Annotated in this window: 52 protein-coding genes and 2 tRNA genes (1 of these 54 cut by a window edge); 19 read left to right on the top strand and 35 right to left on the bottom strand. The window is 71.1% G+C overall.

What is annotated here, in order from left to right:
• Positions 1-66 precede the first annotated feature (66 nt).
• The 6 genes from OU416_RS19420 to OU416_RS19395 all read right to left on the bottom strand — a co-directional run bounded on the left by OU416_RS19420 (position 67) and on the right by OU416_RS19395 (position 5,803).
• Complete coding sequence (locus tag OU416_RS19420) at positions 67-885, bottom strand: ESX secretion-associated protein EspG (protein ID WP_270928404.1); 819 nt, start codon at positions 883-885, stop codon at positions 67-69.
• 77 nt (positions 886-962) lie between these two features.
• Entirely contained in the window at positions 963-2,420 is a 1,458-nt protein-coding gene (locus OU416_RS19415; RefSeq protein WP_270928403.1) for a PPE domain-containing protein, read from the bottom strand.
• An 18-nt stretch (positions 2,421-2,438) separates the two neighbouring features.
• Positions 2,439-2,951: a DUF3558 family protein gene (locus OU416_RS19410; protein WP_270928402.1), complete on the bottom strand. Its 513-nt coding sequence runs from the start codon at positions 2,949-2,951 to the stop codon at positions 2,439-2,441.
• Positions 2,952-2,971: 20 nt separating this feature from the next.
• Entirely contained in the window at positions 2,972-3,382 is a 411-nt protein-coding gene (locus tag OU416_RS19405; RefSeq protein ID WP_270928401.1) for a hypothetical protein, read from the bottom strand.
• A 217-nt stretch (positions 3,383-3,599) separates the two neighbouring features.
• On the bottom strand, positions 3,600-4,175 hold the full coding sequence (locus OU416_RS19400) for a DUF3558 domain-containing protein (RefSeq protein ID WP_270928400.1): 576 nt from the start codon (positions 4,173-4,175) through the stop codon (positions 3,600-3,602).
• Between the two features lie 11 nt (positions 4,176-4,186).
• Positions 4,187-5,803 carry a DUF2207 domain-containing protein gene (locus tag OU416_RS19395; RefSeq protein ID WP_270928399.1) on the bottom strand — a complete coding sequence of 539 codons (1,617 nt, stop codon included), beginning with the start codon at positions 5,801-5,803 and terminating at the stop codon, positions 4,187-4,189.
• A 390-nt stretch (positions 5,804-6,193) separates the two neighbouring features.
• Here OU416_RS19395 and OU416_RS19390 point away from each other — a divergent pair, with 390 nt between their 5' ends.
• Complete coding sequence (locus OU416_RS19390) at positions 6,194-7,165, top strand: neutral zinc metallopeptidase (RefSeq protein WP_270928398.1); 972 nt, start codon at positions 6,194-6,196, stop codon at positions 7,163-7,165.
• An 18-nt stretch (positions 7,166-7,183) separates the two neighbouring features.
• Here OU416_RS19390 and OU416_RS19385 read toward each other — a convergent pair whose 3' ends face one another.
• Together OU416_RS19385 and OU416_RS19380 are read right to left on the bottom strand one after the other, a co-directional pair.
• Complete coding sequence (locus tag OU416_RS19385) at positions 7,184-7,612, bottom strand: hypothetical protein (protein WP_270928397.1); 429 nt, start codon at positions 7,610-7,612, stop codon at positions 7,184-7,186.
• A gap of 56 nt (positions 7,613-7,668) precedes the next feature.
• Positions 7,669-8,664, bottom strand: a complete 996-nt coding sequence (locus tag OU416_RS19380) for a potassium channel family protein (protein WP_270928551.1) — start codon at positions 8,662-8,664, stop codon at positions 7,669-7,671.
• Between the two features lie 267 nt (positions 8,665-8,931).
• Between OU416_RS19380 and OU416_RS19375 the strand changes: the two genes are divergently transcribed.
• Complete coding sequence (locus OU416_RS19375; RefSeq protein ID WP_270928396.1) at positions 8,932-9,459, top strand: hypothetical protein; 528 nt, start codon at positions 8,932-8,934, stop codon at positions 9,457-9,459.
• Positions 9,460-9,466: 7 nt separating this feature from the next.
• Here the strand turns inward: OU416_RS19375 and OU416_RS19370 are convergent, their stop codons facing one another.
• From OU416_RS19370 to OU416_RS19360, 3 genes are all read right to left on the bottom strand, one after another.
• On the bottom strand, positions 9,467-10,075 hold the full coding sequence (locus OU416_RS19370; protein ID WP_270928395.1) for a hypothetical protein: 609 nt from the start codon (positions 10,073-10,075) through the stop codon (positions 9,467-9,469).
• A 70-nt stretch (positions 10,076-10,145) separates the two neighbouring features.
• Entirely contained in the window at positions 10,146-13,409 is a 3,264-nt protein-coding gene (locus tag OU416_RS19365) for an ATP-dependent helicase (protein WP_270928394.1), read from the bottom strand.
• Complete coding sequence (locus OU416_RS19360; protein ID WP_270928393.1) at positions 13,406-16,576, bottom strand: ATP-dependent helicase; 3,171 nt, start codon at positions 16,574-16,576, stop codon at positions 13,406-13,408. Before OU416_RS19360 ends, OU416_RS19365 begins: the two co-directional genes overlap by 4 nt.
• Positions 16,577-16,938: 362 nt before the next feature.
• Here OU416_RS19360 and OU416_RS19355 point away from each other — a divergent pair, with 362 nt between their 5' ends.
• Together OU416_RS19355 and OU416_RS19350 are read left to right on the top strand one after the other, a co-directional pair.
• Positions 16,939-17,925 carry a chitinase gene (locus tag OU416_RS19355; RefSeq protein WP_270928392.1) on the top strand — a complete coding sequence of 329 codons (987 nt, stop codon included), beginning with the start codon at positions 16,939-16,941 and terminating at the stop codon, positions 17,923-17,925.
• A gap of 92 nt (positions 17,926-18,017) precedes the next feature.
• On the top strand, positions 18,018-18,329 hold the full coding sequence (locus OU416_RS19350; RefSeq protein WP_270928391.1) for an MGMT family protein: 312 nt from the start codon (positions 18,018-18,020) through the stop codon (positions 18,327-18,329).
• Here the strand turns inward: OU416_RS19350 and OU416_RS19345 are convergent.
• The 8 genes from OU416_RS19345 to OU416_RS19310 all read right to left on the bottom strand — a co-directional run bounded on the left by OU416_RS19345 (position 18,326) and on the right by OU416_RS19310 (position 26,359).
• Positions 18,326-20,638: a hypothetical protein gene (locus OU416_RS19345; RefSeq protein WP_270928390.1), complete on the bottom strand. Its 2,313-nt coding sequence runs from the start codon at positions 20,636-20,638 to the stop codon at positions 18,326-18,328. The two genes, OU416_RS19350 and OU416_RS19345, sit on opposite strands and share 4 nt — an antisense overlap.
• Positions 20,639-20,668: 30 nt before the next feature.
• Positions 20,669-20,740, bottom strand: a tRNA-Ile gene (locus OU416_RS19340).
• A gap of 23 nt (positions 20,741-20,763) precedes the next feature.
• Positions 20,764-20,835: transfer RNA gene (locus OU416_RS19335), tRNA-Pro, on the bottom strand.
• A gap of 132 nt (positions 20,836-20,967) precedes the next feature.
• Complete coding sequence (locus OU416_RS19330; protein WP_270928389.1) at positions 20,968-21,804, bottom strand: uroporphyrinogen-III synthase; 837 nt, start codon at positions 21,802-21,804, stop codon at positions 20,968-20,970.
• An 82-nt stretch (positions 21,805-21,886) separates the two neighbouring features.
• Positions 21,887-22,684: a TIGR02569 family protein gene (locus tag OU416_RS19325; RefSeq protein WP_270928388.1), complete on the bottom strand. Its 798-nt coding sequence runs from the start codon at positions 22,682-22,684 to the stop codon at positions 21,887-21,889.
• A 124-nt stretch (positions 22,685-22,808) separates the two neighbouring features.
• The gene (gene moeZ, locus OU416_RS19320) at positions 22,809-23,981 is read right to left on the bottom strand and encodes an adenylyltransferase/sulfurtransferase MoeZ (protein WP_270928387.1); all 1,173 of its coding nucleotides are present in this window, start codon (positions 23,979-23,981) and stop codon (positions 22,809-22,811) included.
• Between the two features lie 215 nt (positions 23,982-24,196).
• On the bottom strand, positions 24,197-25,243 hold the full coding sequence (locus tag OU416_RS19315; RefSeq protein ID WP_270928386.1) for a DUF3152 domain-containing protein: 1,047 nt from the start codon (positions 25,241-25,243) through the stop codon (positions 24,197-24,199).
• A gap of 96 nt (positions 25,244-25,339) precedes the next feature.
• Positions 25,340-26,359, bottom strand: coding sequence for an alpha/beta fold hydrolase (locus OU416_RS19310; protein ID WP_270928385.1), 1,020 nt, complete (start codon positions 26,357-26,359; stop codon positions 25,340-25,342).
• A 128-nt stretch (positions 26,360-26,487) separates the two neighbouring features.
• Between OU416_RS19310 and OU416_RS19305 the strand changes: the two genes are divergently transcribed.
• A complete protein-coding gene (locus OU416_RS19305) occupies positions 26,488-27,108 on the top strand; it encodes a TetR/AcrR family transcriptional regulator (protein WP_093153135.1) in 621 nt (206 codons plus the stop codon).
• 181 nt (positions 27,109-27,289) lie between these two features.
• On the opposite strand, the gene OU416_RS19300 is transcribed toward OU416_RS19305, so the two are convergent.
• Positions 27,290-28,204 (bottom strand): alpha/beta fold hydrolase, encoded by a 915-nt coding sequence (locus tag OU416_RS19300; protein ID WP_270928384.1) that lies wholly within the window; start codon positions 28,202-28,204, stop codon positions 27,290-27,292.
• Positions 28,201-29,100: an AurF N-oxygenase family protein gene (locus tag OU416_RS19295; RefSeq protein ID WP_270928383.1), complete on the bottom strand. Its 900-nt coding sequence runs from the start codon at positions 29,098-29,100 to the stop codon at positions 28,201-28,203. Before OU416_RS19295 ends, OU416_RS19300 begins: the two co-directional genes overlap by 4 nt.
• Positions 29,101-29,164: 64 nt before the next feature.
• Between OU416_RS19295 and OU416_RS19290 the strand changes: the two genes are divergently transcribed.
• Positions 29,165-29,908, top strand: coding sequence for a TetR/AcrR family transcriptional regulator (locus OU416_RS19290; protein ID WP_093153128.1), 744 nt, complete (start codon positions 29,165-29,167; stop codon positions 29,906-29,908).
• Positions 29,901-30,209 carry a DUF4873 domain-containing protein gene (locus OU416_RS19285; protein ID WP_270928382.1) on the top strand — a complete coding sequence of 103 codons (309 nt, stop codon included), beginning with the start codon at positions 29,901-29,903 and terminating at the stop codon, positions 30,207-30,209. Before OU416_RS19290 ends, OU416_RS19285 begins: the two co-directional genes overlap by 8 nt.
• A gap of 115 nt (positions 30,210-30,324) precedes the next feature.
• On the opposite strand, the gene OU416_RS19280 is transcribed toward OU416_RS19285, so the two are convergent.
• Together OU416_RS19280 and OU416_RS19275 are read right to left on the bottom strand one after the other, a co-directional pair.
• Positions 30,325-30,552, bottom strand: a complete 228-nt coding sequence (locus OU416_RS19280) for a DUF3107 domain-containing protein (protein WP_093153123.1) — start codon at positions 30,550-30,552, stop codon at positions 30,325-30,327.
• Between the two features lie 173 nt (positions 30,553-30,725).
• On the bottom strand, positions 30,726-31,412 hold the full coding sequence (locus tag OU416_RS19275; RefSeq protein ID WP_093153121.1) for a ferritin-like fold-containing protein: 687 nt from the start codon (positions 31,410-31,412) through the stop codon (positions 30,726-30,728).
• Positions 31,413-31,969: 557 nt separating this feature from the next.
• On the opposite strand from OU416_RS19275, the gene OU416_RS19270 reads away from it, so the two are divergent.
• Together OU416_RS19270 and OU416_RS19265 are read left to right on the top strand one after the other, a co-directional pair.
• Positions 31,970-33,493 (top strand): DEAD/DEAH box helicase, encoded by a 1,524-nt coding sequence (locus tag OU416_RS19270; protein ID WP_270928550.1) that lies wholly within the window; start codon positions 31,970-31,972, stop codon positions 33,491-33,493.
• A 182-nt stretch (positions 33,494-33,675) separates the two neighbouring features.
• Entirely contained in the window at positions 33,676-34,884 is a 1,209-nt protein-coding gene (locus OU416_RS19265; RefSeq protein ID WP_270928381.1) for an Rv3212 family protein, read from the top strand.
• Between the two features lie 7 nt (positions 34,885-34,891).
• Here OU416_RS19265 and OU416_RS19260 read toward each other — a convergent pair whose 3' ends face one another.
• The 5 genes from OU416_RS19260 to OU416_RS19240 all read right to left on the bottom strand — a co-directional run bounded on the left by OU416_RS19260 (position 34,892) and on the right by OU416_RS19240 (position 37,877).
• Positions 34,892-35,263 carry a hypothetical protein gene (locus tag OU416_RS19260; protein WP_270928380.1) on the bottom strand — a complete coding sequence of 124 codons (372 nt, stop codon included), beginning with the start codon at positions 35,261-35,263 and terminating at the stop codon, positions 34,892-34,894.
• A complete protein-coding gene (locus OU416_RS19255) occupies positions 35,263-36,048 on the bottom strand; it encodes a RecB family exonuclease (protein WP_270928379.1) in 786 nt (261 codons plus the stop codon). The genes OU416_RS19260 and OU416_RS19255 overlap by 1 nt, the downstream gene beginning before the upstream one ends.
• Positions 36,049-36,143: 95 nt before the next feature.
• Positions 36,144-37,025: a PHP domain-containing protein gene (locus OU416_RS19250; RefSeq protein WP_270928549.1), complete on the bottom strand. Its 882-nt coding sequence runs from the start codon at positions 37,023-37,025 to the stop codon at positions 36,144-36,146.
• Between the two features lie 86 nt (positions 37,026-37,111).
• Entirely contained in the window at positions 37,112-37,684 is a 573-nt protein-coding gene (locus tag OU416_RS19245) for a PH domain-containing protein (protein ID WP_093153114.1), read from the bottom strand.
• Positions 37,685-37,709: 25 nt separating this feature from the next.
• The gene (locus OU416_RS19240; protein WP_270928556.1) at positions 37,710-37,877 is read right to left on the bottom strand and encodes a hypothetical protein; all 168 of its coding nucleotides are present in this window, start codon (positions 37,875-37,877) and stop codon (positions 37,710-37,712) included.
• 140 nt (positions 37,878-38,017) lie between these two features.
• On the opposite strand from OU416_RS19240, the gene OU416_RS19235 reads away from it, so the two are divergent.
• From OU416_RS19235 to OU416_RS19220, 4 genes are all read left to right on the top strand, one after another.
• Positions 38,018-38,446 carry an NUDIX hydrolase gene (locus OU416_RS19235; RefSeq protein WP_270928378.1) on the top strand — a complete coding sequence of 143 codons (429 nt, stop codon included), beginning with the start codon at positions 38,018-38,020 and terminating at the stop codon, positions 38,444-38,446.
• A 399-nt stretch (positions 38,447-38,845) separates the two neighbouring features.
• The gene (gene corA / locus OU416_RS19230) at positions 38,846-39,925 is read left to right on the top strand and encodes a magnesium/cobalt transporter CorA (protein ID WP_270928377.1); all 1,080 of its coding nucleotides are present in this window, start codon (positions 38,846-38,848) and stop codon (positions 39,923-39,925) included.
• 140 nt (positions 39,926-40,065) lie between these two features.
• Positions 40,066-40,257 carry a hypothetical protein gene (locus OU416_RS19225; protein ID WP_270928376.1) on the top strand — a complete coding sequence of 64 codons (192 nt, stop codon included), beginning with the start codon at positions 40,066-40,068 and terminating at the stop codon, positions 40,255-40,257.
• Positions 40,258-40,568: 311 nt separating this feature from the next.
• The gene (locus tag OU416_RS19220; RefSeq protein WP_270928375.1) at positions 40,569-41,042 is read left to right on the top strand and encodes a CAP domain-containing protein; all 474 of its coding nucleotides are present in this window, start codon (positions 40,569-40,571) and stop codon (positions 41,040-41,042) included.
• 80 nt (positions 41,043-41,122) lie between these two features.
• Here the strand turns inward: OU416_RS19220 and OU416_RS19215 are convergent, their stop codons facing one another.
• The 6 genes from OU416_RS19215 to OU416_RS19190 form a co-directional block, all read right to left on the bottom strand.
• Complete coding sequence (locus OU416_RS19215; RefSeq protein WP_270928374.1) at positions 41,123-42,295, bottom strand: ABC transporter ATP-binding protein; 1,173 nt, start codon at positions 42,293-42,295, stop codon at positions 41,123-41,125.
• Positions 42,296-42,300: 5 nt separating this feature from the next.
• A complete protein-coding gene (locus OU416_RS19210) occupies positions 42,301-43,146 on the bottom strand; it encodes a carbohydrate ABC transporter permease (RefSeq protein WP_270928373.1) in 846 nt (281 codons plus the stop codon).
• Positions 43,146-44,069, bottom strand: a complete 924-nt coding sequence (locus OU416_RS19205; RefSeq protein WP_270928372.1) for a carbohydrate ABC transporter permease — start codon at positions 44,067-44,069, stop codon at positions 43,146-43,148. Before OU416_RS19205 ends, OU416_RS19210 begins: the two co-directional genes overlap by 1 nt.
• On the bottom strand, positions 44,069-45,367 hold the full coding sequence (locus tag OU416_RS19200) for an ABC transporter substrate-binding protein (protein WP_372907243.1): 1,299 nt from the start codon (positions 45,365-45,367) through the stop codon (positions 44,069-44,071). The genes OU416_RS19205 and OU416_RS19200 overlap by 1 nt, the downstream gene beginning before the upstream one ends.
• Before the next feature lie 515 nt (positions 45,368-45,882).
• Positions 45,883-46,404, bottom strand: a complete 522-nt coding sequence (locus tag OU416_RS19195) for a general stress protein (protein ID WP_270928371.1) — start codon at positions 46,402-46,404, stop codon at positions 45,883-45,885.
• Positions 46,405-46,678: 274 nt separating this feature from the next.
• Positions 46,679-47,890: an MFS transporter gene (locus OU416_RS19190; protein WP_270928370.1), complete on the bottom strand. Its 1,212-nt coding sequence runs from the start codon at positions 47,888-47,890 to the stop codon at positions 46,679-46,681.
• 229 nt (positions 47,891-48,119) lie between these two features.
• Between OU416_RS19190 and OU416_RS19185 the strand changes: the two genes are divergently transcribed.
• Genes OU416_RS19185 through OU416_RS19165 form a run of 5 tightly spaced genes read left to right on the top strand, consistent with a single transcriptional unit; the run spans position 48,120 to position 55,273 of the window.
• On the top strand, positions 48,120-51,800 hold the full coding sequence (locus tag OU416_RS19185) for a nitrate reductase subunit alpha (protein ID WP_270928369.1): 3,681 nt from the start codon (positions 48,120-48,122) through the stop codon (positions 51,798-51,800).
• Complete coding sequence (gene narH / locus OU416_RS19180; RefSeq protein ID WP_270928368.1) at positions 51,800-53,449, top strand: nitrate reductase subunit beta; 1,650 nt, start codon at positions 51,800-51,802, stop codon at positions 53,447-53,449. Before OU416_RS19185 ends, narH begins: the two co-directional genes overlap by 1 nt.
• Positions 53,449-54,069, top strand: coding sequence for a nitrate reductase molybdenum cofactor assembly chaperone (narJ, locus tag OU416_RS19175; protein WP_270928367.1), 621 nt, complete (start codon positions 53,449-53,451; stop codon positions 54,067-54,069). Before narH ends, narJ begins: the two co-directional genes overlap by 1 nt.
• Positions 54,066-54,845 carry a respiratory nitrate reductase subunit gamma gene (gene narI / locus OU416_RS19170; protein ID WP_270928366.1) on the top strand — a complete coding sequence of 260 codons (780 nt, stop codon included), beginning with the start codon at positions 54,066-54,068 and terminating at the stop codon, positions 54,843-54,845. Before narJ ends, narI begins: the two co-directional genes overlap by 4 nt.
• Positions 54,846-54,883: 38 nt before the next feature.
• A complete protein-coding gene (locus OU416_RS19165) occupies positions 54,884-55,273 on the top strand; it encodes a helix-turn-helix domain-containing protein (RefSeq protein ID WP_270928365.1) in 390 nt (129 codons plus the stop codon).
• On the opposite strand, the gene OU416_RS19160 is transcribed toward OU416_RS19165, so the two are convergent.
• Entirely contained in the window at positions 55,180-56,670 is a 1,491-nt protein-coding gene (locus OU416_RS19160; RefSeq protein WP_270928364.1) for a DHA2 family efflux MFS transporter permease subunit, read from the bottom strand. The two genes, OU416_RS19165 and OU416_RS19160, sit on opposite strands and share 94 nt — an antisense overlap.
• A 258-nt stretch (positions 56,671-56,928) precedes the next feature.
• On the opposite strand from OU416_RS19160, the gene OU416_RS19155 reads away from it, so the two are divergent.
• A protein-coding gene (locus tag OU416_RS19155; protein WP_270928363.1) for a spermidine synthase crosses the window boundary here: on the top strand, positions 56,929-57,671 show its 5' portion. Its footprint extends 91 nt past the window's final position; only the first 743 of its 834 coding nucleotides appear in the window; the start codon lies at positions 56,929-56,931; its stop codon lies beyond the right edge, outside the window.

Here is a 57,671-nt window from a genome sequence, read left to right as displayed (position 1 = left end):
GTGCGGCGCGCACAGCGGCGCGTGCCCCCTTCACCACGCTTCGGAATCACCCGTGCGCAGAGCGCTTCAGCGCACCTGCGCGATCATCCGGTCGATCTCCGCCCCGATCGTGCGCGCATCGGCGGGGGTGAGCATGTAGATCTGCTCTCCGGTGTTGCCGCGCACGTTGTGGTCGAGGTAACGACCATCGGGCTCGACGTTGTCGAACCACTTGACGATCGACGAGCGCTTCGTCCGGCCGTACTGGTCGCGGAGGTTCGCCGCGATCTGCCCCAACCGGACGTGCTGCGTCCGGCCGATCGCCTGGTACAGGTCGAACTCGCGATCACCGCTGCTGCCGCGCTGCTGCGTCGCGGTCTGCATGTAGCTGCCCTGCGGGTCCTCGTCCGGCTGGTCCGGGCGGAACGAGCTGGCCGGCACCCGTGCCGGACCGCGATTGCCCGGCGGCGCGGGCGGAAGCGTCGGCAACAGCACCTGCGGCAGCGGAACGCCTTCGTGCACCTCGACGGTCAGCATCCCGCCGTGGGCGGGGTCCTCGCTCGGGGACTGCACCCCGAGCACCACCCGGTTCCCCTCCGTCACCGCCGCGACCGTTCGCCAGCAGTGGTCCTCCCCCACCTGCGGGAACCAGAGCGAGTCCACCCACAGGAACGGGTGGGCGAGCAGCTTGAGGGCGTCGGCCAGGTTCGGCTGGATCTCGTCGTTGACGAGAACCCCCGCAGCTGCCATGCGCTCCATCTCCGCCTGGGCGATCCGGCCGAGCTGCTCGGTGGTGCGCCCGAAGGAGCGGCTGTTCAGCGGGAGCGTCAGCGCGTCGATCTTCAGGTACTTGAGGACGACGTCGAGATGAACCGGCAGCAACTGCCAGCGACCCAACACGCTCACCGTTCTGTTCCTCCCAATTGATCGTGGTCCGGTGGTGGCTCGGGCGAGCCACCACCGGACCACATCCTGACGTGCTGTTACTCGCCCAGAACCGGAGGCGCGGTCTTCGGCATGTCGTTCATCCAGATGTCCTCCTGCTCTTCGAGCCAGGAGGGGCGCTCGTGCTCGTCGTCCTCGCCGCCTTGGCCGCGTTGACCAGCACCACCCATGCCGCCCATCATGCCGCGACCGCCACCGGCACCTCGGGCTCCGGCCGCACCGGCACCAGCTCCGGCGCCCGCTCCGGCAGCTCCTCCGGCACCGAGGCCACCAGCTCCGGCTCGGCCACCAGCGGCCATCCCGGCCCCGGCCGCACCGGCACCGAGGCCACCGGCCATACCGCCGACCATGCCGGCGCCACCCGCTCCGGGCCCGCCGCCGGGCATGCCGCCACCCGGACCGCCACCACCGGGGAGACCGCCGCCAGGGCCACCGATTCCGGGAACCTGGGGCGGATCGGCCCAAGCACTGCCCGTTCCGGACGGCGGGTTGTAGCCACCGGGGCCACCGCCGCCGGGGTAGCCGCCACCGGGCAAACCACCGGGACCGCCACCGCCCGGGTAACCGCCGCCGGGGCCACCGCCACCAGGCAGACCGCCGCCCGGATAGCCGCCGCCGGGACCACCGCCACCAGGCAGACCGCCGCCGCCACCGCCACCGGGGCCGCCACCGATCCCACCGCCGTCGCCTGGACCGCCACGACCCCAGTCAGTGGGCGGCTGCGGGGGCGGTGGGGGCGGGGTGACGACCTTGCCCTCGGGCGTCTGAAAGGCCGGCATCTGGGCGTCGACGTTGGTGAACGTCGGGCTGTAGACGCGCCCCATGGTCTCCTGGGCGGCCTTCTCGGCCTCTTCGCGCTCCTTCATCTGCGCGAGCGCGTCACCACCGCCGCCGAGCGGGCCGAGCGCGATCGTCGAGGCTGCCGTCCGCCCCCAGCTGTGCCCCTCCGGCTCCGGTACCGAGGTCTTGACCTGGCCTGCCGCCGAACCCACGGTCTTCAGGTTGTTACCGGTCATCTCGAAGGCGTTGCCACTGCCTTCCATCCAGTTCTTGACCGGTTCGCCGAGCGTCTTGGCCTGCTCAGCGGCCTCTCCCTGCCAACCGCCGCTGATGATCTCCTTCAGCTTGGAGTCGAACTGCGGACCACGTTCGCGGAGTGCCTTGCCCAGTTCCACCCAGGCGTCCGCGGTCTTGCCGACGTCGCCCTCGTTGATCGTGTCCTGGTTCGTCCGGTAGATGTCGGCATGGCTGAATCCGGACCAGTTCACGCACTGGGAAATTCCAGGCGGGTCGTACCCGACGACACCGTCCTGCAGCGCCTGGTTGCGCTGCGCCAGCTCATCCCGCTCGTTCTGACCGTCCTGCGTCGCCTGCTGAGCACGCTCCTTGGCCTCTTTCTGGGCCACGGTGTCGTACCCGAAGACACCCGCTCCGGCGTCGTGGATGGTGTTCCCGACGTCGCTGATCCGGTCTCCGACCCAATCCCCAAATCCCATGACTCCCCCTAGCTCCTATCACTCAGGAAGTCTCGGCTCGATCTGCCGCGCGACCTTCTCCGCCTCGCCGCACGGATCAGCGACCGAATCCCTCATCAAGCCCGTCACCGTCACGATGACCGTGCCGCCTCCAGCATCAAGGAACGCGGAGCAAATGCCTTGCCCCTCCGACCCCTTGGTCACACCGTTCGCCGCTTTCCTGCCGTTGACCTCGTACGGCTCCAGCGAGCCGAAATTGCCCTGCTTCGTGTAGGCGTCGAACGCGGTGTCGGGAACTTTGTAGAGCGTGACGTCCTTGATGTCACCTCGGAAGTTGCACCCCGGCTCAGTATCGATAGTGCTGTCCGGCTCGCCCGGGCCTTGCACGCCGAAAGCAGACAGATCTTCTGCGGTGAAGAAGTTGCAGACGTCGAAGTCAGCCAGACCCGAACTCTGGGCTGCGGAGGTCTCCGGCTGCTGACCGCCTCCGGTCGACCCACCGGAACAGGCCGACAGCCCGACCAGTGCCAGACCTGCGGTCGCGACGATCAAGGAGCGGGAGTACAAGCTCACTACATACCTCGCTGAATGTCTTGGGCGTGCTGTTCGTCGATGGCACGGTAGTCCTTGGCAGCAGCCCGGTAGGCCTCCGCCATCTTCTGCAACTCGTCCTGCATCTGTCGAACCAGATCCACTGCCCCGGATTCCGAGGTCGTAGCCTTGTCGACGAAACGTTGGGTCAGGTCGCGCCCGTCCGGATAGTCACCGAGCCCCGTGAGCCGCGTGATCTGATCGCTTCTACGGATCAGCTGCTGCAACTCGCGGATCTCGTCCTCGCAGTGCTTGGCGGCTTTCTCCGCCGCATCGGGATCCAGGGCGAGCATCCCTGACCCGACCTGCTGGTTCACCCACTGCGTCTGCGCGGCGACGGCCTTGATCCCCTCGGCTGCCCCAGCGAAGCCTGCACTGTCTGCGTTTGCCATCCCAGACCCCTCTGGACTCTGCGACATCCCCCACGAAAACGTGGCTACTCTAGCTTGACGCACGCCGGGCCGGAACGGTTCCCACCAGCATTGTTGCCGATCAGCATCAACCGTTCGGCCGCACATCACAGAGTCGTCACAGCTCGCCGCGAGGTGTAACGCGGGCTCCGCCGGACAGGCGCGAGATCAGCTCGGAGAGTTCTTCGCTCTACAACCGTTACTTCGGCAGCCGCGGAGCGGTCGCAGCAGCGATCTTCTCCGCTTCGGCACAAGCATCCACCGAGTCGGCGAGGCGGCCGGACACTCCGTAGATGACGACGCCGCCGCCAGTGTCGACGAGCACGTTGCAGCCGCCGGTGGCGCCGCCACTCGGAACGTTCGCCACCACACCGGAGCGTCCGCCCACGGACTGCTTGTCGTACCGCTCCCAGTTGCCGTTCTTCTCGTACGAAGCCACGGTCTCCTCGACGTTCTTCTGGAGCACGAGCCCCATCTGCCCGCCCTGCCATCGGCATCCCGGCTCGAAGCTCACCGGCGTGAACTCCGCTGCCTCGGTCTGCAATCCCCACGAGCTGAGCTCATCGGGATTGAAGAACGTGCACGGGTCGAACTGCTCCAGCGCAGCCCCACCGACCCGCTCCGTCGATTCCTCGGAGCCCACATTTCGGGCCGAATCGCCACTGGTGCCGCACGCGGACACCCCGACGAGCGCAACGCCAGCGGTCAGGACGACAACGGACCGAACAAGACTCAGCACTGAATACCTCACCTCAGGTCGATCGACGTTCGCCAACTGCTCCGGGCTCAGCTCTTCAGGGCTGTGTTGAGCTTTTCGGTCAGGTTCGGGAAGGCCAGGCGGAAGTTCTGCAGGTTCGGGGTTTGGGGGGCTGCGTACCAGTACAGACCGGGGGTTCCGTCGGCGGCCGGGTCGAGTTCGGCGAATTCCGCCAGCCAGCGGTCCGTTTCGCCGAGGACCAGCGCGTACGGCAGGGAGCGGGAGAACACCGTTTCGCGGTCCGCCGCGGGCAGTGAGTTCGCCGAGACCTCGTGGAGGTAGCCGCGCAGGCCCCTGACCTGCATCACCAGCGCGCTGCCGCGGCGCGTTCGGGCGGGCATCAGGCGGGCACTGGCCACCATCGCGACGCCGCCGAGCACCACACCCAGGCCGAGCAGGGCGACGGAGGTCGTCAGCGCCAGGGCCGCGGTGAGCGCCGCACCGCCGATCGCGACGCCGATTCCGCTCCACCAGAACAGGTTCCGGTCCGCGTCCGGGCGGCGGGCGAACCACTCCTTGTCCACCACGTCCGCGTACAGCGCGTCGCGCACCCGGGACAGGTCCAGGCCGCGCAGCTGGGACAGGCGGACCTCCGCCGCTTCGCCGACCAGCAGGTCGTGCACCGCGCGCTCGAAGGGCCGCAGGGCGTCGTCCGCCGGGTTGATCCGGACGATCCGCCAGTCCTGGCCGGGCAGTTCCTCGATCCACAGGTAGTTGCGGACCGCCAGGTCGATCACGGTGGCCGTCACGTCCACCGGGTCGACCCGCTCGTCGACCACCGCACCGATCTGGCCGGGCAGCACGCCGTCCGGGGAGGCGAAGGTGACGCCGCCGCGCGAATCGGTCATCAGCACCTCGACGCGGCCGACGTCCTCGCCGTACGCGCGGACGTCCCGGCCGCGGGCGTACCAGACCAGGCCGAGGCCGCCGATCAGGACCAGTCCGATGGCCGCCAGGCCCACGCCGGTTCCCGGCGTCAGCGAGAACGCCTTCGCCAGGCTGAAGTACTCCTCGGTCACCGCCGTCGCCGGGACCGTGCCCGCGGGCAGCTGGAACGTGATGTCCATGCGGTCGCCGGGTGCGAGCCCGTAGGTCATCGCCCGCATCTCCTGCGTGTGGGAGATCTCGAACTGGTCGCAGCGGTGCTCGCTGCCCAGCGGGCCGGCCAGGCACATGATCGCCTGCGGGACCTTCGGCGACAGCAGCGAGACCTCGATGCGGCCCACCGGCACGTTCCAGCCGCCGGACACCTGCCAGCGCACGTCCTGCAGGTCGCCCGCGTCGGCCACGGCGCCGCGCACCACGTACTTCAGCGTCGAGACCCCGGGTTGCAGGGTCACGCGCACGTCGTCGGCGCCGACGTGCACTTCGCCGCCGTCCACCGACGCGTCGGAGACGGTGAACACCCGGTCCTCCCCCGGGCCGCTGGACTGGCGCAGCGGCGTGGTGCGCGTCACCGGCTGACCAGGAGGTACGACGATCTGCTCGGTGACCGACACCAGCCCGTCGCGCTCCAGCTTGAGGTGCACCTCACTGGCCACCTCGCCGGGCAGCGCGTCGACCGGTTCTTCCTGCGCAGCGGCCGCGGTCGGCGCGCCCAGCAGCAGCGCGGCCAGCGCGATCAGCAGTCCCCGTTTGGTCAACACGGCCCGAACGATAGCGGCCCGAAGTTATTCTCTGGTCCGCAACCGGCGAGATCGATTCGAGGAAGTTGGGGAGCGCACGGCCCGGTGGCGGACCGCCGAACTCCGCTCGATCGTCCACATTCGACACACCGCGAGGAAGACCGCATGACCCAGCCGCCTCGGCCGCCGCACGGCCCGCAGCCGCCACAGCAGCCGTGGCCGCCGCAGCAACCTCGCGGTGCTCACCCGCGCCCGCGCGGGGCGCAACCGCCACCGGTTCCCGGCCCGCAGCGGCCGCCGTTACCCCCGCCCGGTGTCCGGCCGGTTTCCGGTCCCCGGCCGATGGGCCCGCCACCTCCGATGCCGCCGCGCGGCGCGGCTCCGCACGGCCCACCGCCGCCGATGCCGCCCATGCGGCCGCCGAAGCGCAAGGGGAACGGCGGTGTGATCATCGCGCTGGTGCTGGTCGGCGTGACGCTGTGCGGCATCACCCTGGTCGGCGCGATGGCCTCGGCGATCACCTCCGATCGCGCCTCGGACTACGACAGCAGCCCCACCAGCAGCGAGGCCGGCTCGTCCAGCACCCGCACCTCGACCTCGCGCACCACCAGCTCGTCGACGACGTCGAGCACCACCTCGGAGACCAGCGGCTACGACGACTCGACGCAGATCCAGCCGGTGGCGCGGCTCGGCGATCACCCGATCAACATCCAGGACAACGGCGCGGTGAACACCCCGTGCAACCTGCCCACCTTCCGCACCGACGTCGAGTCGCAGGACCGCTTCTACCAGGCCGCCCTGCCGTGCCTGGTGGAGGCGTGGCGGCCGCTGCTGGAGGAGGCCGACCTGCCGGTCCGCACGCCGAAGGTGGTCACCAGCGGCAGCGACTTCGAAACCCCTTGCGGCACGCGGAAGTGGAACCAGACCGCGATGTACTGCCCGGGCAGCCACACGATCTACATGACCGCGCGGTACTACGCCGAGAAGGAGCAGCTCAGCGAGCCGGGCGCGTACCTGGGCCAGTTCGCGCACGAGTTCGGCCACGCGGTGCAGGGCATGTCCGGGATCAGCACGGCCTTCGGCGACGCCGCCTACGACGCGGGCGGCCGGGACACCCCGAGCGGGCTGGAGCTGACCCGGCGTTCGGAGTTGCAGGCGACCTGCTTCGGCGGGATGACGCTGGCCGCGCTGCAGAACGGCGGGGTCAGCAACGACTACATCTTCCCGGCGCTGTACGACTCCCGCGGCCGCGGCGACGAGCACTCCAACGTCCGCGACCACGGCACCACGAAGAACAACAACGCGTGGGTCGACCAGGGCTTCTACAAGAACGAGATCACCCAGTGCAACACCTGGATGGCCGACGCCTCCGACGTCAGCTGAGCTCCACCGAACTTCGCGTCAGCGTCTGCCGAGCATCAGGGCGTAGCCGCCGCCTGCGACTCCGGCGAGGGTGAGCAGGATCCAGTTGGCGCGTTCGGCGAGCTCGTCGAGCTGGGAGTCGTTCGCGGTGGCCGGGCGGACCACGAGTTCCCCGGTCGCCCGGGCCGGGACCAGCACCGGCAGCTGCTGACCGCGGCTGTGCCCGCAGCCGTCGAACCGCGCGCGGTGGAGTTCGCCGCCGATCTCGACCTCGACCAGGTCGCCCGCCGCCGCGCCGCCGCACGGGCGCGACTCCACCACGGTCGCCGTCGCCGGGCGCAGCTGCGCGCGTCCCCGGTCGGCCGCTGCCACCAGCGGCCAAACCGCCGCTCCGGCCAGGACGACGCCGAGCAGGCCGAGGACGAGCAGGATCGGCGCGACCGACGCCGAACCTCGTTGCCTACCCACGACACCGATAGTGCCAGGATCGCGGAAGTAGCGGGATCACCGACCGCGCGACCGGATCACGGCTCGGCCGGGGTCACCTTCTTCACGTAGAGCAGGCGGTCGCCGGATTCGATGGCGTCGGCCTCCGGTGCGTCCACCCGGTACAGGTGCCCTTCGCGGACCACGCCGAGCACTATGTCCGACAGGTGCCGCGGTGAGCCGCCGATCTCCTGCTCCTCGACCTCCCGCTCGGCGATCGCCAGCCCGGCGTCCGGGGTGAGCAGGTCCTCGAACATCTCCACCACGGACGGCGTGGAGGTCGCCATGCCGAGCAGGCGCCCGGAGGTCTCGCTGGAGACCACCACGGAGTCCGCACCGGACTGCCGCAGCAGGTGGACGTTCTCGGCCTCCCGCACCGCCGCGACGATCTGCGCCTTCGGCGCGAGCTCGCGCGCGGTCAGGGTGACCAGCACCGCGGTGTCGTCGCGGGCCGGGGCCACCACGATGGCCCGCGCTCGCGTCGCACCCGCGACCCTCAGCACGTCGGAGCGGGTGCCGGAACCGTTGACCGTGACCAGCCCCTGCGCGGAAGCCGCCTCCAGCGCGGTGTGGTTGGTGTCGACCACCACGATGCGGCCGGGTTCGGCGCCTTCGCCGAGCAGTGCGGTGACCGCCGACCGGCCCTTGGTTCCGTATCCGACGACGACCACGTGGTCGCGCACCTTGGACCTCCAGCGTTGGATCTTGAACGCCTGTCGCGAGCGCTCGGTGAGCACTTCCAGTGTGGTACCGACCAGCACGATCAGGAACAGCACCCGCAGCGGGGTGATGACCAGCACGTTCACCAGCCGGGCCGAATCGCTGACCGGGGTGATGTCGCCGTAGCCGGTGGTGGACAGCGTCACCGTCGCGTAGTAGACGGCGTCGAGCAGGCTGAGCCCGTCGCCCGCGTTGTTGTCCTGGTAGCCGTCGCGGTCGAAGTAGACCAGCAGCACCGTGGCCGCCAGCGCGAGGCTGGCGCCGATGATGCGGCGGGTGATCGAGCGGACCGGGCTGATCACGCTGCCGGGCATCCGGATCACGCCGACCAGCGCGTGGTCCGGCCGGCTGGTCAGCTCGTCCTTGTCGGCCCGCCTGCCGATGAACGGCTGCGCCAGCGACTTGGGACCTCGCCGCATCATGAACCGTGCCCCCCGACTCCGCGACAACTCACGGCGCAGAACAGTAACCCCGCGCGCAAGCCGACCGGGGTCCGGCACCCCGGCGCGGGATCGAAGTCTTCTCCTGCCGAGCGGAAGACCTGTCCCCGAATCGGGGGGTCGGCGTTCTACCATGCAGAAGTGCAGCAGCTTCAGCACGCGGCCCGCGCCCTGGGGTGGAACGGCCAGCTGATCCCGGACGTGGAAGTCCTCGGCGCGAAGTTCGCCGCCGTGGTGCGCATCCGCCAGGACGTCCACCAGTGGCGAAGTCGCCACGGTTGGGCGCCCGAGCTCAACCCTGCCTGGTTCCGGTCCTGGTCCGAGCCCAGCACGCACGACCACGTGCCGGTGCCCGCGGTGGACCTGCTCGGCGCCCTGGTCCCGGTGGCCCACCCGCGGTTCGCGCTGCGCGCGTGCGGAACGCTGCTGACGCTGGCGCCGTGCGCCGTGGTCCTCCCGTCGAACCAGCCGTACCGCCCGCTGCGCATGCTCGAACTCGACTACTACGGCGTGGGCGTGGTCAACGCCGCCCCCGACAACCCGGCCGAGCTGGTGCTCGCCCCGGAGGACCGCACGGCGGAGTTCGGCTCGTCCCTCTTCGGACGCTGGCTCCTGGAGGTCCTCTACTCCCGGCTCCTCGAACTCCCCCAGCTCACCGAGAACGCCTGATCGCAGCTCAGGCCAGCGCGTATTCGTGCCAGTTCAGCCCTTCCTGGCTCCAGCGCATGCCGTGGCCTTCCTTCAGCATCCGCAGGGCCTGCATGGTGTGCGGCCAGCGGCGGATCACGTTGGCCAGGGCCACCGGGGTCATCAGGTCCGCGGTGCGGCGGTGCTCGCCCGGGCCGAGGAGGGCGACTCCGCCGGGCGTGGAGATGATGTCGGTGAGCGCGCTCTGACCGGACAGCGCGACCTGCTCGACGCTCAGGATGGTGTGCGGCTGGAGCTCTTCGGGCCAGCTGTGGCGGTCGATGTCCGCGGCCACCGGCTGGTCGCAGGAACCGCACTCGCACGGGGACTCGCCCGCCCAGCCGTGCTGCTTCCACGACCACACCGCCGCGGCGCCGATGCCCAGGTCGGACAGCGCGGCGACGTGCGGCCAGGCACCGACGACGGCGCTGAGCAACGTCTTCTTCGACGGGCGCGGGGATCGGCCGGGGCCGTCGAAGGACCAGGTGCCCGCCTTGTCGCGGTGCACCCGCACCAGCGGGGCGCGCATCGCGAGCACGTCGGCGTCCACGTGCACTTCGGATTCCGGTGGGGCGCTGAGCTTCCAGTGCGTGTTCATCGCGGGCATACTGTTCCGCCGCGGCGCGCCATCTCAAGCTCCGCCACCCGAACGTGTCATGGCGATTGGATCACCCCGCTGCGGGAACCGCGGTGATGAGCTCGCGGATGCCGGCGGCGTCGAGGAGGTCCGCCGGGCGCAGGGTGTGGTCGTGGCGGACGTAGTGGAACGCCGCGCGCACCTTCTCCAGCGGGGTGCGGGACAGTTCCGCCCAGGCCAGCCGGTAGGCCGCCAGCTGCACCGACAGCGCGGGCACCTGGTCGCCGCCGGGCACCGCGCCGGTCTTCCAGTCCACCACGGTCCAGCCGCCGTCGGGGTCGCGGAACACCGCGTCCATCCGGCCGCGCAGGACGATTCCCTCCACCTGGGTCTCGAACGGCACCTCGACGCGGTGCGGGGTGCGATCGGCCCACGCCCCGGCCAGGAACGCCTCCTGCAGTTCGGCCAGGTCCTCCTGCAGCGGCGCGGAATCGTCGGCCGCGCCGGGCAGTTCGTCGTACTCCAGCAGCGCCGAGGAGGTGAACCGGTGCTCCAGCCAGGCGTGGAAAGCGGTGCCGCGCCTGGTCATCGGGTTCGGCGGGAACGGCAGCGGGCGGCGCAGCCGCCGGGCCAGACCGTCGGTGTCACCGGCGAGTTCGACGAGCTGGCTCACCGACAGGTGGTCCGGCAGCCGGACCTGCTCGCGGCGCTGCGCCGCTGCCGCGCGCTCGGCCAGCAGCACGTCGACGTCGCGGGCCCAGCCGTCCTCGTCCTCATCGTCCGGTTCGAGCGAGTCCACATCGGACAGAGCGGCCCGCACCATGTCCGCGCCCTCGGTGACGGCCGCGCGGCGCGGGCCCAGCGGATCGACCGGCCACTCCGCGCTGCGCACCGCCTCGGCCAGCGGGTTCGCGTCGTCCTCGGCGGGTTCCGGGGCGAGGCGGTCGAGCACGCCCACCCCGGAATCGTCGAGCACCGCCGCCAGTTCCCGGAGGAACACCGACGGCCCCTTCGGCCGGTCGCCGTTCTCGCCCCACCAGTGCCCGGAGAGCAGCAGCGTCCGCTCCGAGCGCGTGACGGCGACGTAGAGCAGCCGGCGTTCCTCGGCGATGCGCCGCTCCTCGAACTCCTCGTCGTGGATGCCGAGCGCTTCGGTGATCTCCTTGCGGTCCATTCCGGACAGCCGGCCGAGGTCCAGCTGGGGCAGGTCCTGGGCGTCGCCGCGCAGTTCGGCGGGCAGCGCGGTGACCGAGCGCAGCCAGGACGAGGACTTGCGCTTGCCCGGGAAGACCTCGTTGACCAGGTGCGGGACGGCCACCACCTGCCACTCCAGGCCCTTGGCGGCGTGCACCGTCAGGACCTGGACGCGGTCTTCGGCGACCTCGACCTCGCCCGGTTCCAGGCCGTCCTCGGCGCGCTCGGCGGCCGACAGGTAGTCCAGCAGCGCGGGCAGGGTGGCCGAGGGGCTGGTCAGCGCGAAGCTGGTGACCACGTCGGCGAAGGCGTCCAGGTGGATCCGGCCCGGGCCCACCGCTCGCGCGATGCTCTCGATGTCCAGCAGCAGGGTCCGCTCGACGTCGGCGACCAGTTCCGGCAGCGGCTGGTCGAGGCGTCGCCGCAGGTTCGCGAGTTCGCCGCCGAGCCGGCGGATCCGCTGGTAGCCGGTCGCGGAGTAGCGCGCGGCGTGGCCGGGGTCGTCGAGCGCGTCGACCAGCCCGGCCTGCTCGGCGTTCTCGCCCGGCAGCGCCGCGGTGACCACTGCGGACGGATCGTCGGAGGCCGGTTCGGTGAAGGCCTGCGCGCCGAGTTCGCGCGCCCGTTCCCACAGCGCGGCGAGGTCGGCGGCGCCGATGCGCCAGCGCGAGCCGGTGAGCAGCCGCATCGCCGCCGTTCCGGCGAGCGGGTCGACCAGCACGCGCAGGGCGCTGACCAGGTCGCGCACTTCGGCCTCGTCGAGCAGCCCGCCGAGCCCGACGACCTCCACGGGCAGTCCGCGCTCGCGCAGCACGGCGGCGATGTCGGCCATGTCCGCGCGGCGCCGCACCAGCACCGCGGTGGTCGGCGGCTGGTCCCCGTCGTCCACCGCGGCGTGCCAGCGCGCGGCGATCTGGTCGGCGAGCCAGTCGAGCTCCTCGCGGACGTCACCGGCCAGGGCCAGCCGGATGTCACCGGGCGCCGCGCCTTCCCTGGCGCGCAGCTCGTCCACTTCGAGCCCGGTGCTGCGCAGCGGCTCGGACACCGCGTTGGCGAGCTTCAGCACCTCTTCGGGATTCCGGAAGCTGGTCAGCAGCCCGTACCGGCGCGCGGGGGCCTTTCGCCCGTCCTCGACGCGCGGGAAGTCGGTGGTGAAGCGCGGCAGGTTCGCCGCGCTCGCGCCGCGCCAGCCGTAGATCGCCTGCGCCGGGTCGCCGACCGAGGTGACCGGCAGCGGGGTGCCCTGGCCGAACAGCGATCGCAGCAGCACCCGCTGCGCGTGCCCGGTGTCCTGGTACTCGTCGAGCAGCACCGCGCCGTACCGGGCCCGTTCGCCCTCGACGACCTCGGGGTGTTCGGCGGCCAGCAGCGCGGCGAGCGACATCTGGTCGGCGAAGTCCATCGCGCCTTCCCGCCGCTTGCTCTGCGCGTACTCCTCGACCAGCGGCAGCAGCGCGACCCGCAGCTGCTGCGCGGCGACGACCTTCACCAGCTCCTGCGGCAGGTTCGCGCGCTGCCCCTTCGCACGCGGCGCGTTCTCGATGACCTCGCTGAGCCTCTCGGCGTGGTCGCGCAGCTCGCCCGGGCGCACCAGGTGCTCGGCGAGCTCCCCGGCCAGCGACAGCACGTAGCCGGTCACCGTGGCAGGCACCTTGTCGGTGTCGAGGTCTTCGGTCCAGGTCGCGACCACGCGGTGCGCGAGCTGCCACGACGCCGTCTCCGACAGCAGCCGCGCACCCGGCTCGACGGGCACCCGCAGTCCGTGCTCGCCGACGATCCGCCCGGCGTAGGCGTGGTAGGTCAGCACCGTCGGGTCCTCGGTGAGCACCGCCGAGCGCAGCTGCCCGCTCGGATCGACCTCGTCCAGCAGCCCCGATCCGGCGAGCCTGCGCAGTCGCGCGCGCACCCGGTCGGCGAGCTGCCGCGCGGCTTTCCGCGTGAAGGTCAGGCCGAGCACCTGCTCCGGCGTGACCAGCTGGTTGGCCACCAGCCAGACCACGCGAGCGGCCATCGTCTCGGTCTTGCCCGCTCCTGCGCCCGCGACGACCAGCGCCGGCTCGGCGGGCGCGGCGATGACCGCGGCCTGCTCCGGAGTCGGCGGGTGCAGTCCCAGCGCCTGGGCGATCCGATGTGGACTGACCCGCGGCCGTGCCTCGCTCACTGGGAGACCTGTCTTCCCGCCGGGTGGACCGGGCAGGAGGTGCGCGCCGGGCAGCGGGAGCAGTCGGAGTTCTCGGTGGCCACGTAGGCCGGCCCGAGGCTGTCCGCCGCCGCCGTGTGCACCACGTCGAGCCACACCTTGATCCGGTCCTCGTCCAGCGCCTGCTGGGTGCGCTCGGTGGCCGCGCCCTTGCGGTCGGACTTCGCCACGTACAGCAGCCGCGCCCCGCCCGGAGCGTCGTGCTCGCCGAACGCGCCCAGCGCGGCGGCGAGCTGGTAGACCGCGAGCTGCGGGTGCTCCTCGGCATCGCCCTTGCTGACCGGGTTCTTCCCGGTCTTGACGTCCACCACGACGGGACGTCCTTCGGCGTCGACCTCCAGCCGGTCGACCCGGCCGCGCAGCCGCAGCCACGGACCGCCTTCGCGCGCCGGGACCGTGACGTCGAGGTCCTTCTCCACGCCGACCTGGGTGAGCTCGGCGCGCGACTGCACCAGCCAGTTCACGAAGGCGTCGAGCATGTGCTCCACGCGCTTGCGCTCCTTGCGGGAGAACCACGGCGCACCGGCGTCCACCGATTCCCACGCGTCGTCGAGAGCCTTGTGCAGCTGCGTCGTGTCCGCTCCGTCGGCGGCGGCCTGCACGAGCGCGTGCACCAGGGTTCCGGTGATCGAGGCGAGTTCGGCGGTGTCCTGACCGCCGTGCCGCTCCACCAGCCAGCGCAGCGGGCAGGTGGCCAGGATGTCCACTGTGGAGGGAGAAACGCGCACCGGCTCGTCGCCGGTCACCAGCGGCTGATCCGTCGAGTTCTCCGGAAGTCCGTACCAGCTCTCCGGATTGGCACCCGGCACGTTCGCCGCGGCCAGCCGCGCCAGCTGCTTGGCCGCCCGCTCGCGCCGACGCGGCTCCGTCGCCGAATCGCACACCACCCGGCGCAGCTCGCCGACCAGGTCGGCCAGCGCCAGACCGCGCTCCGGCCGCGCGATCGGCCGCTCCACCACGTCGGGATCGCTGTCCACGCCCTCCAGCTCGTCGAGGAACCGCGACGGCTGGTCGTCCTCGCCGCGCACCGCGCTGACCAGCAGGTTCCGCCGCGCCCGGCTGGCCGCGACCCGCAGCAGCCGACGCTCTTCGGCGAGCAGCGGCGCGGTGGCCGACACCCGCTCGGAGTCCATCCCGGACAGCACGTCCACCAGCCGCTCCACGCCGAGCAGCGATCCGCGCAACCGGAGATCCGGCCAAATCCCCTCCTGCACACCGGGAATCGCCACGACTTCCCACTCCTGACCGCTCGCGGCGTGCGCGGTGAGCACCCGGACCGCGTTGTCGCGGGGCGCGGTCGGCGCGAGCGAACTGCCCGCGATCTGCTGGCTGGTCAGGTAGTCGGCGAAACCGGCGGCATCGGCGCCGGGGAGGCGGTCGACGTACTGGGCGGCCGCGTCGAAGAGCGACACGATGGCGTCGAGGTCGCGGTCGGCCTGAGCAGCGGCGGTGCCGTGCCGCTCGGTCTGCGCCACCCAGCGCTTCTCCAGACCGCTGGCCTTCCAGACCCGCCACAGGGTTTCTTCCACGCTGTGCCCGGCGGCGACCGAGTCGGACGCCTTGCGCAGCAGGCCCGCGAGGCGGCGGGCGGGCTCGGCGGCGGAATCCTCCAGCGCGGCGAGGCGATCGTCGTCCTGCAGCACCTCCACCAGCAGCTCACCGCTGCCCCGGCCGCCGCCCGCCGCGAGCTCCAAGCGGCGGAGCCCCCGGCGCAGCCGACGCAGCGCCAGCGGGTCGGCCCCGCCGAGCGGCGAAGCCAGCAGCTCAGCGGCGGCGTCCGGATCGAGCGCTTCTGGGCGCGCGGCACAGCGCAGGAGGGTCAGCAGCGGACGGACCGCGTTGCGCTGCGCGAGCGGGATGTCGTCGACGGGGAGCGCGATCGGCACGCCCGCGGCGAGCAGTGCGCGGCGCAGCACCGGCAGGGAGAGCCCTGTCGAGCGCACCACGACCGCCATCTCCGACCAGGGGATCTCGTCGAGCAGGTGCGCCCGGCGCAGCTGGTCGGCGACCCAGGAGGCCTCCTGCGCCTCGGTGGCCAGCAGGCGCACCTGCACCGATCCGTCGCGACCGCCTTCGGGCTCGACCAGCTCGCGCTGCGGGCCCGAGCCCGGCAGCCGCTCCGCCAGCCGCTGCACGGCTTCGCGGACCGCTTTGGACATCCGGTGGTCGACGGTCAGCACCTCGGTGCTGTTGCGGTCGGGATCGGAGTCCAGCAGGCAGCGCGGGTCGGCACCGCGGAACGAGTACACCGCTTGATCCGGGTCGCCCGCCAGCACGAACTCGGTCGCGGTGTCGCCGAGCCGCCTGATCAGCCAGTACTGCTGCGGGTCCAGGTGCTGGGCGTCGTCGACGAACACGTAGCGCACCCGGTCCTGCTCGGCGGCGAGCAGCTTCGGGTCGGTGTCGAAGGCCAGCAGCGCCGAGCCGACCAGCTCGGCGGCGTCCAGCGCGGGAGCCTGCGAACCACCGGCACCGCGCAGCAGCGTGACCTGCTCGTACTGACGCGCGAACTTGCCCGCGGCGATCCACTCGGGACGACCGTGCTGGCGGCCGAGCGCTGCCAGGCGCTCCGGGCCGACGCCCCGCTCAGCGGCCCGCAGGAGCAGATCGCGCAGCTCTTCGGCGAAGCCGGGGACGGTCAGGGCCGGGCGCAGCGGCTCCGGCCAGTCACCGGCGCCCACCTCCACATCACCGGCCAGCAGATCGCGCACCAGCGCGTCCTGGTCGGGACCGTTGAGCAGCTGCGGCGGCGGCAGCTGCTCGCGCACCGCCTGCAGCCTCAGCACCGCGAAGGCGTAGGAGTGGACGGTCCGCACCAGCGGTTCGGGCGCGGTGCGCACCTCGGACGACGAGCCGGTGAGCAGCCGGGTGATCTCGGTGCGCATCCAGGCCGCGGCGCGGCGGCTCGCGGTCAGGACCAGGACGTTCTCCGGCGACACCTCGCGGTTGCGGATCCGGTCGGCGGCCAGCTCGGCGATGAGGGTGCTCTTGCCGGTCCCGGGGCCGCCGAGCACGCGCAGGAAGCCGAAGGTGTGCGCCAGCGCCCGCTGCCCGGCTTCGTCCCACGTGACGCGCCGCCGAGCGGGTTCGGCGCGGCGCACGAGCACGGGCGCGGTCGGGGATGGCACCCATCGATGGAACCACGCGTCAACGACAAGGTCGCGAACGGCTCGCGGTTCGCCGAGTCGATCTCGCTCGCAGGTGGGAGGCCTGCCGCGTTCGTTCGCGCGTCCCCCGTTCCGGGACGCCGAGCCGGGGCTGAACCGCCGGGCGGTTGTCGCACGTGTGACCGGAGGCAAGGGCGTTCACCACCGATTTCCACCGGATCTGCACGCGCGAGTAACGCCGATTCAATGTGAATTCAAGACCGCCTTTTGGTGGTACAAACCAATTTTTTCATCTGGCAAGGTTCCGGATCACCACGGGCAGACCGCCCGTGACCTGCGAAATCGCTCCCCCGAGACGCATTGCTCCCCCGAAGGAGGAAACCGTGAGCAAGGTCCGCAAGAGCCTGCTTACCTGTGCCGCGGCCACGGCGGCGCTGGCCCTCGGCGCTGTTCCCGCACTCAGCGCTGAAGCGACCGACGCCCGAGCCGACGCCGCCGCTCCGGTCGCCGCCTCGCCCTACCTCTACAACGGCTGGGGCAACCCGCCCGCGGTCGGCGAGGTGATGAGCGCCACCGGCATCAAGGACTTCACGCTGGCGTTCATCCTCTCCGACGGCACCTGCAACCCCGCCTGGGACGGCAACCGCCCGCTGGACGGACCGGACAAGGCGGTCATCGAGGACGTCCGCGCCAACGGCGGTGACGTCATCCCGTCCATCGGCGGCTGGGCGGGCAACAAGCTCGGCGAGGCCTGCCAGGACGCGCAGTCGCTGGCCGCCGCCTACCAGAAGCTGATCGACGCCTACGGCCTGAAGGCCATCGACATCGACATCGAGGCCACGGAGTTCGAGACGCCCGCGGTGCAGGACCGGGTGCTGGAGGCGCTGAAGACGGTCAAGGAGGCCAACCCCGGCCTGCAGACCGTGATCACCTTCCCGACCCTGATCAGCGGCCCGAACGAGCACGGCCAGCGGCTGATCGACAAGGCCGCCGAGATCGGCGCGAACGTCGACGTCTGGACGCAGATGCCGTTCAACTTCGGCGGCACCGACATGGCGGCCGACACCATCACCTCCACCGAAGCGCTGAAGGAACGGCTCAAGACCGCCTTCGGCTACGACGACGCGGAGGCCTACGCGCACGCGGGCATCTCGTCGATGAACGGCAACACCGACGTCGGTGAGGTCGTCACCCCGGCCGACTTCCAGAAGATGGCCGACTACGCCAAGGAGAAGAACCTCGGCCGGTTCACCTTCTGGTCGCTCAACCGCGACCGCCAGTGCGAGGGCGGTGGCGGCGGTGACTCCTGCAGCGGCATCCCCCAGCAGCAGTGGGAGTTCACCAAGATCGTCGCGGGCTTCCAGGGCTGAGAACCCGCGGCAGCAGAGGGGCGAACGGCCGCTTGCGAGCGGACCGTTCGCCTCCGGCGGCCGGGCGATGCCGGTGCGGTAGCTTCGGGTGCGTGAACGAGGAGACCTGGGAGCAGGTGCGGGCGGTCGTGGCCTCGATCCCGCCCGGATCGGTGCTCTCCTACGGCGACGTGGCCGAGATCGCGGGGCTGCGTTCGGCACGCATCGTGGGCCGCATCCTCGCCGAGGACAGCGCCGACCTGCCGTGGCACCGGGTGCTGCGCTCCAACGGCACGGTCGCCGAACACCTCCGGCAGCGCCAGCTGGAACTGCTGCGAGCCGAAGGCGTCCTCGCCGACGGAGCCCGCGTCAGCATGCGCCGCTACCGCTGGACTCCCGACGAAGAGCCCCGCCCCGAGGTCTAGTCGCCGAAGTACCAGTGCTTTCCCCTGGCCCAGCCGAGGAAGCGCCTGCCTCCGCTCGGCGTCGTGCCGGTCTCGTCGAACCTCCCTCCACCGAGCACGTGCACCAAACCGTCGACTGCCGGCGTGAACCGGGTGAGGCCTGCGTCGCGAACCGCCTCGTCCAGCCTGCTCAGCTGGGCCTGCTGTTCCTGCGGATCGCAGAAACCGAGCAAGAAGATCGCCTGCCGCCAGGCGTAAGCGGCGTTCTTCACCTGGATCAGCGCCGCGTGGTGGTCGAGCCCCGGCTGCTGGCGGAGTCGGGCGACGACCCAGTCGAACGTCCGCCGGACCAGGTCCGGTGCGCGCTCGCACAGCTGATCCGCCAGCCCCAGCTCGTGCACCAGGACAGCGAGGTTGTGCGTGGTGAGGATCTGGGACTGCTCCAGCACCGCACCGTTGCGCGACGCGAGTCCCCTGCCACTACCGGCTTCCTCGGCCCGCGCGACGCACAGCTCCGCGAAGTCGTCGGCGGTCCGCCGTCCCCACCTGGTACCGGTTCGCCGCTCCTGCGGCCACGCCGATTCCGGCGGCAGGTCGTAGTAGGCCGCGTAGACCGTGCCCGCCAGCACCCGGCTCGCCAGCACCGCGGCGTCCCGCCACTTCACGGTGAACGTGCCCATGAAGATGTCCGCGGCCACCTCTTCCACCAGCGGCAGCCGGGTTCCGGCCAGCGATGCCATCGCTCCGAACTCGCGGACCAGCGGGTTCGGCGGCAGGGCCTGCGGGAACGAGGTGATCGCGAGCAGCACGGCCTGCTGCAGCGAGCGATGCGCGGCCACCGAACGATCGACCTGCGGCGACCGGCAGACGGCGAGCGCGCGCACCCACGGGAGTTCGCCGAACCGCACCTGCTGCTCCAGGTTGAGCAGCAGCAGGCTGCGACGGCGCCGGAACGCGGTGTAGGTCTGCTCGTACACCCCGGCCAGCACCGGATCGTCCAGGCCCGCCGCAGCGAACCGGGCGGTGAGCTGCGGCAGCACGCGCGCGAGTACCTCGCCCGAGGTGATCACGCCCCGGTGCACCAGCTCGTCCACCGGTGCTTCCAGCGCACGCGCGGCCTTGTCGACCAGGTGCGCCGGGATCGCGGTGCCGACCGGTACGCCGTTCACACCGTCCTCTTCGGACACCGCCGCCGCGATCGGCTCCAGCGACGGCACACCTCCGTCGGCCGGGTAGTGGTCCAGCCGCGTGGCCACCAGCTCGGCGACCGCGGCATGCGTGGGGGCAGCGATCGACTCGGCCTGCGCAGCGCGAATCGAGGCTCGGAACTCCGCGTGCGGAGCGCCGTGCCTGGTCGTGGTGTTGGCGAGCGCTCGGCGAATCCAGCCGACCTCCCGCCCGGAGAGCTTCGCGCTGTCCACCGGGCAGGCCAGCAGAGCGGCGCGCAGCCTGGCGAAGTTGCTCTTCGGGTGGGCGTGCCGACCGGACGGTGCGTGGTCCCGGCTGATCCGCGTGTAGTCGTCGAGCCACCGGGTCCGCGCCTGCGTCCAGTCGTCCGGCCACCGGCGGCATGGCCACCCGCCGCGCACTTCGCCCCGCTCTTCGTCCAGGTGCGGCAGCTCGCCGTCCACAGTGCTGCACCACAGCTCGACGAGCCGGTCGTAGAGCGGGTTCCACACCTCCAGCGTCTCGCGCATCGCCGCCAGCTGTTCGGGCACCCGGACCCGACGCAGCGAGGCGGTCACCTCGCTCACCGGAGCCAGCCGCACCGCCGCGCCGGACGGCTGCGGCACGGGTTCGAACCGCGGGGTGAAGCGCAGCCGGTGCATCAGCGGCCGGAGCTCGGCGACGAGGTCCAGCGCCTGCTCGGCGAAGCCCCGGTCCAGCAGCAGGGCCGCGACTGCCAGCGCCGATTCCTCCGGCACGTCGATCCGGTAGGTCCCGTCGCGCAGGGCGGCGAGGAGTTCCGCCCGACCGGCATCACCGAGGTACCAGAGGTTGAGCCGCTCCCGATCAGTCCCGCCCGGCACGTCCTCCGGCAGCGCGGCCAAGCGCTCCCGCTCGGCGTCGGACAGCGGTGCCTGCGCCAGGTACCGCCCGGTGGCGAAACCGCCGTGGGCCACTTCGAGCGTCACCCACGCCGGGGTGTCGGCGACCGGCGTGCGGGAGCCGATCTCCAGCCGCCCGCCGGCCATTCCGGCCAGCACGTCCTCCCAGCGCCGGACCTTCTCCAGCGCGGCATCGTCGCCGGACCGCGCGGCGGCCAGGGCAGCCGTCCACTGGGCCACCGCGTACGCCGGTGCGGCGCGCTCGCTGTTCTGCTCGGACATGACTCACCCCAGACGTGGAAGATCGACGAGACCTGGCGGTGAGGATCGAACTCACGCCCTCCCGGTTATAAGCCGGGTGCTCTGCCGCTGAGCTACACCAGGTTGCGGCCACGGCGGCCGCTTCGACATGGAGGCGGGAATCGAACCCGCGCCCTCCCGGTCCCGAGCCGGGCGATCTACCACTGGTCTACTCCATGATGTGCCCACCACTGTATTGACCGAACCACCGCGCGGACAAACGATTTTCGGCAACACGATGGAATTACCCACAACCCAGGGAACTTCGAATCCACCGAATCCGGCAACCGCTCCCCGGATTCCGCCGCACATCAGTCCACTTCGGACTTCCGGTGGCGCGGCAGCTCATCGGCCACCAAGCGCACCAGGGCCGCGGTGCGAGAACGCTCCGGCACCGCGTGCGGCAGCCCGGCAGCGGCGATCGGCGCAGCGGTGACCGGCCCGACGCACGCGATGAAGACCTTCTCCCGCAGCACTTCCCGCAACCGCTCGCCCCGCCCGGTGCGATCCGCGCGAGCGAGGAAGTTGGTGGCCGCGGGCGCGCTGGTGAACGGCAGCGCATCCACCTCGCCCCGCACCACCGCGTCGATCAGGTCGTCCAACGCCCCCAGATCGACCGGATCGGTCCACCGGTAGACCGTCACCGGCACCACCTCGGCACCGGCGTCGCGCAGCGCACGGCGGAACTCCAGCATCGGATCACCGTGCACCTGCAGCACGACCCGCTTCCCCGCGAGATCCCGTTCCAGCAGGTGCGCCAGCACCTCGGAGGACTCCTCCGAGGGCGAGGTGAAGGACTCCACCAGTCCAGCACCACGCACCGCACCACGCGCTTTCGCACCACGCGCAGCCACCTCGGCCGACCTCAAGTGCTCCCGCAACCGCTCACCATCACCGGCCTGCTCAGCGGCCTCGAACCAACCCCGGAACCCGACCCCGGTGATCGCCACGACGTGATCGACCGGCGCGGCGAGCACAGCCTCGGTCGCCGCGGCGAGCTCGCCGTCCTCCGGCAGCGGCACGGTGTGCATGGCGGCGCCGAACACCACCCGAGCGCCCCGCCGAGCGAGCAACGCCCCGATCTCCTCGGCCTTGCGCTCGGCCGTCACACCCACCGTGAAACCGCGCAGCGGCTGATCCTCGTCCACAACCCCATCCTCACACCACGCGACGACCCGGTGAAGGGCACCTTTAGGCGAGTAACTTGCTAAAAGGTGCCCTTCACCGGGATCAGAGAACTTCGAGGACCATCTGGGAGGCGCGTTCGAGACCGGTGAGGGTCTGGGCGGAGGAGCGGGGGTGCAATGCGTGCACCGCCAGGCGGAAGAGCAGGGCGCGCAGCAGGGCCTGCGGCCAGTCGGAGAGGTGGGACCAGCGCTCCACGATCGCCGCGTCCGCGCCGCCCCAGGCCAGCGCGTCGATCACCACGACCGCCGCCGCCCACTCCGCGGGCCGCCAGTACGGGTTGAAGTCGATGATGCCGGGCGCCGCGTCGTCGGTGAACAGCACGTTGCCGAACAGGTCCCCGTGCACCACCTGCGGTCCCAGCTGGACCTCGCGCCGCGAGCCGGCGAGCACGTCGTAGAGGCGCCCGCCCTTCTCCTCCGGCAGCGCGTACTCCTCCTCGCCCCAGGCCATCCGGTCGGCCAGCGCGTAGATGTCCTGGCGGGCCTGCAGGAAACGCGGCCGGGCCAGGAACCGGCTGGCCGAGTGCAGCCGCAGCGACATGGCCACCACGTCGTCGTGCCGCGGCTCGGCCCGGCCCGCGATGTTCCGGCTGGCCGACCAACCGGACACCACCCAGCGGCCGTCGGTGGACCGGACCGGCCGGGACACCCGCACCTCGTCCGGTTCGAGCAGGTCGAGGGTCTGCGCGACCCAGGCCGCTTCGGCGGTGTTCGCGGCTGGCTTCAGCACGATGTCCCCGCACCGCCAGGCGACCGCGCCCTCCAACGGCTCGGGGTCTTCGACGCGCGCGCCGAATGCCGCGCGCACGTGCGGCGGTGGCGGCTCCGGCGTAGGACTCACGCGCCAGACGCTACATCGATGATCGCCAAATGCGCAGCAGGCGCTCCGAAGCCCACGAACACATCACTACGAACGACAGCGGGCCGGCAGGTGCCGAAGCACCCACCGGCCCGCTGTGGACGGATCAGTAGGTCGGGAGGCTCTGGTCGACTTCGTTGGCCCAGCCGAGGACTCCGCCGCCGACGTGGACCGCGTCCGCGAAACCTGCCTTGTGCAGGGCCGCGAGGGCTTCCGCCGAACGGGCGCCGGACTTGCAGTGCAGGACGATCTTGCGGTCCTGCGGCAGCTCCGACAGCGCCTCACCGGAGAGGATGCGGTCCTTCGGGATCAGCTTCGAGCCCTCGATCTTGACGATCTCGTACTCGTGCGGTTCCCGGACGTCGATCAGCTCGAACTTCTCGCCGCGGTCGAACATCTCCTTGAGCTCGCCCGGGGTGATCGTGCTGTTCGCCGCCGCGCTCTGGGCGTCGGCGGAGACCACGCCGCAGAACGCCTCGTAGTCGATCAGCTCGGTGATCGGCGTGGCGTTCGGGTCCTTGCGGATCTTGACGGTGCGGTAGCTCATCTCCAGCGCGTCGTAGATCATCAGGCGGCCGAGCAGCGTCTCGCCGATGCCGGTGATCAGCTTGATCGCCTCGTTGACCATGATCGAGCCGATGGAGGCGCACAGCACGCCGAGGACGCCGCCCTCGGCGCAGGAGGGCACCATGCCGGGCGGCGGCGGCTCCGGGTACAGGTCGCGGTAGTTCGGACCGTGCTGGTCCCAGAACACGCTGGCCTGGCCCTCGAAGCGGAAGATCGAACCCCACACGTACGGCTTGCCGAGCAGCACCGCCGCGTCGTTGACCAGGTACCGGGTGGCGAAGTTGTCCGTGCCGTCCAGGATCAGGTCGTAGTCGCGGAAGATGTCGAGCGCGTTGTCCGAGCTCAGGTGCGTCTGGTGCAGGACGACCTTGACGTACGGGTTGACCTCGGCGATCGAGTCGCGGGCCGACTCGGCCTTGGGCCGGCCGAGGTCGGACTGCCCGTGGATGACCTGGCGGTGCAGGTTGGACTCGTCGACCTCGTCGAACTCCACGATGCCGAGCGTGCCCACCCCGGCCGCGGCCAGGTACAGCAGCGCCGGGCTGCCCAGGCCGCCGGCGCCGACCACCAGCACCTTGGCGTTCTTCAACCGCTTCTGCCCGTCCATCCCGACGTCCGGGATGATCAGGTGGCGGCTGTAGCGCGCGACCTCTTCCTTGGTCAGCTCAGCCGCCGGTTCGACCAGCGGCGGCAGCGACGTTGCGCCGGACATTCCCAGCTCCTCCTCAATGGTCGGCGCTACCAGCGCGCGAGCACGTCAGCAGCACCTCAGGCGTCCCCGGAGAGCGCCCGAACGGGGTCTCACGGAATCTGCAACGCAAGACTCCCCGATGCTCTTCCGCAACCCAAACTACTCCCACACTCCGGGACGAAACCCGATCGAAGCAGCCCTGAATCGCTCAGGTTCCGCACCGAGTCCGGAACCACCTACGGAATCGGGAAGGGCCAGGCGTTGGGCTTGCAGACGAAACCGTCCGAGGGGATCTGGGTGCCCTGGTCGGCGATCTTGTTCAGCTCGTGCAGCTCGTTGTTCGAGACGCTGAAGGTCTGCTGCATCATCACCGGCGCGAGCCCGCCCTGCGTCGGGCAGCCCACGTGCTTGTTGCCGAAGACGTGCCCGACCTCGTGGTTGATCGCGTAGCGCCGGTAGCTGCCCATGTCGCCCTCGAACGACACCGCGCCCCGCACCCAGCGGGCCGCGTTCAGGTAGACCATCTCGCCCTTGCGGCACGAGCTGTCGTAGGGCACGCCGTTGCTGTAGTCGCAGGCCTCGCGCGCGGTCTGCTGGCTGACCAGGATCACCCGGAAGTCCGGGCTCTCGCCGCCCGCGTCCACCCGCTGCAGCGAGATCGGCCCGGTGCTGGTGGCGCCCTGCGGGTTGGTCCAGCTGCGCGGGTCGGACAGCGTCGACTGCACCAGGTTGCCGAACTCGGCGTTCGGGTCGGCGATCTCGACGCCGACCTCGATCTCGACGGTGTAGCGGTACAGCCGCCCGGTGCCGATCACCTCCGAGGTGCCGGGCAGCACCCGGAAGGTGCGCGCGCCGGTCTCCGGGATCTCGCCGCCCGGGGGCAGGTCGGCGGAGAACAGCTCCGGGCCGAACTGCTGACCGGGGGCTTCGGTGACGACCGGTTCCTCCGGGGCCTCCGATTCGCCCGCCGCCTGCTGTTCGGTGATGGCGCCACCGTCAGTGGGCCGGACGGTCTGGAACACGGCCAGCGCGCTGATCACCACCAGCAGCGGGACCGCGTAGATGCGCCAGCCGTACCGGGACATCACGCCCGGTCGCTTGCGGCGCGGCTCGTCGTCCTCGAGGTCGTCCGCCTCGTCGACGTCCTCGGGTTCGGCGGTGGGGTTCCAGGACGCCGCCAGCGGCTCGCCCCGGTGCTCTTCCGCCCCTACTCGCGCCTTGGTACGACCTGCCGGTCGGCGGTCGTTCGCGGAGTTACGAGGTCGCTGCGGCGGGCGGGTCACGCACACTAGCGTGCCACAGCCAATCCGGCACCCCAGGTCACACCGGCCACTGCGCGTGATCGCCCCGGCCGAGCGACCCCGGACCGGCGCAACCGATCACCACCCATCTTCGGATCCGGCCAGACCGAGCACCGCCCGCGCGACTATCCGTGGCCGTTCCATCTGCGCGACATGACCTGTTCGTGGCAGCACGAGCAGCTTCCCGCGCGGCACCAGCAGCGCGGTGCGCGGTGCTTTGCGCACCGAGACGACCCGGTCCTGCGCGCCCCACACGACGAGCGTCGGCGCGCTGATCTCCGGGAGCAGCCGCCACAGCGAGCGCGCGGGCGGCACCAGCCAGGAGCGCAGCAGCTCCATCGTGGTGCGCCCCAGCGCCGGGCCCGCCCAGGGCAGCCCGTCGCGCTCCTCGAACTCCGCGACCGCCTCGGCGAAGCGGTGCTCCGGCACCACGTCCGGGTCGGCGAAGCACAACCGCAGCAGCTGTTCGGTCCGCTCGGCCGGAGTCGTGGTGGCCAGCTGCCTGCGCGCCCTGGTCCCGAGCACCGGGACCATCGCCAGCGCGATCCGCGGGTCGGAGAGCCGTCGCGGGTCCAGCCGCAGATCGGGCATGGCCGGGGAGATCAGCGTGAGCGTGGCGACCAGGTCCGGGCGCTGCACGGCCACCTCGATCGCCACCGCCGCGCCGAAGGAGTTGCCGGTCAGGTGCACCGGGCCGGGCAGCTGCGCCAGCAGCCCGATCACCACCTCGGCGTTGGCCCGGCGGGTGCAGGTGAAGCCCGGCGGCGGTTCGGTGCGGCCGAAGCCGGGCAGGTCGACGGCGATGCTGCGCAACCGGGGTGCCAGCACCGCGGCGAGGTCGGTCCAGTTCGTCGCCGAACCGGCCAGCCCGTGCAGGTGGACCGCGGTCTCGGCGGTCGCCGACGGGGCGGGCGTCTCCCGCACGTGCAGGCGCACCGGCCCCTGGCCGGTGGCGACTTCGAGGTGCCGACCGGGCGGCGGCTTGGCGGTGAGGTCGACCGGCGCAACGCCGTCGACCACCAGCGGCACCCGCGTCAGCTCCCGCCGGCCCAGCCGGTCTCCTCCGGGGTGCGCAACGGCAGACGTCGTCGTGGTCACAGCTACAGCATGAAGGCCCTGCCACCACCGGATTTCGCTACCTACCACTACCGGCGAGTAGAGTCAGGCCGCACCGGAGGCCGCGGAGGCCGCCGCGAGCGTTGGGAAGGAACCGGGTGGAGGCGAGGATGACCGAGACCGCGCAACCGAGCCGAGGTGTCCGGTTGCCCCGCGACGCACGCCGGGCGCAGCTGCTCGAAGCTGCACAGCACGTGTTCGTGCACAACGGCTACCACGCGGCGGCGATGGACGACATCGCGGAGCGCGCGGGGGTCAGCAAGCCCGTCCTCTACCAGCACTTCCCGGGCAAGCTGGAGCTGTACCTGGCGCTGCTGGAGACGCACGGCAACGAGCTGGTGCGCCGCGTCCGCGAGGCGATCGCCTCCACTTCGGACAACAAGCAGCGGGTGCGGGCGGCGATCGGTGCGCTCTACGAGTTCGTGGCGGGCGAGGGCCAGGCGTTCCGGCTGGTGTTCGAGTCCGATCTGCGTGGCGAGCCCGCCGTGGAGAAGGCCGTGGAAGATGCCCTGGACGGGTGCATCGACGCGATCACCGAGGCGGTGACGGCGGATGCCGGGCTGGACGCCGAGCGCGCCCGCCTGCTGGCCGTCGGCCTGGTGGGCCTGAGCCAGGTGACCGCGCGCTACTGGCTGGACGAGCGCGGGACGATCGCCCTCGAAGAGGCGGTCGGCCTGATGTCCACCCTCGCCTGGAAGGGCCTCGCGGGCTTCCCGCTGCAGAACCCCTGACCCACCGGAGTCCGGCGCCGTCCGGGCGGGACTTCCGCGATTTCCATGGAAGTAGGACGTCCGACTTCAAGGGAAGTTGCGCGCCCCGTCGGCGTGTCGGGCATCGACACGCCGACGGGGCGTCGGGTTTCGCGCGATTTCCATTGAAATTGGACGTCTGATTTCAATGGAAATCGCGTGCCTAGCGGGCGGCTCCGGCCACCAGTTCGGCGATGCGGCCGGTGACCTCCGCAGTCCGCTCCAGCGGGAGCATGTGGCCCGCGCCCGCGTAGATCAGCAGCTTCGCCTGCGGCAGCGCATCGGCGATGCGGCGGGAGTGGGTGTGCGGCGTGAGGCGGTCGGCGAGCCCCGAGAGCACCACCGTCGGGATGTCCCGCAGCACGGCCAGCGCGTCGAGCCGGTCGTGGTCGATCAGGGCTTCCCGGTACGCGGCCATGTTCGCCGGGTGGCAGGCCGCCACCCAGTCCGCGGTGACGGCCACGTCGCGGGCCTCCGGCCCGGTCCCGAACAGCAGCCAGCGCATGCCCGGCCGCATCCAGGACGACTGCGGGCTCAGCCGCTTCCCGCGAGCCGCCGCGAGCCGCTTGCGCACCACCCGCTCGCCCCGGTTGGCCAGCGCCGCGACCGGTGCGGGCAGACCGAGGCTCGGCGTCGCCAGGTCGCCGCCGGAGGTCGCCACCAGGGCCACCCCGGCGACGCGCTGCCGCACCAGCTCCGGGTGCCGCTCGGCCAGCGCCATGATCGTCATGCCGCCCATCGAGTGCCCGGCCAGCACCACCGGGCCGGCCGGAACGCGCTCCGCGATCAGCTCCGCGAGGTCGTCCGCGCAGCGCCGGATGCTCGCGCTGCCGGGCTGCGCCGGGTCGCTCTCGCCGTGGCCGCGCAGGTCGTACCGGATCGTGCGCACGTCCACCCCGGACGCCGTCGGCAGGCAGGCCGCCACCCGGTCCCAGAGGTGCTTGGTCAGCGTCCAGCCGTGCACGAGCACGACGGTGACCGACGCGTCGGCCGGTCCTTCCTCGACGACGCGCAGCCGGGCGCCGTCGCTGGTGGTGAACTCGTCGGCGGTCGTGGTCTGCAAGTTCGCTCCCGTCATCGGATCAGGTAAGCCTTCTTCCACCAGTACATGCCCGGTTTGCCGACCAGCCCGGCCTCGTCCAGGAACGACATGATCTTCTCGCCGCCCCAGTGCAGGGTGTCCAGCCAGTTCGGGTTCCGCCAGGCCGCTTCGAGCCCGTCGCGGGGCCGGATCCCGACCGCCTTGTAGACGTGCGGGTTGATCAGGCTGAAGCAGATGAAGTAGGACACCAGCGCGGTCCAGAACTGGTGGTAGGCGCGCTCCGCGGCGTTGCACTCGGCCATCCGGCGCACCACCTCCTCGCGCGCGAAGGTGACGTGCCGGGCCTCCTCCAGCACGTGGATGCGGTTGATCATGCGGACCAGCGGCTGGACCTCCGGGTCGTTCATCTGGTCCCGCTGGTAGCGGTCCAGGATCTCCTCGGCGACCAGGATCGACGCGTACGCCGAGGGCCCGCGCAGGGTCGCGGGCAGGATCCGGCCGCCGAGCTTGAGCAGCGGTAACGGCCCGTAGGCCGGCGCCCCGACGCGGTCGACGGCCTTGGCGAACATCGTGGAGTGGCGGCACTCGTCTGCCACCTCGGTCAGCGCGTACTGGGCGTGGTTGGTGCGCGGGTCGGAGTCGTAGAACTCCTTGAGCAGCATCTGCATCAGCAGGACCTCGAACCACAGGCCGTTGGAGGCGATGCTGGCGAACTCGTGCTTGGTGAGCTCGATGCGCTGCTCGTCGCTCAGCCGGTCCCAGAGCGGTGTGCCGTAGAGCGAGCTCCGGTGGAACGGGATGAACGGCTTGCCCTCGGCCAGCGGCGCGTCCCAGTCCACGTCGATCTCGGGGTCGTAGCTGTTCCGGGCGGACGAGTTCAGCAGTCTTCCGGCCGTCTTCTCCCGGTCGTTGACCTGCAAGGTCCTGCTCATCCGGTGATCACCTTCTCCGCCGCCACATTGCGTGTTACTTCGGGTAACAGTTACCTTCGGTAGCGTGAGCCACACCTCTCGACCTGTCAAGGCTGTCCAGCGCGGCGATGCGCGCCGGGAGCGCTGGCGGGAACACCGCCAGGCCAGGCGCGCCGAGTTCGTCGAGGCCACCGTGCGCGCGATCGGCAAGCACGGCGCCGACGTCGGCATGGACGACATCGCCGCCGAGGCCGGCGTCAGCAAACCGGTGCTCTACCGGCACTTCAACGACAAGAGCGACCTGTACGTCGCCGTCGGCGAGTGGGGCGCGGAGCTGCTCATGCAGCGGCTGCGCCCGCTGTTCCACGAGAACGGCAGCCCCAACCAGCGGATCCGCCGTCTGCTCGACGCCTACCTGGGCACCATCGAGCAGTACCCGGAGCTGTACCGGTTCGTCGTGCAGCGCAACTTCGCCGACCGGCCGGTGCACAGCGATCCGGTATCGGCGGAGAAGACGGTGATCGCGAACTCGCTGTCCCGCATCCTCGGCGAGTACCTGCGGCTGCTGGGCCTGGACTCCGGCGGGGTCGAGGTCTGGAGCCACGGCGTGGTGGGGATGGTGCAGGCCAGCGGCGACTGGTGGCTGGACCGGCAGTCGATGAGCCGCAGCGATCTCACCGACTACCTGGCGCAGATCATCTGGCACGCGATCGACGGCGTGCTGCGCTCGGCCGGACTGGTGATCGACCCCGACGAACCGCTCGAGATCAGCGACCAGGGGCTGCGCGTGGTCGCGGAAGCAGAGGAGCAGGAGGCCGAGCATGGCTGACCACGACGATGACGACTACCGCGGCCCGGCGACGGTGCGCACCGACGACCGCGAGGTCCCGGTCGAGGTGGTGCTGCGCGGCCACTTCCAGCCGATCGACGGCCGGTTCCACTGGTACGGCAGGGTGGCCGCGCACGACGAGGTCGCCGAGTTCGCGGCGAACCGCAAGACCTCCGTGCTGCTGAGCACCCCGGAGGGCGAAGCGCAGGGCGTCCTCTCCGACCCCGACCCGTGGGGCCGCTACCGGATCACCGGCACCGGACGCCCGCCGTTCCCGATCCCGACCGAAGTGGACGACTGAGGCACCCGTTCGGGTGAAGCGCGAAGGGCACCTCTCACCAACTTAGTTGGCGAAAGGTGCCCTTCACCTCGATCGAAGCAGCTGCGCGGATGACGGCGCGCAGGAACCGCTGTGGTCAGCCGACGCCGAAGCCGACTCGCGGCAGCTCCGCCGGGCCGATCTCCACGTAGGCGACCTTCGTCGACGGGACGATGATGCGCCGCCCCTTCTCGTCGGTCAGCGCCAGCACGCCCTCAGCGTTCTTCAGCGCGTCGGCGACCAGCGACTCGACCTCTTCGGGGGACTGTCCGCTGGCGACCGTCAGCTCGCGCGGGCTGTCCACGACGCCGATCTTGACCTCCACGCCGAACCTCCGTTGGCACTAGATTCCGATAGGTGCGATCAGGCTATCCCACAGCCCGCACCACCTCCGGGCAACGAAGCCGACCGCGCCGCTATTCCACCGAACGCCACAACGCGGCCCGGTGGACGATCAACGCGCTCGGACCGCCGCAGGGGTCGAGCAAGAACCCAAAATCAGCCGAGGCCGAGGCGGTCCATGCGCTTGCCGTGGTTGCTCTGGAGACGGCGGAAGAGCGCTCCGATGCCGGTCAGGTCACCCGAGCCCTTGATGATCAGCTCCGCCAGCGCGTCGCGCTCCGCGACCACCCGCTGGGCCTGCATGATCGCCTCGCCCAGCAGCCTGCGACCCCACAGCGTCAGCTTGTCGCGCAGCTTGCGGTCGTTCTCGCAGGCCGCCTGCACCTCGCGCTCGGCGAAGGCCGAGTGCCCGGTGTCGGCCAGGACCGCGAGCACCAGCTCGCGCGTCGTCGGGTCCAGCCACTCCGCCACCTCGCGGTAGAAGTCGGCCGCCAGGCCGTCACCCACGTAGGCCTTGACGAGTGATTCCAGCCACGAATGCGGCGCGGTGGAGGCGTTGAACGCCTCGAACGGCTCGGCGAAGGGCTCCATGACCTCGCCGATCGACACCCCGCGGCCCGCCAGGTGCTCCTCCAGCAGCCGGTAGTGCCCCATCTCCGCGGCAGCCATGCTGGCCAGCGCCGCGCGCCCGGTCAGCGTGGGTGCGGTGCGCGCGTCCTCGGCGAGGCGGTCGAACGCGGTCAGCTCGCCGTAGGCCAGCGCCGCCAGCAGATCCACGACACCTTCCGAGTAACGCTCGTCACTTTCTCCGGGCAGTGCCGTGCTCTGGTCAGCCTCACTCATGGCTCCGAGCCTATCCGGCGGCACGCCCGAGTTACGCGCACCACGGCGAGAACGGCGGGCGAACAGGTATCCTGGGACATCGGAGGAGCTACGGCGTCCAGCGGGCGGCGCACCGGTCGGGACCGGTGGAGCACCGCGGGGCTGGCTCCCCGAACGTCACGATCCGGGCGATTGAGGCCCGAGCGGGACGGCCCCCGGACCACTGCCGGCGCGAACGCGGCCCACGTGAGATCGCACGCCGGCTTTGGCGCACGCGACGCCGAGAGGAACGAACCGCAGCGGATCACCACCGCTGAGCGAACAAAGGCGCGCATCATCACGTCGGTGACCACGAGCACAGCGAGCGGCTGGAAACGGCAGGCCGCGGTGCCGGGAGGACGTCGCCACGGATCGGCCCCAGCCGGGACGCGAGCGCGCAGGTACCGAGAGAGGCGATCATTCTGACGTTCACCAACAGCCAGGCCCCCGACGGCCTCGAAGATCCCAACGGGGGCGGCAGCCCCGAGGAAACCGCCCCCGCCCCGCACGCGAACCCGGAGTCCCCGACGTTCGCCGAGCTGGACGTGCACCCGGACATCGTCCGGGCGCTGAGCGAAGCGGGCATCGAGCGCACCTTCGCCATCCAGGAGCTGACCCTGCCGCTGGCGATGGGCGGCGAGGACCTGATCGGTCAAGCCCGCACCGGCACCGGCAAGACGCTGGGCTTCGGCGTCCCGCTGCTGCACCGCGTGCAGGTGCCCGGCGACGGCACCCCGCAGGCGCTCGTCGTGGTCCCCACCCGCGAGCTGTGCCTGCAGGTCACCCGCGACCTCACCGACGCGGGCAAGCACCTGGGCGTGCGCACCGTCGCCGTCTACGGCGGCCGCCCGTACGAGGAGCAGATCTCCGCCCTGCGCAAGGGCGTCGACGTGGTCATCGGCACCCCGGGCCGCCTGCTCGACCTGGCCGAACAGCGCCACCTGGTGCTCGGCAAGGTCCGCGGGCTGGTGCTCGACGAGGCCGACGAGATGCTCGACCTGGGCTTCCTGCCGGACATCGAGCGGATCCTGCGCATGGTTCCCGAGCAGCGGCAGACCATGCTGTTCTCGGCCACCATGCCCGGCCCGATCCTGACCCTGGCCCGCACCTTCATGACCCGCCCCACGCACATCCGCGCGGAGCAGGCCGACGAGAGCGCGGTCCACGAGCGCACCCACCAGCTGGTCTACCGGGCGCACTCGATGGACAAGAGCGAGCTGATCGCCAAGGCCCTGCAGGCCGAGGGCCGCGGCCTGGCGATGATCTTCAGCCGCACCAAGCGGCAGGCGCAGAAGCTGGCCGACGAGCTCACCGAACGCGGCTTCGCGGCAGGCGCGGTGCACGGCGACCTCGGCCAGGGCGCCCGCGAGAAGGCGCTGCGCGCGTTCCGCTCCGGCAAGGTCGACGTGCTGGTCGCCACCGACGTGGCCGCCCGCGGCATCGACGTGGCCGGCGTCACCCACGTGATCAACCTGCAGTGCCCGGACGACGAGAAGACCTACGTGCACCGGATCGGCCGCACCGGCCGGGCGGGCCGCGAAGGCGTCGCGATCACGCTGGTCGACTGGGACGAAGAGCCCCGCTGGAAGCTGATCAGCGACACGCTCGGCCTGGGCAAGCCGGAGCCGGTGGAGACCTACTCCACCTCGCCGCACCTGTTCACCGACCTCGACATCCCGACCGACGTGACGGGCCGGCTGCCGCTGGCCAAGCGCACCCGGGAAGGCCTCGACGCCGAGCCGGAGACGCAGGGCGAGGCCAAGCGCCCGCGGCGCAACCGCCGCCGCACCCGCGGTGGCAAGGAGTCGCGCGGCGAGGTCGAGGCCGGTGCCCGCCAGGACAGCGACGCCGAGACCAGGCCCGCGCGCACCCGGCAGCGACGCCGCACCCGCGGCGGAGGCGAAGCCAGCGCACCGGCGCCGGAGGCGCCCGCCGCAGGCGGGGAGGCCGACGCGGGCGAGCGGCCGCGCCGACGGCGCCGGAGGCGGCGTCCGGGCGGCGAGCAGGCCGGCGAAGCCGGTGGCTCGGCGCGCAGCGGCAACGCCGACGGCGGCGCCGCGTAGCGGAGACTGCGGGGTGGCGGTTTCGGGCCGAGATCGCCACCCGGCACGACGAGAAGACCGCTGGTTTCGCACGAGACCAGCGGTCTTGCCAGTTCAGGAGCCGGTCGGACTCGGCGGGGCACTTCCGGTTGCTGGTAGGCACTAAGCTCGCCGTCGACGAGAGCTCGCCCTTGTGAGGAGTGATGGTGGTCCGGCCGGAGCGGCGTACGCGTACCGATCTCGTCGTGGTCGCGCTCATCGCGGTGGCCGTGGTCGTCACCGGCACCGTGCTGTGGATCAACAGCGATGCCCGGGCCACCGTTTCCGAGGTCGCCGCGCACCCGCTGCCGGATCCGGCCGGGGTCGACGGCGTTCCCGCGACGCTGACCGAGGTGTGGCGGGCGCCGAGCCCGGCCACCCCGGTTCCCGTGGTCGCCGGCCCGGCGGCCGTGACCGGAGCGGGCAACGAGGTCCTCGGGCGCCATCCGGCGACGGGCCGGGTCGCGTGGCGCTACGCGCGCGACATTCCACTGTGCACGATCGGCGCGGAGTGGGACCGCGCGATCGCGGTCTTCCGCAAGTCCTCCAACTGCAGCGAGGTCACCTCGCTGCGGGGGCCGACCGGCGTCCGCGGGCCGCAGCGCAACTCCGATGCCGAACCGGGCACCCAGCTGCTCTCCGACGGCACCTACCTGACCGCCACCGGGCAGCGGACCTTCGAGTCCTGGCGCTCCGACCTGGTGCGCACCCAGCAGTTCGGCATCCCGCCCGCCATCAAGAACCCGGACAACAACATGCAGCGCCCGGACTGCACGTACTCCTCCCTCGCGGTCGGCGACGAGCGCACCGCGATGATCGAGAACTGCCCGCGCGAGATGGGCCGGGTCACGGTGGTCAAGACCCGGCCGGAGGACGACGAGAAGCCGGAGGAAGTCCTCAGCGTCGGGCTCGGCAGCGCTTCGGCAGGAGTCATCGCGGTCACCGACAAGCACGTCGCGGTGGTGGAGCGCGACCGCTCCGCGGTGGTCGTGCTCGACAACAGCGGCCGCGAGGTGACGCGCTACCCGGTCCGCGTCGGCACCCCGGAATTCCGGGCGAACGTGCAGGTCGAGTCGACCACCACCGTCGAGGACCGGATCTACTGGCACACCGGTGCCGACACCATCGCGCTCGACCCGGCGACCCTCACCCCGCGCTGGACCGCCCCGGACACCACCGGGCCGGGCATCGAGTTCGGCGGGAAGCTGCTGGTCCCGGTGCCCGACGGACTGGCCGTGCTGGATCCGGCCACCGGCCACCGCGAGCGGCTGATCCCGGTGGACCGCGCCGGCTACACCGGCCCGGTGCAGCTCAACTCGGTCGGCCCGGTCGTGCTGGAGCAGCGCGGCGACACCCTCGTCGCCCTGCGCTGACCAGACCTCAGGCCCACCACCAGAACCACAGCGAACCGAAGACCAGCACGAACACGCCCAGCGTCGCGAGCCCGCCGACCAGATCGCGGCGGCGATCGGCGACGGCCTGGGCCGCCACGGCCGCCACCGCCGTCACCAGCTGGGAGATCACCGCAGGTAGACCGGGTCCTTCCTGCCCCTCCCCCGTCGCCCAGAACTGCACTCCGACGAGCACCAGCGCGAGCACCAGGGAACCCACCGCCAGCGCACCGCTCAGCCCGCGGATCGCGCTCCCGCTCCGGCTGGGGGCCCGTCGCGAGTGCCGTCCCCTGGCACCGTCGACGGGGATCGGCCGGGTTCGGTACTGCCTCGGTTCCGGGTAGTCGGATCGCCTGCTCATCAGGCTTCCAACGCCGACCAGGACGGCAGGTCCGGCGCCGCCTGCTTGCCTTCGGCGCAGTGCGACCGGAAGTCGCACCACGAGCAGTGCCGTCCGGTGCTCACCGGGAACAGCGCCTCCGGATCACCGCCGAACGACAGCTCGTCGGTGGCGCTCTGGAACTCCGCGGCCAGCTGCTCGGCCCGTTCCCGCAGCGCGGCAAGCGATTCCGCGGTGTGCTCCCAGCTCGCGACGGTCCCGGTGGGCAGGTGGTGCAGCTCGACGCGGCGGCAGGTCCGGTGGAACTGCTTGCGCACGGCCAAGACGTAGAGGCCCAGCGCCAGCGAATCCCGCGCGTCGCTGACGCGCAGCCCGTGCCTGCCGGTCTTGTAGTCGACGACCACGAGCTCCCCGCCCCGCTCGTCGATGCGGTCCACCCGGCCTTCGGCGATGATCGACCCGGCCGGCGCGGAAACCCACCGCTCGACCGCGACCGGGGTCTCGGCCGGAGGCAGTTCGGCCACGTACCCGCTGACCCACTCCTGGGCCCGCTCCCGGTATTCGGCCGCCTGCTCGGGCCCGGCGAACCCGTCGGACTTCCAGTGCTCCCGCACCAGCACCGCCGCCCGCTCCGGCGAACGCTGGTCGACGCGCAGGTCGAAGTAGGCCCGCAGCGCGTTGTGCACCACCGCGCCCAGCGTGGCGTTCGCCCGGGCACCGGCGCGCGGCGGGGCCGGACGGTCGAGGTAGGTCATGCGGTACTTGCGCGGGCACTGCTGCCAGGTCGACAGGCGGGCCGGAGTCACCCGCACCAACTTGCTGGGAATGCCCTCAAGGCCTAGCTGCCCTTGCACGCGACCCACAGTACGCAGTTTTGCGGTCGCTCCTCGACCGGCCCCGATCAGCCGATCACCTTGCTTCCCGTGCAGCGGTCGATCAGGCGGTCCAGGGAGTCCGGCGGCGTGGTCTCCTGGCCGATCCGGATCGTCTTGTTGGTGCCGTGGTAGTCGCTGCTCCCGGTCGGGATCAGGTCCAGCTCGCCGGCCAGTCCGCGCAGCCGCTCGCGCGTCGCCGGGTCGTGGTCGGGGTGGTCGATCTCGATGCCCGCCAGCCCGCGCTCGGCCAGCTCCGCCACGACTTCCTCCGTCACCACCGGGCCGCGCGCCGTCGCGAAGGGGTGCGCCAGCACCGTGGCCCCGCCCGCATCGGAGATCATCTCGATCGCGCGGTGCACCGGTGTGTCGGTGCGCGGCAGGTAGTACCGCCCGCTACCACCGAGGAACCTGGCGAACGCCTCGTTGACGCTGGCCACCGTCCCGGCGTCGACCAGCGCCCGCGCGAGGTGCGGGCGACCGCCCGGCGAGTCCGGTGGCAGGCCCGCCATCAGCCCGTCCGGATCGATCGGGAAGCCGTCGGCGGCCATGTGCCGGGCCATCTCGTGCAGCCGCGTCCGCCGCTCCGCGCGCAGTCGCGACTGCTCGGCGACGAGCGCGGCCGAGTCCGGGGCGAACAGGTACGCCAGCAGGTGCACGGTGATCGTCCGGCCGTTGCCGTCCGGGCACGAGCACGAGAGCTCGGCGCCCGGCACGAGCCGAAAACCGCCCGGCGGGGCCAGTTCGCGCACCGCGCGCTCGGCTTCCGCCCAGCCCGCGGTGGTGTCGTGGTCGGTGATCGCGATGGCGTCCAGCCCGGCCGCGACGGCCGTCGCCACCAGCTCAGCCGGTGTGTCGGTGCCGTCGGACTCGGTGGAATGCGTGTGCAGGTCGATTCGCACACCCACCAGTGTGACCCATGCCCAGCAGAGCCCGCCGACCGCTGTCCGGCAGCGAGCGGCCCGGCAGGCTGAACACCCGCCGGGCCGATCTCCGCTCAGAGCTTGGCGGCCTTGCGCTTGCCCACCGCGGCGCGGCGCGCCTTGAGCATCGAGAAGCGGTCTTGCTGCTGACCCTTCTTGTCACCGAAGACCAGGCCGGAGATCGCGTCTTCGACCTCGGTCGGGTTCGGCACGTACTCGATGCGGTTGAGCGCCTGGATCTGACCAGCCGACTCCACGACCAGCGTGCCGTATCCGAAGACCCGGCCCATCAGGGTTCGCGCGAAGGTCAGGTCGGTGACCTTGGTGATCGGCATCATCGCCACGTTGGTGGTGAAGATGCCGGTGGTCAGCAGGAACCGCTTGTCCGTGACGACGATGCGTTCCACGTACCAGTCCAGCACCTGGTAGGTGAAGCGCACCAGCACGACCAGTCCGGCGTACCAGAGGATGTTCTGGAACAACCAGGCGTTCCCCGCCGGCAGCAGGTAGGACACCATCACCAGGCCGACGAGCAGGCCGATCGCCTCGAAGAGATCCCACAGCAAGCACGCCCAATGGCGCCGCACGCGGATCACCCTGCGTTCGGTGTCCAGCAGGTACTCGTCGGGATCCCTCGGAGCGAACAAGGCACCCGCCTCCCGCGGCTCGCGCTTACTGGATGAGGTTCTGCATGAAGGTGATGACGGCCTCGGCGGCTCCCTTGAGTCCGTCCGTGATGCCGGTCACCACACCACCGGCTTGCACCGGCGCGGTGAACAGGAAGTACAGAACGAAAGCAACTCCGGCCCACGTGAGGATTTTCTTGATGTTCACTGTCACGCACCCCGTCCGAAAATGCCCTTGAGTAGCGCAGGCGTTTGCTGATCCGTTGTACCGCACTTCGCCGCTTTACGGCAGCTTTGTACCGCACTTGGGTCAGTCGTCTCCGAGCAGGCTCGGATCAACTACCCTCCGTGTCGATGATCGTATCGGAGAACCCCGTGATCCGCTGCGTCGGAGCCGTGATCCACGACCCGGCCGGCCGGTTGCTGCTGGTCAAACGCGCACATGCACCCAGCGCCGGGAAGTGGTCGCTCCCGGGCGGCCGAGTGGAGCAGGGTGAGACCGACCATTCGGCGGTACGGCGCGAAGTCCAGGAGGAAACCGGGCTCTCCGTCACCGTGGGTGCATTCGTCGGCCGCGTTCTCCGCCCGGCGCCGCAGGGCACCTACGAGATCCTCGACTACTCCTGCCGGACCAACGACTGGACCCTTTGCGCTGGTGACGATGCTTCCGATGCCATCTGGGCGGACAGTGCGACTTTCGCCACACTCGACGCCGACGGCGCCCTGACGGAGGGTTTGGCGGACTGCCTGCGCGCCTGGGATTGTTTACCCCGCAACGAGTGATCGCCGGAATTCGACCGGGTTACCCGTGAACGTCCGAATCGGACCGGAATCCCGCCGCATTCGCCCACACCGCCCAATTCACCCGTTTCCGCCCCCGATCCGGTGCGCGGCGTGATGTTCGGCGAGAGCGGTTGCCGGGACGGCACTCGGACGGAGTATCGTTGCCGGTTGGCCGACGAGAGGACCACCGCACCGGTGGACGACCGCAGGAGGTGAGGGATCGTGGGCAATAGCGCCGATAGCGCTCTTCCGTGCAGTACCAACCGCATCCCCGCCGGAGCGCCCGTCCGCCGGTAGTCCGGGCCCGGCCGGGATGCGTGAGCAGCGAGACCCCTGCAGCACGCCTTCCCCCGGATGATCCACCCGGGTGGATCGCGCCCCGGAATCCTGGAGGCAGCCGTGCCCAACCTCCCCTCGCTCGGCCTGCGCAACCGAAGCAGCCGCGCGCCCCGCAGCACTCCCCGCGCGCCCGCGCCGACGTCCGACTACGTGGTGGACTGCGCGATCTACGTCGACGGGCACCGCGTCGAGGGCAGCTGGAACCACTCCGACGCCGTCGAGGAGGTGCGCCGCCGCGGCACCGGGTTCGTCTGGATCGGGCTGCACGAGCCCACCGAGGAGCAGATCAACGGGCTCGCCGACACCTTCGGGCTGCACGAGCTCGCGGTGGAGGACGCCGTGCACGCCCACCAGCGGCCGAAGCTGGAGCGCTACGACAACACGCTGTTCATGGTGCTCAAGACGGTCCGCTACCTGTCGTCGGACCGCCGGTCGGCGACCAGCGAGATCGTCGACACCGGCGAGCTGATGGTGTTCCTCGGCCGCGACTTCGTGATCACCGTCCGGCACGGCAAGCACGCCGGGCTCGGCCAGGTGCGCAGCCAGCTGGAGGCCGACCCGGAGCAGCTGGCGCTGGGCCCGTCCGCGGTGCTGCACGGCGTGGCCGACCACGTGGTGGACACCTACCTGGAGGTCACCGAGGCCATCCAGGACGACATCGACGAGATCGAGGCCGAGGTCTTCGAGCCGCGCACCAAGGTCGACGCCGAGCAGATCTACCTGATGAAGCGCGAAGTCCTGGAGCTGCGCCGCGCGGTGCTGCCGCTGACCAAGCCGATGCAGCGGCTGGCCGAGGGCTACACGCCGATGGTCGCCGACGAGGTGCGCTCCTACTTCCGCAACGTCGAGGACCACCTGGCGAAGGTCTCGGAGATGGTGGGCTCCTTCGACGAGCTGCTGACCACGCTGGTGGACGCGACGCTGGCCAAGATCACGCTCCAGCAGAACACCGACATGCGCAAGATCTCCGCGTGGGTCGCGATCATCTCGACGCCGACGATGATCGCCGGGATCTACGGGATGAACTTCACCAACATGCCCGAGGTGGACTGGGTCTACGGGTATCCGGGAGTGCTCGTGGTGATGCTGGTCGCCTGCGTGGTGCTGTTCAAGATCTTCCGGCGGAACAAGTGGCTGTGATGGCACTCGGTAACGAAGTCCGGATCTCGGACGATACGCTGTGCGGGGTCACTTCGCGCCCGGTCTTCTTCCAGGCGCGCCACCTGCCGTTCTCCACCGCCCGCTCGGTTCGGGCGGTGTCCGCGCGTGAGGAGGTCGTCATGCACCTGTTGCTGCAGCACCAAGGCCGGGCCGGGCATCGGCGCCCCAGCACCGCGCCGCGGCCGCGGCGAAGTCCGCTGACGCGCAGGCAGATCGCGGAGCAGTTGTTCCGGCACACCTCGTGGGTGCAGCGAAAACCCGGCGCGATGTGGGACGCGGTTCCCGCCGCGCCGCGCGCCGCCGTGCGCTGACGCCTGCCGGGATCGACCGCGGGCCACATCGTGAGGACGAATCTCTTGCAGATCCTCGTTGTTCACGTCGGAGGCACCGCCATGACTCGCTTGATGACCAACAAGCTCACCATCCTCGTAGCCCTGCTCGTGGGATGGATCTTCACCCTCTTCGTGCTGATCTCCAACCAGGCTTGATCAATTCGTCCACTGTGGCCTGGAGCAGCACGGCCCGGCGTCGGCCGCAATTCGGCGGCTCGACGCGCAGCGCGATCGTTTCGCGGTTATAACTCCCACCGGACAGGGCTTTCCAACGGCGGGGGTGATCGCGGATGTCGGCTTTGTGCGCAACTGCCGCGGTTCTGGCGCTGTTCAGCGCCGGGCCGCTGCACCCGGCGGCGAGAACGCCGTCCGCCGAGCAGCAGATGCTCGACCTGACCAACGGAGCCCGGGCCGACGCCGGCTGCCCGCCGCTGCGCCTGAACGCCGACCTGGCCGAGGCGGCGACCGGGCACAGCGCGGACATGGCGCACCGGGACTTCTTCGACCACACCGGCAGCAACGGCAGCCGGCCCGCGGGCCGCACCAGCGCCGCGGGCTATCCGGGCGACTACATCGGCGAGAACATCGCCGCCGGCTACGACTCGGCCGAGGTCGTCTTCCAGAAGTGGATGGACACCGCCGTGCACCGCGGCAACATCCTCGACTGCAAGTTCACCGACCTCGGCGTCGGCCGTGTCGACGTGCCCTCCAGCCGCTACCGCGTCTACTGGACCCAGGACCTCGGCCGCCCGCCGATCAGGTGATGAGTGAAGGGCACCTTTCGCCGAGTTAGTTGGCGAAAGGTGCCCTTCACCTCGTCGTCCTCGCCTCCCCGCTCACGCGGTCAGGTGAGGGTGGCGCCGGTGGTGGGGTTGAAGAGGTGGATCTTGTCGGGGTCGAACCAGACTTCGAGGTCGTGGTTCTCGCGGGCGCCGGACTGGACCGAGAGGCGGGTGACCACTTGGCCCTCGTCGGTGGGGACTTCGGCGGTGCCGCTGTCGGCTGCCAGCTCGTCGAGCTCGGCCGTGCTGGCCCTGGCGCCGTGCAAGGTGAAGTAGACGTACTTGTCCGAGCCCATCTCCTCGACCACGTCCACCTCGCCGCGGAAGGTCGCGCCCGAGGCGCGGGCCGCGTCGTCGAGCAGCGCGGCGTCCTCGAAGTGCTCCGGGCGGATGCCCAGGACGAGCTCGCGCGGGGCGTCCGCGGATTCCAGGGCTCGGCGGAGGCGGTCGCCCAGCGGCACGTCGCCGAGCGCGCTGCGCAGCACGCCCTCGGCCGCCTCGACGGGCACGAAGTTCATGGCCGGGGAGCCGATGAAGCCCGCCACGAACAGGTTCGCCGGGTGCTCGTAGAGGTGCTGCGGTGCTCCCACCTGCTGCACCACGCCGCCGCGCAGGACCACCACGCGGTCGCCCAGGGTCATCGCCTCGGTCTGGTCGTGCGTGACGTAGACCGTCGTGGTGCCCAGCCGCTTCTGCAGCTTCGACACCGAGGTCCGCATCTGCACCCGCAGTTTGGCGTCCAAATTGGACAGCGGCTCGTCCATCAGGAAGGCCTTGGGGCTGCGCACGATCGCCCGGCCCATCGCGACCCGCTGGCGCTGCCCGCCGGAGAGGTTGGCCGGTTTGCGCTGCAGGTGCTGGGTCAGGTCGAGGATCTTGGCCGCCTCCTCGACCTTCGCGCGCACCGTCGCCGAGTCGACCTTGGCCAGCCGCAGCGGGAACGCCATGTTCTCGAACACCGTCATGTGCGGGTACAGCGCGTAGGACTGGAACACCATCGCGATGTCGCGGTCCTTCGGCGCGCGCTCGTTCATCCGCTCCCCGCCGATGCGCAGCTCGCCGCCGCTGATGTCCTCCAGCCCGGCGATCATGTTCAGCGTGGTGGACTTCCCGCAGCCGGACGGGCCGACCAGGATCACGAACTCGCCGTCCGCGATCTCCAGGTTCACCTCGTTGACCGCCAGCGCCCCGTCCGGATAGCGCTTGGTCACCTTGTCCAGCACGATCTCGGCCACTTCGGTTATCCCTTCACTGCACCGGAGGTCAGTCCGGACACGATGCGTCGCTGGAAGAACAGCACGAACAAGATGATCGGAACGGTGATCACCACCGCCGCGGCGGAGATCGACCCGGTCGGGTCCTCGAACTGCGAGCTGCCGGTGAAGAACTGCAGCGCCACCGGCACCGTTCGGGAGTTCTCCGTGGAGGTCAGCGAGATCGCGAACAGGAAGTCGTTCCAGCAGAAGATGAACACCAGGATCGCGGTGGTGAACACGCCCGGCGCGGCCAGCGGCGCGATCACCTTCGCGAACGCCTGACCGGGCGTCGCGCCGTCCATCTTCGCCGCCTTCTCCAGCTCCCACGGGATCTCCCGGAAGAACGCCGACAGCGTGTAGATCGACAGCGGCAGCGAGAAGGTGATGTAGGGCAGGATCAGGCCCGGCCAGGTGTCGAACAGCCCCAGCACCCGCTCGATCTCGAACAGCGGGGACACCAGCGACACCTGCGGGAACATCGCGATCAGCAGCGACACCCCGACCAGCAGCCGCTTGCCGGGGAAGTCCAGCCGGGCGATCGCGTAGGCGGCCATGGTGCCCAGCACCACCGCGATCAGGGTGGCGATCAGCGCGATGCCGATGGAGTTCAGCAGCGCGCGGGTGAACTCGGAGGTGCTGAAGATCGCCGCGTAGTTCTCCAGCGTCCACTCGCGCGGGATCAGGTTGCCGTCGGAGAGCGTCTCGGGCGTCTTGAACGACAGCGAGAGGATCCACAGCACCGGCAGCAGCGCGTAGACCACGACGACGGCGTTGAGCACCGTCCACTTGGCCTTCCGCGCGGGGGTCTCCGCCCCGCCCACGCCCGCCATCAGCGCCTCCCCTTGTCGTCGCTACCGGGCGCGGCCGTGCCGAAGAGCTTGACGAAGATCCACGCGATGAGCGCGACCGCGATGAAGATCAGCACCGACATGGTGGAGCCGATCCCGAGGTTCAATCCCTTGATCAGGTTGTTGTAGGCCAGCACCGACACCGAGGAGGTGTCCTGCGCGCCGGAGGTGAGCACCACGATGTTGTCGAAGACGCGGAACGCGTCGAGGGTGCGGAAGAGCACCGCGACGAGGATGGCCGGCTTCATCACCGGCAGCATCACCTTCACGAACCGCTGCCACGGCCCGGCGCCGTCCATCGCCGCCGCCTTGAGCAGGTCGTCGGGCACCAGCGCCAGGCCGGCCATCAGCAGCAGCGCCATGAACGGCGTGGTCTTCCAGACCTCGGCGAGGACCACGATGGCCAGCGCGCTGGCGTGCTCGGTCAGCGGCGCGCCGTCCGGTGTGATCGCGTTGGCCAGGTAGCCGGTGTCGGGCGTCCACGCGTAGCGCCAGCTGAACGCCGCCACCACGGTGACGATCCCGTACGGGATGAGGGTGACGGTGCGGACCAGGCCGCGGCCGACCAGCGCCCGGTGCATGATCAGCGCCAGGCCCATGCCCAGCACGAACTCGATGACCACCGAGATCACCGTGACCAGCACGGTCACCCCGAACGCGGTCCACCAGTAGCCGTTGCCCAGCACGGTGATGTAGTTGTCCAGCCCGACGAACTCGCGCTGGTCCGGGTACTTCAGGTCGAAGCGCTGGAACGACAGCCACAGCGCGTAGAGGACCGGGTAGCCGGTGACGGCGAGCATCACCAGCGCGGCCGGGGCGCAGAGCAGCCAGCCGAGCTTGCGCTCCGCCTTCTTGCCCTCGCTGATCGCCTTCGCCACTGGAAGGGCGTCCTGCTGCTGCACCATCAGGGCATCACTCCCTTGGACTCCAAGGCGTTCTGCACCTCGGTGCGCATCCGGACCGCGGTGGGCTGCGGGTCGATCTCACCGATCGGGGACAGCATCTTGGACAGCACCGTGGAGACGTTCTGGGCGGCCGGGGTCACCGGCCGCACGCCCGGGTCCTTGAGGGCTTCCAGGATGGTGTCGCGCATCGGGTACTCGGCGGCCATCTCGGGTTCGGCGTAGACGGACTCGATCGTGGGAGGCACGCCGTCGTTGAGCGCGGAGAACTTCTGGCTCTCCGGGTTGCGCAGGCACTTGGTGGCTTCGAAGGCCAGGTCCGGCTTGGTCGAGTAGCTGCTCACCGCGTAGTTGGCGCCGCCGATGGTGGACTTGCTCGGCACCCCCGGTTGCAGGCCGGGCAGCCGCGCCCAGCCGACCTCGTCCACCAGCTCCGGCTTCTTCTCCACCATCGAGGCGTAGACGAACGGCCAGTTCAGCTGGAACGCGGCCTGCCCGGTCTCGAACTCCTGCCGGGCGTCGTCCTCCTTGGCGTTGTTCATCGACGCGCTGGTCACGCCCGCCGTGCCGAGGTCGCGCAGCGCCTGCATCGCCTGCACCGCGCCGTCGTCGACCACGGCGGTGCGGCCGTCCTCGGAGATGACGCGCCCGCCCGCCGATTCGACCAGCGTGTTGAAGTGCACGTACACGCCCTCGTACTGGGCGCCGGTGAGCGAGATCCAGTGCGGCTTGCCCTCTTGCTTGAGGCGCTGAGCGGTGGAGATCATCTCCTGCCAGGTCTCCGGCGGTTCGGGCACCAGGTCCTTGCGGTACCAGAGCAGCTGCACGTTGGTGTTCTTCGGCGCCGCGTAGAGCTTGCCGTCCCAGGTCGCGGTCGTCAGCGGACCCTGCAGGGTGCCGCGCTCCACGTCGGCCTTGTCCTGCCCGGTCCACTCCCGGATCCACTTCGCCTCGGCGAACTCGCCGACCCAGGTGACGTCCAGGTACAGGATGTCCAGACCCGTGTCACCGGCGGCGAGGCGGCGCACCATCTGCTCGCGCTGGCCGTCGGCGTCGCGGGGCAGCTTGTGGTAGACGATGTTGTAGCGGCCGCCCGACTCGGCGTTGCAGCGGTCCACGTTCTGCTGCAGGTTCTCCTCGGGCGCGCTGTAGAGGTTCACGGTGTTCGCGCTCGATGCCGGGGCGCAGGCGGTCAGCGCGGATGCGCACACCAGCGACGCCCCCAGCACGGCCGCGCGACGTGTGCGGCGAACTCTCACGATCGGTCCTCCCGGTTGCTGGTCGCAGCCACGACCAAGCATCGCGGGGCTTCGTCGCCTGCCACCACCGGCGGTGAGCCGGTGCTGGAAAGCTAGGCCGGTTGATCAATCAAGGCAAGGCTGCGGCGGCCCGTTGTTGCCAATACGTAAATATCGGCGAAATGGGCAATGCCGCGGACCGCCCCGATTCCCCCGAAAGCCGCATCCCGATGCTCCCAACGGCCCGGAAACCGAATTTCGGAACTGCGCCGCCCCAGCGGGCTGCTGCGGACCGCACCGGCGAAGAGCGGCACGGTACGCCCTGCTCAAGCCTCGGACGACGGCAGAAATGACGGAAGCGCACAGCCGCGGGCGCCCGGCTTCTCGGTCGGTGTTTCAGCCGCGGCCGGGCCAGGAATCCGCGCCGCGGAATGTGCTGGGCGACGGTTTCGCGTCGATGTTTCGGGCGGTCCCGGGGCGTTGAAAGCGCGAGACCCGGGCTCCCCGCTGTTCCGCGGGGGTCCTGGGTCGCTTCTGGCCGAATCCGCAGAGCGCCGACGTCGCCGGGGACTGCGCGTCTACTGGGTGGGCGGGGGTTTCATGGCGAGCTTGGCGAGGAGGTCTCGGCCCTGCTCCGCGTGGCGGGGTTGGGCCAGGACGTCGTAGCGGCCCGCGACGAGCTGGCTCGCCGAGGAGAAGTCCCGGCGGCCTCGGGTCGAGGCGTAGCCGACCGCGGCGAAGACCAGGCCGAACAGCACACCCGCGCCGAGGCCGGCCAGCACCGGGCCGAACCAGCTGCCCTGCGGGGTGAACATGCCCATGATCAGGCCCACCAGCAGACCGAACCACGCACCGGAGGCTGCGCCGCCGCCCAGCACCCGTCCCCAGGTCAGCCGTCCGGTGACCCGCTCGACGAGCATCAGGTCGACGCCGACGATGGTCACCTCCTGCACCGGGAAGTCGCTGTCCGCGAGGTGGTCCACGGCGCGCTGCGCCTCTTCGTACGTGCCGTAGGAGCCGATCGGCCAGCCGCTGGGCGGCGTGGGCAGGTTGGGTGTGCCCGGCGTCGGCCGGCTCGCGCCGGTGAATGGGTTGGACACCGCTGACACCTCCGTGAAAAGTACTGCCAAGGCCGGAACCGCGACGGCGGGCGAGCCCGATTCCGCCGCAATGTCCCTTCCCCCATCAGGCTACCCTGCGAGGGGTTCCCGGAGATCATGTACGTACCCCGCGCTGCACGCATCCCCAACCGGGTGAGCGGCGCGGATGTCAGTGCCTGTTGGTGGTTGTTCTGCGTGCGTGGCCGCTTGGCGGAACCTGAGTGCTTCCCCGGACTGCGGGTGCCCCTCCTGTTGTACGACCAGGACAGTGCTCTCAGGCCTCGGCCGCGCGGCGGACCACCGTGAGCGCCAGCGCCGCGCAGCCCAGGGCGGCCAGCGCGAGCAGGACGAAACCCCAGGTGTACTGCCCGGCGGTGCCGTAGATCGCGCCCATCACCAGCGGCGGGAAGAAGCCGCCGAGCCCGCCCGCCGCGCCGACCAGCCCGGTCACCGCGCCCACCTCCTCGGCCGGGGCCAGCTTGGCGACCAGCGCGAACACCGCTCCGGCGCCCGCGCCCAGCACCGCGGCCAGTCCGAGGAACGCGATCGTGCCGACCGGCACCAGCGGCAGCTCGAAGGCGGCGAGCGCGGCGAGCAGGGCCGCCAGCGAGCACAGCGCGCCGAGCACGGTGGCCGGGTGCGCCCGGTCGCACAGCCAGCCGCCGATGGGGCGGGCGATCACGGCCAGCACCACGAATCCCGCGGTGCGCGTCGACGCATCCGCCGCCGTCAGGTCGTAGGCGGTCTTCAGGTAGGTGGGCAGGTAGACGCTGAACGCCACGAAGCCGCCGAAGGTGAGCGCGTAGAGCACCGAGAGCTGCCAGGTCGCGGCCAGCTGCAGCGTTTCGACGGTGCGGCTGAAGGCCGATCCCGCCGGTACCGCGCGGTCGGCCGGGTCGCGCAGCAGCGCCCAGGACAGCGCCGCCACCACGACCAGCGCCACCGACACGACCAGGAACGGGGCGAACTGGCCGTACGCGCTGATCAGCGGCAGCGTGCTGAAGGTGGCGATGGCGGTTCCGCCGGTGCCGACGCCGAACACGCCGAGCGCGGTGCCGCGGTTGGCGGGCGGGAACCAGCCGTTGACCGCCGGGACCCCGACGGCGAAGGTCGTGCCGCCGAGGCCGAGCAGCACGCCGCCGATCATCAGCACCGGCAGCGCGTCCGGGAACAACCCGACCAGCAGCACCGGCACGATCGTCAGCAGGCTGAGCGCGGTGAACATCGGCCGCGCGCCGTAGCGGTCGGTCAGCGAGCCGACCGGGATCCGGCCGACCGAGCCGATGATCACCGGCAGCGCCACCAGGATCGACTGGGTGAACGGCGCCAGTCCGAGCCGCTGCCCGATGCCGGGGGCGAGCGGGCTGAGCAGCGCCCAGGCCCAGAAGTTGACCGTGAACGCCAGGGTCGACACGGCCAGCACGATCCACTTCTGGGCGGATTCGGCCGCCAGCCCGAGGTGGGCGGGTGCGGGATGACTGACCACTGCGAACACCTCGGCTCTCGGTTCGTTTCCGCTGGTGACGACCCGTGAGCGCTTTGCGGGGCTATGGCACCCCAAAGCACTCACGGGACCTGACCAGCTGAAACGCCGAGTTGCGTGCTGCGCTGGTCGGCCTAATCGTCGAGTTTGCGGGCCGCAGACGCGCGCGGCGAATCGGCGGCGCGATCAGCGGCGGGCACCAACCCCGGCGACTCGCGAAGGAGTCCGGCGAATGGCCAAGCGACCGGAAGCGGGACTCGACGGGCCGGTATCCGACCTGCTGCTGCGCACCCGCAAGCTGCTCGCTCCCGGCGAGGTCTCGGCGGACCTGCGCACGGTCGAACTGGTCGGCGGGCGCGAGGGCGACGTCTTCTACCGGGACCGGTGGAGCCACGACAAGGTGGTGCGCTCCACGCACGGCGTGAACTGCACCGGCTCGTGCTCGTGGAAGGTCTACGTCAAGGACGGCGTCATCACCTGGGAGGCGCAGCAGACCGATTACCCGTCGGTCGGGCCGGATTCCCCCGAGTACGAGCCGCGCGGCTGCCCGCGCGGGGCCGCGTTCTCCTGGTACACCTACTCCCCCACCCGGCTGCGCTACCCGTACGTGCGCGGGGTGCTGCTGGAGATGTACCGCCGCGCCAAGGCGGCCACCGGGGACCCGGTGCGGGCCTGGGAGTCCATTGTGGACGATCCCGAGCTGCGGCGGCGCTACCAGCGGGCGCGCGGCAAGGGCGGGCTGGTGCGGGCGAGCTGGGACGAGGCCGTGGAGCTCGTCGCCGCCGCCCACGTGCACACGATCCGGCGGTACGGGCCGGACCGGATCGCCGGGTTCTCCCCCATCCCGGCGATGTCGATGGTCTCGCACGCCGCGGGCGCGCGGTTCACCTCGCTGATCGGCGGCACCATGCTGTCGTTCTACGACTGGTACGCCGACCTGCCGGTGGCCTCGCCGCAGGTGTTCGGCGATCAGACCGACGTGCCCGAGTCGGCGGACTGGTGGAACGCGAGCTACCTGGTGATGTGGGGCTCGAACGTCCCGGTCACCCGCACCCCGGACGCGCACTTCATGACCGAGGCCCGCTACCGCGGCCAGAAGGTCGTGGTCGTCTCGCCGGACTACGCCGACAACGTCAAGTTCGCCGACACCTGGCTGGCGCCGCAGCCCGGCACCGACGGCGCGCTGGCCATGGCGATGGGGCACGTGATCCTGCGGGACTTCTTCGTGCAGCGGCAGTCCCCGCGCTTCGCCGACTATGCGCGCCGCTACACCGACCTGCCGTTCCTGGTGGCGCTGCGCGACACCGGCGAGGGCCTGGTGCCGGACAAGTTCGTCACCGCCGCCGATCTCGGCGCGACCGGCGCGCACGACAGCTTCAAACCGGTGCTGGTGGACGAGCGGACCGGCCGCGAGCACGTGCCGGGCGGCAGCCTGGGCTTCCGCTTCGACGAGGCGAGCGCCGGGCGGTGGAACCTCGACCTCGGCGACGTGCGGCCGCAGCTGAGCCTGCTCGAGCACGCCGCGGCGGAGGCCGTCGCCGTCGAGCTCCCGCGCTTCGACGTGCCCGACGACCGCCGCGCCCGGTTGCGCCGGGGCGTGCCCGCGATCCGGCTCGGCGGCCGGCTGGTGACCACCGTCTTCGACCTGGTGCTGGCCGACTACGGCGTCGGGCGGCCCGGGCTGCCGGGCGACTGGCCGCGCGGGCTGGACGATCCGCGGCCGCACACCCCGGCGTGGCAGGAGGAGATCACCGGGGTTCCGGCCGCGCAGGCGATCCGGGTGGCCCGCGAGTTCGCCCGCAACGCAGAGGAATCCGGTGGCCGGTCGATGATCCTGATGGGCGCGGGCACCAACCACTGGTTCCACGCCGACACGATCTACCGCGCGTTCCTGGCCCTGCTGACGCTGACCGGCTGCCAGGGCGTCAACGGCGGCGGCTGGGCGCACTACGTGGGGCAGGAGAAGTGCCGCCCGGCGACGGGCTGGGCGACGCTGGCCGGTGCGGCGGACTGGGCCCGGCCACCGCGACAGATGATCGGCACCGCGTTCTGGTACCTGGCCACCGACCAGTGGCGCTACGACGCGCTCGGCGCCGAGGAGCTGATCCACCCGCTCGGCCCGGGGAAGTTGTGGGGCATGTCGATGGCCGACTGCATCGCCCAGTCCGCGCGGCTGGGCTGGATGCCGTCGTACCCGACGTTCGACCGCAATCCGCTGGAGCTGGTCGCCGAGGCCCGCGCGGCCAAGGCGGACCCGGCCGAGCACGTCATCGCCGAGCTGCGCTCCGGGCGGCTGAAGTTCGCCTGCACCGACCCGGACGACGAGGCGAACTGGCCGCGGATCGTCACCGTCTGGCGGGCGAACCTGCTGGGCTCCTCGGCGAAGGGCAACGAGTACTTCCTCAAGCACCTGCTGGGCACCGATTCGGCGCTGCGGGCCGAGGAAGCACCACCGGGACGGCGCCCGCACGACGTGCGCTGGCACCCGCGCGCCCCGGAGGGCAAGCTCGACCTGCTGCTCTCGCTGGACTTCCGGATGACCAGCACCGGCCTGTTCAGCGATGTGCTGCTGCCCGCCGCCACCTGGTACGAGAAGCACGACCTGTCGTCCACCGACATGCACCCGTTCGTGCACGCCTTCACCCCGGCGATCGCCCCGCCGTGGGAGACCCGCAGCGATTTCGACGCCTTCCACGCGATAGCCCGCAAGTTCTCCGAGCTCGCCGAGACGCACCTGGGCGTGCGCGAGGACCTGGTGGCGGCCCCGCTGCTGCACGACACACCGGACGAGCTCGCCACCCCGGGCGGTGTCGTGCGCGACTGGACCCGCAACGAGGTCGATGCGGTTCCGGGCGTCACGATGCCGAAGCTCGTCGTCGTCGAGCGCGACTACCCGGCGGTGGCGGCGAAGATGGCCGCGCTCGGACCGCTGGTGGACGAGCTCGGCGTGGGCAACAAGGGCTGGCACGTCATCCCCGACCAGGAGGTCGAGCGGCTGCGGCACCAGAACGGCGCCGTGCGCGGCGGGGTGGCCGACGGGCGGCCGTCGCTGGCGCGGGACGTGGACGCCTGCGAGGCGATCCTCGCGCTGTCGGGCACCACCAACGGCCGCATCGCGGTGGCGGGGTTCCGCGAGCTCGAACGGCGCACCGGGGTGCGGCTGGCCGACCTGGCGCAGGCCGACGAGGGCAGGCGGATCACCTTCGCCGACACCCAGGCGCGACCGGTGCCGGTGATCACCTCCCCGGAGTGGAGCGGCAGCGAGCACGGCGGCCGCCGCTACAGCGCCTTCGTGGTCAACGTCGAGCGCCTCAAGCCCTGGCACACCCTGACCGGCCGCCAGCACTTCTACCTCGACCACGACTGGATGGCCGACCTCGGCGAGGGGTTGCCCGTCTACCGGCCGCCGCTGAACATCCACCGGCTGTTCGGCGAGCCGGAATCCCCCGGCGGAGCAGCGGTTTCGGTGCGCTACCTGACGCCGCACTCGAAGTGGTCGATCCACTCCGAGTACCAGGACAACCTGCTGATGCTGGCGCTCTCGCGCGGCGGCCCGGACCTGTGGCTGAGCCCGGCCGACGCGGAGCGCATCGGCGTGCGCGACAACGACTGGGTCGAGGCGGTCAACCGCAACGGCGTGCTGGTGGCGCGGGCCGTGGTGTCGCAGAAGATGCCGGCCGGCACGGTGTACGTCTACCACGCCAAGGACCGCGTGGTGGACGTGCCGAAGTCGGAGATCTCCGGGCTGCGCGGCGGGATCCACAACTCGCTGACCCGGCTGCTGCTCAAGCCCACCCACCTCGTCGGCGGCTACGCCCAGCTCTCGTTCGCGTTCAACTACCTGGGCCCGACCGGCAACCAGCGCGACGAGGTCACCGTGATCCGCCGCCGCAGCCAGGAGGTCGAGTACTGATGCGCGTGATGGCCCAGCTCGCGATGGTGATGAACCTGGACAAGTGCATCGGCTGCCACACCTGCTCGGTGACCTGCAAGCAGGCGTGGACCAACCGCGGCGGCGTCGAGTACGTGTGGTTCAACAACGTGGAAACCCGCCCGGGGCAGGGATATCCGCGCACCTACGAGGACCAGGAGAAGTGGCGCGGCGGGTGGGAGCTCAACCGGCGGGGCCGGCTGAAGCTGCGCGGCGGCGGCCGGGTCAAGCGGCTGCTGTCGCTGTTCGCCAACCCGAAGCTGCCCGCCATCCAGGACTACTACGAGCCCTGGACCTACGACTACGACAACCTGATCTCCGCACCGGCGGGCGAGGAGATCCCGGTGGCCCGGCCGCGGTCGCTGATCTCCGGCGAGCCGATGCGGATCTCCTGGAGCGCCAACTGGGACGACAGCCTGGCCGGATCGCCCGAGCTCACCGAGCAGGACCCGGTGCTGCGACGGCTGTCCGACGAGGTCCGGCAATCCTTCGAAGAGACCTTCATGTTCTTCCTGCCGCGGATCTGCGAGCACTGCCTCAACCCGTCCTGCGTGGCCTCCTGCCCCTCGGGCGCGATGTACAAGCGCGCCGAGGACGGCATCGTGCTGGTCGACCAGGACCAGTGCCGCGGCTGGCGGATGTGCGTCACGGGCTGCCCGTACAAGAAGGTCTACTTCAACCACCGCACCGGCAAGGCCGAGAAGTGCACGCTGTGCTACCCGCGGATGGAGGTCGGGCTGCCGACGGTGTGCTCGGAGACCTGCGTCGGGCGGTTGCGCTACCTCGGCGTGGTGCTCTACGACGCCGACCGCGTGCTGGAGGCCGCCTCGATGCCCGACGAGCACGACCTGTACCCCGCGCAGCTGGAGGTGCTGCTCGACCCGAACGATCCGGAGGTGGTGACCGCCGCGCGGCGCGCCGGGATACCCGGGGACTGGGTCGAGGCCGCGCAGCGCTCCCCGATCCACGCGCTGATCAAGGAATTCCGGGTCGCCCTGCCGCTGCACCCGGAATTCCGCACGCTGCCGATGGTCTGGTACGTGCCGCCGCTGTCGCCGGTGGTGGACAAGCTGGTGGAGACCGGCCACGACGGCGAGGACGTGGGGAACCTGTTCGGCGCCATCGACGCGCTGCGGATCCCGGTGGAGTACCTGGCCGAGCTGTTCACCGCCGGGGACACCGCTCCGGTCACCGCGGCGCTGCGCAAGCTCGGCGCGATGCGCGCCTACATGCGCGACATCAACCTCGGCCGGCCGCCGGATCCGTCCATCCCGGAGGCTGCCGGGCTGGACGTGCCGCAGGTGGAGCGGATGTACCGGCTGCTGGCGCTGGCGAAGTACGAGGAGCGCTACGTCGTCCCGCAGGCGCACGCCGAACTCGCCGGGCAGCTCGACGAGCCCGGTTGCTCGCTGGACTACGAGGGCGGGCCGGGCATGTACGAGTCCGGCCCGTTCGGCGAGACCTCCGGTGCGCCGGTGCCGATGGCGGTGGAGAACTTCCACCTGCTCAAGCAGCGGCAGAGCGCGGAGCACTTCACCGCCCCCGACGGCTCGCGCCGGGTGAACCTGCTCAACTGGGACGGCCGCGGCACGCCCGAGGGCCTGTTCCCGCCCGACGGCGAGGACCGCTGATGACCTTCGACCGCGCCCGCGCGCTGACCCACCGGATCGCCGCGTTCCTGCTCTCCTACCCCGACGAAGAACTCCTCGAACGGCTCCCGCTGCTTCGCGAGGCGTGCGCGGAACTCCCGGCCGCACAACGAGATCCGCTGCTGGAGCTGGTGCTGCACTTGGAGACGACGTCGCTGCTGGCCGCGCAGCAGCACTACGTGGAGACCTTCGACCTGCGCCGCCGCTGCTGCCAGTACCTCAGCTACTGGACGACCGGCGACACCCGGAACCGGGGTCGGGCGATCGTGGACTTCAAGCGGATCTACCGGGCGGCGGGCGTGCTGCCGCCGCCGGACGAGCTGCCCGACCACCTGACCGTCGTGCTGGAGTTCGCCGCCACCACCGACCAGGAGCGCGGCACCGCACTGCTCGTCGACCACCACGCCGGACTCGCCCTGCTCGCCGACGCCCTCCGCGACCAGGGCACCGTCTACGCGCGCGGCGTCGAGGCAGTGCTGGCGACGCTGCCCGCGCCGACGCCGGAAGCACTGCGCGCGGCCAAGCGCATCGCCGCGACCGGCCCGCCGCAGGAATCCGTGGGGATGGCCGGGCCGCTGCAACCGTTCGGAGGTCCGCGATGAGCACCTGGGACGTGCTGCTGTGGGGCGCCGCGCCGTACGCGGTGATCGCTGTGCTGGTGGTCGGCTCGCTCTGGCGCTGGCGCTACGACCGGTTCGGCTGGACCACCCGCTCCTCGCAGCTCTACGAGTCGCGGCTGCTGCGGCTGGCCAGCCCGCTGTTCCACTTCGGGCTGCTGGTGGTGATCGTCGGGCACGTCGTCGGCCTGCTCGTCCCGGAGTCCTGGACCGCGGCTCTCGGCGTGTCCGAGCAGCTCTACCACCTGGTCGCGGTCGGGCTCGGCGCGCTGGCCGGGGTGTGCACGCTGATCGGGGTGGCGCTGCTGATCTACCGGCGGCGCCGCAACGGGCCGGTGTTCTCCGCGACCACGGTGAACGACAAGGCGATGTACCTGGTGCTGGTCGGTGCGATCCTGCTCGGGCTGCTCACCACCGTGCTGGCCAACGGCGTGACCGAGGGCTACGACTACCGGGCCACCGTCTCGCCCTGGTTCCGCAGCATCTTCGCGCTGCGGCCGGAGGTGGCGCTGATGGTGGACGTGCCGTGGTCGTTCAAGGCGCACGTGCTGGCCGGGATGCTGCTGTTCGCGCTGTTCCCGTTCACCAGGCTGGTGCACGCGCTGAGCGGGTTCGCCGCGGTGCGGTACCTGTTCCGCCCGTACGTCGTCTACCGCAGCCGAGGCGCGCAACGCGCTCGCCGCGGCTGGGAACCGGTCGGCGTTCCGGGGCAGCGCAGGGGCAAGCACGACGCCCCGCACCCCACCCGCGAAGGCAAGTAAGGTTTGCCTCACAAACCGGAGTGCGGTCGAATGGGTCCGTGACCGCTTTGACCCCCATCCGAGTCGTCGCCGACCACTTCGACCTGGCCGTCTCGACGTTGCACTACTGGGAGCGGCGCGGGCTGATCACCCCGCACCGGCGAGCCGGGAAGCGCTGGTACGACACCGATCAGCTCTACCGCATCGCCCTGATCAAGCAATGGCGCACGACCGGCCTGTTCAGCCTGGAGCAGATCGCGCTCATGCTCGACGACGGGCCGGACTGGCTCGACGGGGTCGCCGCGCGGATCGAGGAGATCGAACGGCAGCAGGCGGAACTGGCCACCGCTCGCGCCTACCTGGACCGCCTGCTCGGCTGCCGCTCGCGCGGCATTCCCGAGCGCTGCCCGGGATTCCGCGCCGAGACCGAGATCCCCGCGCCCCGCTGAGCGCCGGGCATCGCCACGGCGGCGATGATCCCCGCGATCGCGAGGCACGCCGCCGATGCGGCGAAAGCGGCGGTGTAGCCGTGCGCCAGCGCGTTGAGGTCGTCGCCGAAGTGCGCCGCCCGCCACGACGCGGCCACCGCCGCCGACAGCACGCTCAGCACGGCGAGCCCGATCGCGCCGCTGGTCTGGCGGACGGTGTTCAGCAGTCCGGCGGCCAAACCGTTCTGGTGCGGCGGGACGCCGCTGGTCGCGCCCACCGTGATCGGGGTGAACGCCGCGGTGGTGCCGAACCCGAAGACCAGGCCGGGCAGCATCACCGAGGTCACGTAGGAGGCGTGCACCCCGATGAGCAACGCGACGCCCGCGAGGCCCGCCGCACCGAGCAGGCAGGACAGCACCGCCGCGCGGCGCACGCCCAGCCGCACCGACAGCGGTCCGGCGAACTGCGCTCCGGCGAACTGCGCCACCCCGATCGGCAGGTAGCCGAGCCCGGCGTGCAGCGGCGAATAGCCGTGCACGTCCTGCAGGTACAGCGACAGCAGGATCGGGCTGGCGAAGAAACCCAGTCCCAGCAACAACATCACGACGTTGCCGCTGCTGACCGACCGCAGCCGGAAGATGCCCAGCGGCACCAGCGGCTCCCGCGACCACCGGGCCTGGTGCACCAGGAAGACTCCCAGCAGCACCACGCCCGCCAGCAGCGACGACCACACCGATGCGTCCGCTTCGGCCGCGTGCATCACCGCGTACACGATGCCGACCAGGCCCGCGGTGACCAGCACGGCGCCCAGCGCGTCCAGCCGCGGCCGCGGCACGTCGTCCGAGCGCGGCGGCAGGACCGCCCGCGCGACCACGACGGCCAGCACCCCGATCGGCACGCTGATGAAGAACACCCACCGCCAGCCCGCCCACTCGGTCAGCAGACCGCCGATCACCGGCCCGGCCGCCGCTCCGGCCGCGCCCACCGCGCTCCAGGTGCCCAGCATCCGCGCGCGCTGCGCGGGCTCGGTGAACGTCGTGGTCAGCAGCGAGAGCGTGACCGGCATCAGCAGCGCTCCGCCGATGCCCTGCACGGCCCGCGCGGCCAGCAGCAGCTCGGCCGAGGAGACCAGCCCGCCCACCGTCCTGGCCAGGGTGAACAGCCCCATGCCGAGCACGAACATGCGACGCTGGCCGTACACGTCCGACAACCGCCCGCCGAGCAGCAGGCACCCCGCGAACGCGAGGGTGTAGGCGTTGACCACCCACGGCAGCGTCGTGTCGGTGAACCCCAGCTCGACGCGGATTGCGGGCAGCGCGACGGAGACGATCGTGGCATCGAGGATCACCACGAACGAACCCGCGCAGGCCAGCGCCAGCAGCAGTACCGCCTCCGGTCCCGCCGCTCCGCGATTCACAGTGGTGGTCGCGTTGGGGAGTGAGCTCGCGTTTGGCGGTTTCTTGTGGCTGGGTTGCATCACGGTCCCCTGAGGTGCGGTTGAGCAGGACTGCGGTTGGGCAACATTCCGGTCGAGCTGGACTGCGGTTGACGCCGGGGCAACGCGCGACAGGCTTTGCCCGCCGGTGCGCATTCCGGCCGTAGCCTGTCCGCTCAACTCGGGTTGAGCGCAAGGCCCTGGCTCGCTTGGCTAGGGTTCTGGGCGGGGGTGAGTGCCGTGGAGCGGGTCCGCGTCGAACGGGCGGTCTGGTTCGGCGAGGCCGAGCTGATCCCCGATCCGCACCGGGCGGCCGGCTGGACCGTGGCCGTCGACGGCGTCTCCCAGTCCTTCGTCGACCTCGCCGATCCGACCTACCTGAAGTTCCCGTACGTCGCCTGGATCGCGCAGGCCGTCGACCGGCACTGGCCGCCGGGGACCGCCGTGTCGGCCACCTACCTCGGCGGCGCCGGGTGCACGCTGCCCCGCTACGTCGCCGCGACCCGGCCGGGTTCCGGGCAGACCGCGTTCGAGCTCGACGAACCGCTCGTGGAACTGGTGCGCGAGCACCTCGCGCTGGACGAGGTGCCGGGGCTGGAGGTCCGCGTGCAGGACGGGCGCGCGGGCATCCGGGAAGCGCCGGACGGGAGCACCGATCTGGTGGTGCTCGACGTCTTCCGCGCCGGCAGCGTGGCCACCGAGCTGGCCACCGTCGAGTTCCTGAGCGACATCGCGCGCGTGCTGCGGCCCGGCGGCCTGTGCGCGGCGAACTTCTGGGACGGTGGCGAGCTGGAGTTCGCGCTGCGCGCGATCGCCGCCGTCGGCGAGGTGTTCCCGCACGTCCTGGTGCTCGCCGAGCCCGCCGTCCTGCTGCGCCACCGCGCGGGCAACATCGTGGTCGTGGCGTCCACCCGCGAACTGCCGAAAGCGGGGCTCGACGAGTGGGGTGCCGCGGCGGCGAACCGGATGTCCTGCCTGACCTC

The sequence above is a fragment of the Saccharopolyspora indica genome (assembly GCF_027853965.1).
Taxonomy (GTDB): Bacteria; Actinomycetota; Actinomycetes; order Mycobacteriales; family Pseudonocardiaceae; genus Saccharopolyspora; species Saccharopolyspora indica.
This window is presented reverse-complemented; position numbering and strand designations above follow the sequence as displayed.

Bases quoted from the DNA above. Each gene is read 5' to 3' on its own strand.
- OU416_RS19295 (WP_270928383.1), bottom strand. From the start codon at position 29,100: ATGAGCAGGACCTTGCAGGTCAACGACCGGGAGAAGACGGCCGGAAGA.
- OU416_RS19305 (WP_093153135.1), top strand. From the start codon at position 26,488: ATGACCGAGACCGCGCAACCGAGCCGAGGTGTCCGGTTGCCCCGCGAC.
- narI (WP_270928366.1), top strand. From the start codon at position 54,066: ATGAGCACCTGGGACGTGCTGCTGTGGGGCGCCGCGCCGTACGCGGTG.
- OU416_RS19260 (WP_270928380.1), bottom strand. From the start codon at position 35,263: ATGAGCAGGCGATCCGACTACCCGGAACCGAGGCAGTACCGAACCCGG.
- OU416_RS19205 (WP_270928372.1), bottom strand. From the start codon at position 44,069: ATGGTGCAGCAGCAGGACGCCCTTCCAGTGGCGAAGGCGATCAGCGAG.
- OU416_RS19380 (WP_270928551.1), bottom strand. From the start codon at position 8,664: ATGCCCGGCAGCGTGATCAGCCCGGTCCGCTCGATCACCCGCCGCATC.
- OU416_RS19225 (WP_270928376.1), top strand. From the start codon at position 40,066: ATGCACCTGTTGCTGCAGCACCAAGGCCGGGCCGGGCATCGGCGCCCC.
- OU416_RS19220 (WP_270928375.1), top strand. From the start codon at position 40,569: ATGTCGGCTTTGTGCGCAACTGCCGCGGTTCTGGCGCTGTTCAGCGCC.
- OU416_RS19200 (WP_372907243.1), bottom strand. From the start codon at position 45,367: ATGCTTGGTCGTGGCTGCGACCAGCAACCGGGAGGACCGATCGTGAGA.
- OU416_RS19415 (WP_270928403.1), bottom strand. From the start codon at position 2,420: ATGGGATTTGGGGATTGGGTCGGAGACCGGATCAGCGACGTCGGGAAC.
- OU416_RS19275 (WP_093153121.1), bottom strand. From the start codon at position 31,412: ATGAGTGAGGCTGACCAGAGCACGGCACTGCCCGGAGAAAGTGACGAG.
- OU416_RS19405 (WP_270928401.1), bottom strand. From the start codon at position 3,382: ATGGCAAACGCAGACAGTGCAGGCTTCGCTGGGGCAGCCGAGGGGATC.
- OU416_RS19235 (WP_270928378.1), top strand. From the start codon at position 38,018: ATGATCGTATCGGAGAACCCCGTGATCCGCTGCGTCGGAGCCGTGATC.
- OU416_RS19185 (WP_270928369.1), top strand. From the start codon at position 48,120: ATGGCCAAGCGACCGGAAGCGGGACTCGACGGGCCGGTATCCGACCTG.
- OU416_RS19210 (WP_270928373.1), bottom strand. From the start codon at position 43,146: ATGGCGGGCGTGGGCGGGGCGGAGACCCCCGCGCGGAAGGCCAAGTGG.
- OU416_RS19300 (WP_270928384.1), bottom strand. From the start codon at position 28,204: ATGACGGGAGCGAACTTGCAGACCACGACCGCCGACGAGTTCACCACC.
- OU416_RS19390 (WP_270928398.1), top strand. From the start codon at position 6,194: ATGCGGCCGCCGAAGCGCAAGGGGAACGGCGGTGTGATCATCGCGCTG.
- OU416_RS19285 (WP_270928382.1), top strand. From the start codon at position 29,901: ATGGCTGACCACGACGATGACGACTACCGCGGCCCGGCGACGGTGCGC.
- narJ (WP_270928367.1), top strand. From the start codon at position 53,449: ATGACCTTCGACCGCGCCCGCGCGCTGACCCACCGGATCGCCGCGTTC.
- OU416_RS19265 (WP_270928381.1), top strand. From the start codon at position 33,676: ATGGTGGTCCGGCCGGAGCGGCGTACGCGTACCGATCTCGTCGTGGTC.
- moeZ (WP_270928387.1), bottom strand. From the start codon at position 23,981: ATGTCCGGCGCAACGTCGCTGCCGCCGCTGGTCGAACCGGCGGCTGAG.
- OU416_RS19345 (WP_270928390.1), bottom strand. From the start codon at position 20,638: ATGTCCGAGCAGAACAGCGAGCGCGCCGCACCGGCGTACGCGGTGGCC.
- narH (WP_270928368.1), top strand. From the start codon at position 51,800: ATGCGCGTGATGGCCCAGCTCGCGATGGTGATGAACCTGGACAAGTGC.
- OU416_RS19370 (WP_270928395.1), bottom strand. From the start codon at position 10,075: ATGAACACGCACTGGAAGCTCAGCGCCCCACCGGAATCCGAAGTGCAC.